Source organism: Pseudomonas sp. AMR01 (genome assembly GCF_041946035.1).
Taxonomy (GTDB): Bacteria; Pseudomonadota; Gammaproteobacteria; order Pseudomonadales; family Pseudomonadaceae; genus Aquipseudomonas; species Aquipseudomonas antarctica_B.
Genome location: NZ_JAUTYR010000026.1, coordinates 1 through 57,671 on the forward strand (window position 1 = coordinate 1; position 57,671 = coordinate 57,671).

The 57,671-nt window shown below is 60.3% G+C and carries 50 protein-coding genes and 2 pseudogenes (1 of these 52 running past the window's edge); 28 read left to right on the plus strand and 24 right to left on the minus strand.

Annotated features, from left to right (window positions below; all coding sequences use genetic code 11):
• Window positions 1-115 precede the first annotated feature (115 nt).
• The 3 genes from Q7C20_RS19855 to secA form a co-directional block, all read right to left on the minus strand.
• Window positions 116-1,060, minus strand: coding sequence for a Nudix family hydrolase (locus Q7C20_RS19855; RefSeq protein ID WP_375069666.1), 945 nt, complete (start codon window positions 1,058-1,060; stop codon window positions 116-118).
• Window positions 1,061-1,080: 20 nt separating this feature from the next.
• Window positions 1,081-2,298, minus strand: coding sequence for a bifunctional glutamate N-acetyltransferase/amino-acid acetyltransferase ArgJ (argJ, locus tag Q7C20_RS19860; RefSeq protein ID WP_348062114.1), 1,218 nt, complete (start codon window positions 2,296-2,298; stop codon window positions 1,081-1,083).
• A gap of 124 nt (window positions 2,299-2,422) precedes the next feature.
• On the minus strand, window positions 2,423-5,158 hold the full coding sequence (gene secA, locus Q7C20_RS19865) for a preprotein translocase subunit SecA (RefSeq protein ID WP_375069667.1): 2,736 nt from the start codon (window positions 5,156-5,158) through the stop codon (window positions 2,423-2,425).
• Window positions 5,159-5,464: 306 nt separating this feature from the next.
• Between secA and Q7C20_RS19870 the strand changes: the two genes are divergently transcribed.
• Window positions 5,465-5,920, plus strand: coding sequence for a DUF721 domain-containing protein (locus tag Q7C20_RS19870; RefSeq protein WP_375069669.1), 456 nt, complete (start codon window positions 5,465-5,467; stop codon window positions 5,918-5,920).
• Between the two features lie 8 nt (window positions 5,921-5,928).
• Here Q7C20_RS19870 and Q7C20_RS19875 read toward each other — a convergent pair whose 3' ends face one another.
• The gene (locus Q7C20_RS19875) at window positions 5,929-7,407 is read right to left on the minus strand and encodes a helicase HerA-like domain-containing protein (RefSeq protein WP_375069671.1); all 1,479 of its coding nucleotides are present in this window, start codon (window positions 7,405-7,407) and stop codon (window positions 5,929-5,931) included.
• A gap of 193 nt (window positions 7,408-7,600) precedes the next feature.
• Between Q7C20_RS19875 and Q7C20_RS19880 the strand changes: the two are divergent.
• A pseudogene (locus Q7C20_RS19880) lies at window positions 7,601-8,635 on the plus strand (cache domain-containing protein); the annotation flags it as partial.
• Window positions 8,636-8,728: 93 nt separating this feature from the next.
• The gene (locus Q7C20_RS19885) at window positions 8,729-9,493 is read left to right on the plus strand and encodes a methyl-accepting chemotaxis protein (protein WP_375069731.1); all 765 of its coding nucleotides are present in this window, start codon (window positions 8,729-8,731) and stop codon (window positions 9,491-9,493) included.
• A gap of 12 nt (window positions 9,494-9,505) precedes the next feature.
• Here the strand turns inward: Q7C20_RS19885 and Q7C20_RS19890 are convergent, their stop codons facing one another.
• On the minus strand, window positions 9,506-9,676 hold the full coding sequence (locus Q7C20_RS19890) for a hypothetical protein (protein ID WP_348060171.1): 171 nt from the start codon (window positions 9,674-9,676) through the stop codon (window positions 9,506-9,508).
• A gap of 102 nt (window positions 9,677-9,778) precedes the next feature.
• The gene (gene purU, locus Q7C20_RS19895; protein ID WP_348060169.1) at window positions 9,779-10,627 is read right to left on the minus strand and encodes a formyltetrahydrofolate deformylase; all 849 of its coding nucleotides are present in this window, start codon (window positions 10,625-10,627) and stop codon (window positions 9,779-9,781) included.
• Between the two features lie 350 nt (window positions 10,628-10,977).
• Here purU and mvaT point away from each other — a divergent pair, with 350 nt between their 5' ends.
• On the plus strand, window positions 10,978-11,352 hold the full coding sequence (gene mvaT, locus Q7C20_RS19900; protein ID WP_005790963.1) for a histone-like nucleoid-structuring protein MvaT: 375 nt from the start codon (window positions 10,978-10,980) through the stop codon (window positions 11,350-11,352).
• A gap of 91 nt (window positions 11,353-11,443) precedes the next feature.
• Here the strand turns inward: mvaT and sbcB are convergent, their stop codons facing one another.
• Entirely contained in the window at window positions 11,444-12,871 is a 1,428-nt protein-coding gene (gene sbcB, locus Q7C20_RS19905) for an exodeoxyribonuclease I (protein WP_375069675.1), read from the minus strand.
• 166 nt (window positions 12,872-13,037) lie between these two features.
• On the opposite strand from sbcB, the gene Q7C20_RS19910 reads away from it, so the two are divergent.
• The 6 genes from Q7C20_RS19910 to Q7C20_RS19935 are packed head-to-tail and all read left to right on the plus strand — an operon-like array spanning window position 13,038 to window position 19,708.
• A complete protein-coding gene (locus Q7C20_RS19910; protein ID WP_348060165.1) occupies window positions 13,038-13,730 on the plus strand; it encodes an RDD family protein in 693 nt (230 codons plus the stop codon).
• The gene (locus Q7C20_RS19915; protein ID WP_375069677.1) at window positions 13,727-14,707 is read left to right on the plus strand and encodes a stage II sporulation protein M; all 981 of its coding nucleotides are present in this window, start codon (window positions 13,727-13,729) and stop codon (window positions 14,705-14,707) included. The genes Q7C20_RS19910 and Q7C20_RS19915 overlap by 4 nt, the downstream gene beginning before the upstream one ends.
• On the plus strand, window positions 14,694-16,223 hold the full coding sequence (locus tag Q7C20_RS19920) for a DUF4129 domain-containing protein (RefSeq protein ID WP_375069679.1): 1,530 nt from the start codon (window positions 14,694-14,696) through the stop codon (window positions 16,221-16,223). Before Q7C20_RS19915 ends, Q7C20_RS19920 begins: the two co-directional genes overlap by 14 nt.
• The gene (locus Q7C20_RS19925) at window positions 16,220-17,377 is read left to right on the plus strand and encodes a DUF4350 domain-containing protein (RefSeq protein WP_375069681.1); all 1,158 of its coding nucleotides are present in this window, start codon (window positions 16,220-16,222) and stop codon (window positions 17,375-17,377) included. Before Q7C20_RS19920 ends, Q7C20_RS19925 begins: the two co-directional genes overlap by 4 nt.
• Window positions 17,374-18,369 carry an AAA family ATPase gene (locus tag Q7C20_RS19930; RefSeq protein ID WP_375069683.1) on the plus strand — a complete coding sequence of 332 codons (996 nt, stop codon included), beginning with the start codon at window positions 17,374-17,376 and terminating at the stop codon, window positions 18,367-18,369. Before Q7C20_RS19925 ends, Q7C20_RS19930 begins: the two co-directional genes overlap by 4 nt.
• Window positions 18,370-18,376: 7 nt before the next feature.
• Window positions 18,377-19,708, plus strand: coding sequence for a DUF58 domain-containing protein (locus Q7C20_RS19935; RefSeq protein ID WP_375069685.1), 1,332 nt, complete (start codon window positions 18,377-18,379; stop codon window positions 19,706-19,708).
• Between the two features lie 56 nt (window positions 19,709-19,764).
• Here Q7C20_RS19935 and Q7C20_RS19940 read toward each other — a convergent pair whose 3' ends face one another.
• Window positions 19,765-20,124, minus strand: a complete 360-nt coding sequence (locus tag Q7C20_RS19940; RefSeq protein ID WP_375069686.1) for a PilZ domain-containing protein — start codon at window positions 20,122-20,124, stop codon at window positions 19,765-19,767.
• Window positions 20,125-20,329: 205 nt separating this feature from the next.
• Window positions 20,330-20,704, minus strand: coding sequence for a tetratricopeptide repeat protein (locus Q7C20_RS19945; RefSeq protein WP_348060151.1), 375 nt, complete (start codon window positions 20,702-20,704; stop codon window positions 20,330-20,332).
• Window positions 20,705-20,879: 175 nt separating this feature from the next.
• Here Q7C20_RS19945 and pyk point away from each other — a divergent pair, with 175 nt between their 5' ends.
• Window positions 20,880-22,331, plus strand: a complete 1,452-nt coding sequence (gene pyk / locus Q7C20_RS19950) for a pyruvate kinase (RefSeq protein WP_375069687.1) — start codon at window positions 20,880-20,882, stop codon at window positions 22,329-22,331.
• Between the two features lie 199 nt (window positions 22,332-22,530).
• Here pyk and Q7C20_RS19955 read toward each other — a convergent pair whose 3' ends face one another.
• On the minus strand, window positions 22,531-23,280 hold the full coding sequence (locus tag Q7C20_RS19955) for an enoyl-CoA hydratase-related protein (RefSeq protein WP_375069689.1): 750 nt from the start codon (window positions 23,278-23,280) through the stop codon (window positions 22,531-22,533).
• 30 nt (window positions 23,281-23,310) lie between these two features.
• Window positions 23,311-24,243: an iron-sulfur-binding ferredoxin reductase gene (locus Q7C20_RS19960; protein ID WP_375069691.1), complete on the minus strand. Its 933-nt coding sequence runs from the start codon at window positions 24,241-24,243 to the stop codon at window positions 23,311-23,313.
• 214 nt (window positions 24,244-24,457) lie between these two features.
• Here Q7C20_RS19960 and Q7C20_RS19965 point away from each other — a divergent pair, with 214 nt between their 5' ends.
• The 5 genes from Q7C20_RS19965 (at window position 24,458) to Q7C20_RS19985 (ending at window position 31,741) form a co-directional block, all read left to right on the plus strand.
• The gene (locus Q7C20_RS19965; protein WP_375069692.1) at window positions 24,458-25,981 is read left to right on the plus strand and encodes a fumarate hydratase; all 1,524 of its coding nucleotides are present in this window, start codon (window positions 24,458-24,460) and stop codon (window positions 25,979-25,981) included.
• A gap of 363 nt (window positions 25,982-26,344) precedes the next feature.
• Entirely contained in the window at window positions 26,345-28,111 is a 1,767-nt protein-coding gene (locus tag Q7C20_RS19970) for an ATP-binding protein (RefSeq protein ID WP_375069694.1), read from the plus strand.
• The gene (locus Q7C20_RS19975; protein WP_375069696.1) at window positions 28,105-29,430 is read left to right on the plus strand and encodes a sigma-54-dependent transcriptional regulator; all 1,326 of its coding nucleotides are present in this window, start codon (window positions 28,105-28,107) and stop codon (window positions 29,428-29,430) included. The genes Q7C20_RS19970 and Q7C20_RS19975 overlap by 7 nt, the downstream gene beginning before the upstream one ends.
• A gap of 299 nt (window positions 29,431-29,729) precedes the next feature.
• Complete coding sequence (locus Q7C20_RS19980; protein ID WP_375069698.1) at window positions 29,730-31,049, plus strand: MFS transporter; 1,320 nt, start codon at window positions 29,730-29,732, stop codon at window positions 31,047-31,049.
• 56 nt (window positions 31,050-31,105) lie between these two features.
• Window positions 31,106-31,741, plus strand: a complete 636-nt coding sequence (locus Q7C20_RS19985; RefSeq protein ID WP_375069701.1) for a flavin reductase family protein — start codon at window positions 31,106-31,108, stop codon at window positions 31,739-31,741.
• Window positions 31,742-31,925: 184 nt separating this feature from the next.
• Here Q7C20_RS19985 and Q7C20_RS19990 read toward each other — a convergent pair whose 3' ends face one another.
• Together Q7C20_RS19990 and Q7C20_RS19995 are read right to left on the minus strand one after the other, a co-directional pair.
• Complete coding sequence (locus tag Q7C20_RS19990) at window positions 31,926-32,171, minus strand: hypothetical protein (RefSeq protein ID WP_375069703.1); 246 nt, start codon at window positions 32,169-32,171, stop codon at window positions 31,926-31,928.
• Between the two features lie 44 nt (window positions 32,172-32,215).
• Complete coding sequence (locus Q7C20_RS19995; RefSeq protein ID WP_348062195.1) at window positions 32,216-32,557, minus strand: antibiotic biosynthesis monooxygenase family protein; 342 nt, start codon at window positions 32,555-32,557, stop codon at window positions 32,216-32,218.
• 327 nt (window positions 32,558-32,884) lie between these two features.
• Between Q7C20_RS19995 and Q7C20_RS20000 the strand changes: the two genes are divergently transcribed.
• Window positions 32,885-33,814: an AraC family transcriptional regulator gene (locus tag Q7C20_RS20000; RefSeq protein WP_348062196.1), complete on the plus strand. Its 930-nt coding sequence runs from the start codon at window positions 32,885-32,887 to the stop codon at window positions 33,812-33,814.
• A gap of 121 nt (window positions 33,815-33,935) precedes the next feature.
• Here the strand turns inward: Q7C20_RS20000 and Q7C20_RS20005 are convergent, their stop codons facing one another.
• The 4 genes from Q7C20_RS20005 to edd form a co-directional block, all read right to left on the minus strand.
• Window positions 33,936-35,363, minus strand: coding sequence for an ATP-binding protein (locus Q7C20_RS20005; RefSeq protein WP_375069733.1), 1,428 nt, complete (start codon window positions 35,361-35,363; stop codon window positions 33,936-33,938).
• Window positions 35,364-35,391: 28 nt separating this feature from the next.
• Complete coding sequence (locus Q7C20_RS20010) at window positions 35,392-36,126, minus strand: response regulator (protein WP_078738901.1); 735 nt, start codon at window positions 36,124-36,126, stop codon at window positions 35,392-35,394.
• Window positions 36,127-36,278: 152 nt separating this feature from the next.
• Complete coding sequence (locus Q7C20_RS20015) at window positions 36,279-37,235, minus strand: glucokinase (RefSeq protein ID WP_375069706.1); 957 nt, start codon at window positions 37,233-37,235, stop codon at window positions 36,279-36,281.
• Window positions 37,232-39,058 (minus strand): phosphogluconate dehydratase, encoded by a 1,827-nt coding sequence (gene edd, locus Q7C20_RS20020; RefSeq protein WP_375069707.1) that lies wholly within the window; start codon window positions 39,056-39,058, stop codon window positions 37,232-37,234. Before edd ends, Q7C20_RS20015 begins: the two co-directional genes overlap by 4 nt.
• 221 nt (window positions 39,059-39,279) lie before the next feature.
• On the opposite strand from edd, the gene gap reads away from it, so the two are divergent.
• From gap to Q7C20_RS20060, 8 genes and pseudogenes are all read left to right on the plus strand, one after another.
• The gene (gene gap, locus Q7C20_RS20025) at window positions 39,280-40,281 is read left to right on the plus strand and encodes a type I glyceraldehyde-3-phosphate dehydrogenase (protein ID WP_375069709.1); all 1,002 of its coding nucleotides are present in this window, start codon (window positions 39,280-39,282) and stop codon (window positions 40,279-40,281) included.
• Between the two features lie 202 nt (window positions 40,282-40,483).
• Window positions 40,484-41,002, plus strand: a complete 519-nt coding sequence (locus Q7C20_RS20030) for a sigma-70 family RNA polymerase sigma factor (protein WP_348058849.1) — start codon at window positions 40,484-40,486, stop codon at window positions 41,000-41,002.
• A gap of 60 nt (window positions 41,003-41,062) precedes the next feature.
• Window positions 41,063-42,031, plus strand: a complete 969-nt coding sequence (locus Q7C20_RS20035; protein WP_375069711.1) for a FecR domain-containing protein — start codon at window positions 41,063-41,065, stop codon at window positions 42,029-42,031.
• Window positions 42,032-42,147: 116 nt separating this feature from the next.
• Window positions 42,148-44,712: a TonB-dependent receptor gene (locus tag Q7C20_RS20040; protein WP_375069713.1), complete on the plus strand. Its 2,565-nt coding sequence runs from the start codon at window positions 42,148-42,150 to the stop codon at window positions 44,710-44,712.
• Between the two features lie 135 nt (window positions 44,713-44,847).
• Entirely contained in the window at window positions 44,848-45,456 is a 609-nt protein-coding gene (locus Q7C20_RS20045; protein WP_375069714.1) for a biliverdin-producing heme oxygenase, read from the plus strand.
• Between the two features lie 155 nt (window positions 45,457-45,611).
• Window positions 45,612-46,013 (plus strand): YbaN family protein, encoded by a 402-nt coding sequence (locus Q7C20_RS20050; protein ID WP_375069715.1) that lies wholly within the window; start codon window positions 45,612-45,614, stop codon window positions 46,011-46,013.
• A gap of 272 nt (window positions 46,014-46,285) precedes the next feature.
• Window positions 46,286-47,425 (plus strand): annotated as a pseudogene (locus Q7C20_RS20055) (HAMP domain-containing protein); the annotation flags it as partial.
• Between the two features lie 102 nt (window positions 47,426-47,527).
• Window positions 47,528-48,283, plus strand: a complete 756-nt coding sequence (locus Q7C20_RS20060; RefSeq protein WP_375069735.1) for a methyl-accepting chemotaxis protein — start codon at window positions 47,528-47,530, stop codon at window positions 48,281-48,283.
• Window positions 48,284-48,420: 137 nt separating this feature from the next.
• On the opposite strand, the gene Q7C20_RS20065 is transcribed toward Q7C20_RS20060, so the two are convergent.
• The gene (locus Q7C20_RS20065) at window positions 48,421-48,984 is read right to left on the minus strand and encodes an NAD(P)H nitroreductase (protein ID WP_348058861.1); all 564 of its coding nucleotides are present in this window, start codon (window positions 48,982-48,984) and stop codon (window positions 48,421-48,423) included.
• Between the two features lie 139 nt (window positions 48,985-49,123).
• Between Q7C20_RS20065 and Q7C20_RS20070 the strand changes: the two genes are divergently transcribed.
• From Q7C20_RS20070 to Q7C20_RS20080, 3 genes are read left to right on the plus strand one after another with little or no spacing between them, the layout of a single operon-like run.
• Complete coding sequence (locus tag Q7C20_RS20070; RefSeq protein ID WP_375069716.1) at window positions 49,124-50,551, plus strand: di-heme oxidoredictase family protein; 1,428 nt, start codon at window positions 49,124-49,126, stop codon at window positions 50,549-50,551.
• 31 nt (window positions 50,552-50,582) lie between these two features.
• Window positions 50,583-51,647 carry an imelysin family protein gene (locus Q7C20_RS20075; protein ID WP_375069717.1) on the plus strand — a complete coding sequence of 355 codons (1,065 nt, stop codon included), beginning with the start codon at window positions 50,583-50,585 and terminating at the stop codon, window positions 51,645-51,647.
• A 2-nt stretch (window positions 51,648-51,649) separates the two neighbouring features.
• Window positions 51,650-52,747: a DUF1513 domain-containing protein gene (locus tag Q7C20_RS20080; RefSeq protein ID WP_375069737.1), complete on the plus strand. Its 1,098-nt coding sequence runs from the start codon at window positions 51,650-51,652 to the stop codon at window positions 52,745-52,747.
• Between the two features lie 92 nt (window positions 52,748-52,839).
• On the opposite strand, the gene Q7C20_RS20085 is transcribed toward Q7C20_RS20080, so the two are convergent.
• The 6 genes from Q7C20_RS20085 to groL all read right to left on the minus strand — a co-directional run.
• Window positions 52,840-53,067: a hypothetical protein gene (locus tag Q7C20_RS20085; protein WP_348058867.1), complete on the minus strand. Its 228-nt coding sequence runs from the start codon at window positions 53,065-53,067 to the stop codon at window positions 52,840-52,842.
• Entirely contained in the window at window positions 53,064-53,783 is a 720-nt protein-coding gene (locus Q7C20_RS20090) for a lipopolysaccharide kinase InaA family protein (protein WP_375069719.1), read from the minus strand. Before Q7C20_RS20090 ends, Q7C20_RS20085 begins: the two co-directional genes overlap by 4 nt.
• 4 nt (window positions 53,784-53,787) lie before the next feature.
• Window positions 53,788-54,468: a class I SAM-dependent methyltransferase gene (locus Q7C20_RS20095; RefSeq protein ID WP_348058871.1), complete on the minus strand. Its 681-nt coding sequence runs from the start codon at window positions 54,466-54,468 to the stop codon at window positions 53,788-53,790.
• Between the two features lie 188 nt (window positions 54,469-54,656).
• Window positions 54,657-55,937, minus strand: a complete 1,281-nt coding sequence (locus Q7C20_RS20100) for a HAMP domain-containing sensor histidine kinase (protein ID WP_348058873.1) — start codon at window positions 55,935-55,937, stop codon at window positions 54,657-54,659.
• The gene (colR, locus tag Q7C20_RS20105; protein WP_003175870.1) at window positions 55,927-56,610 is read right to left on the minus strand and encodes a two-component system response regulator ColR; all 684 of its coding nucleotides are present in this window, start codon (window positions 56,608-56,610) and stop codon (window positions 55,927-55,929) included. Before colR ends, Q7C20_RS20100 begins: the two co-directional genes overlap by 11 nt.
• A 420-nt stretch (window positions 56,611-57,030) precedes the next feature.
• On the minus strand, window positions 57,031-57,671 hold the end of the coding sequence (groL, locus tag Q7C20_RS20110) for a chaperonin GroEL (protein ID WP_375069721.1). It continues 1,006 nt past the right edge of the window; 641 of the gene's 1,647 nt are visible here — the last part of the coding sequence; the start codon falls outside the window, past its right edge; it ends in the stop codon at window positions 57,031-57,033.

The window sequence follows — 57,671 nt, forward strand, 5'->3', positions numbered from 1 at the left end:
GCCGAGTGGTGGGGCGAAGACCTTTTGCTTACTTTTGGGTCTTTCCAAAAGTGAGCCGCTGTAAGAGCGGAACCGATATCAGCCGTTACCGCAGCAACGGATATACCCTCAACCCTCAACCCTCAGGCCAAAACGCCCGAATCCCCGCAACTCCCTGCCCCCCCGCCGCCCAAGCCTTCTCCCGCTCGGCAGGCCCAACCCCACCCAACAAAAACACCGGCCTGCTAAACCCACCGATCAACTGCGCCGCCTGCTCCCACCCCAACGGCTGAGCATCCGGATGCGTCTGCGTTGGCTCCACCGGCGACAACGTCACAAAATCCACGTCCATCATTTCCGCCAGCGCCAGCTCTTCAGCGTTATGACACGACGCCGCCAACAGCCGATCCTTCGGCAACGGCCGCCCCTTGCTCGCATACTTGCGCAGTTGCGCCGACGTCATATGCCACCCCGCCGAAGGAAAATCCCCCAGCCACTCAAACGGCCCCTTGAGCATCAACTGCGCCTTCCCCGCACACAGCCCCACCGCGTCCACCGCAAGGTCGCGATATTTTGGGTCGTAGCCATTAGGCGCACGCAACTGAACCAGCTTGATGCCACCAGCAATGGCTGTCTGAAGACCGCGCAACAACGCCGGAGCCTCCAGCTCGCCCGGCGTAATCAGGTAATCGGCAGGCAAACGCGCCGCCGTCACGATCGGCGCATTCGCCGCCGGGAACTCATAGTTGATCAAATCCCGAGGCGCCACCCATTCCAGCGGTTGCCCTTCGACCCCATGAGGCTCGCCGGTAAAAGCCGAGACTTCCCAGACATCCAGCAACACCTGCTTGTCCGGGTAGTCATGCTGCACCTTGATCAGCGGACGCGCCGTGGTGACCTGAATGCCCAGCTCTTCCTGCAATTCGCGGGACAAGGCGGTGGCGACCGACTCATCGGCCTCCACCTTGCCGCCGGGAAACTCCCACAGGCCGCCCTGATGCTGAGTATCGGCACGGCGCGCCAGCAGAATCCTGCCGTCGACACCGCGGATCACCGCTGCTGCTACATGCACTCGTTTCACCGCGTTTATCCTCTTGTCGATCAGGTACGGTATTCCGCGTTGATCTTCACGTACTCGTGGGACAGGTCGGTGGTCCAGATGGTTTCGCTGCAGGCGCCGCGACCCAGTTCGATGCGGATGGTGATTTCTTCCTGCTGCATCACCGCCGAGCCCTGGGCTTCGGTGTAGGTCTCAGCACGGGCGCCACGGCTGGCGATGCACACGTCGCCAAGGAACACATCAATTTTGCTCACGTCGAGATCCGGCACACCGGCACGGCCAACGGCGGCCAGGATACGGCCCCAGTTCGGGTCGGAGGCAAACAGCGCGGTCTTGATCAGTGGCGAATGGGCCACGGTGTAACCCACGTCCAGGCATTCCTGATGGTTGCCGCCGCCGTTGACTTCAACGGTAACGAACTTGGTCGCGCCTTCGCCGTCACGCACGATGGCTTGGGCCACGTCCATGCACACTTCAAACACTGCCTGCTTCAACGCCGCGAACAGCGGGCCGCTGGCGGAGGTGATTTCCGGCAGGTCGGCTTGGCCGGTGGCGATCAACATGCAGCAGTCGTTGGTCGAGGTATCGCCGTCGATGGTGATGCGGTTGAACGACTTGTTCGCGCCGTCAAGAATCAGGCTGTGCAGCACATCGCGGGAAACCTTCGCGTCGGTGGCGATATAGCCAAGCATGGTCGCCATGTTCGGGCGGATCATGCCCGCGCCTTTGCTGATGCCGGTCACTGTCACGGTCACGCCGTCGTGCACGAACTGACGGCTCGCGCCTTTTGGCAGGGTGTCGGTGGTCATGATGCCGGTCGCCGCTGCCGCCCAGTTATCCACAGACAGGTCATCCAGTGCGGCTTGCAAGGCGCCTTCGATTTTCTCGACTGGCAGCGGCTCACCGATCACGCCGGTGGAATACGGCAGCACTTGGCTGGCGTCCACGCCGGTCAACTGGGCCAGCTTGGCGCAGGTGCGCGCGGCAGCCACCAGGCCCGGCTCGCCGGTGCCTGCGTTGGCATTGCCGGTGTTGGTCAGCAAGTAACGAATGTTTCCGGCAACGCGTTGCTTGGCCAGGATCACCGGCGCTGCGCAGAACGCATTGAGGGTGAACACACCGGCGACGGTCGAACCTTCGGCACAACGCATCACCACCACATCTTTGCGCCCAGGGCGCTTGATGCCGGCCGAAGCGATACCGAGTTCAAAACCAGCAACCGGGTGCAGTGTGGGCAAAGGACCAAGACCAACAGCCATGAATGCGCTCCTTAAAAATTAGGTGATGTGTGTGCCGTCGCGGACGACGGTGAAATTAATGGCAAAACGCCGCGACGGCAAAAGCCGGTCGCGGCGCGGGGTGTTGCAGCGTCAGGCAAAAATCTTAGTTGATTTCGCCGTGGCAGTGTTTGAACTTCTTGCCCGAACCGCACCAGCACAGTTCGTTGCGGCCCAGCTTCTGATCGTTGCGAACCGGGGACTGAGCCAAGGCTACATCGACTTCCTCGCCGAGGATTTCCGGAGCATCAAGCCCTGGCGCCTCGTCGTGCTGGAACTGCATGCGCGCAGCCAGTGCTTCGGCTTCCTGACGCAGGCGGGCTTCTTCCTCGATCGGGTCTTCGCGACGCACCTGAACGTGGGACAGCACGCGAATCGAATCGCGCTTGATCGAATCCAGCAGTTCGGAGAACAGCGTGAAGGACTCGCGCTTGTACTCTTGCTTCGGGTTCTTCTGGGCGTAGCCACGCAAGTGGATACCGTGACGCAAGTGGTCCATGGTCGACAGGTGGTCTTTCCACAGGTCGTCCAGCACGCGCAGTACGATCTGTTTCTCGAAGGTGCGCAGCGCTTCGGCACTCGCCTGCTCTTCTTTCTCGTTGTACGCGAGCAGCAGCTCGGTCATCAGCTTCTCGCGAAGCGTTTCTTCGTACAGGTGATCGTCTTCGTCCAGCCATTTCTGGACTGGCAACTCAACACCGAAGTCGGTCTTCAATGCTGCTTCCAGACCGGCAACATCCCACTGCTCGGGCAGGGACTGTGGCGGGATGTGGGCGCTGACGGTGGCGTTGAGCACGTCCTGACGGAAATCAGCGATGGTCTCGCCAATGTTGTCGGCGGCCAGCAACGTGTTACGCATGTGATAGATCACTTTACGTTGTTCGTTGTTGACGTCATCGAACTCAAGCAGTTGTTTGCGAATGTCGAAGTTACGACCTTCTACCTTGCGCTGAGCCTTCTCGATGGCGTTGGTCACCATGCGGTGCTCGATCGCTTCACCGGACTGCATGCCCAAAGCCTTCATGAAGTTCTTCACCCGGTCAGAGGCAAAGATACGCATCAGGCTGTCTTCCAGGGACAGGTAGAAACGGCTGGAACCGGCGTCACCCTGACGACCGGCACGACCACGCAGCTGGTTGTCGATACGGCGCGATTCGTGACGCTCGGACGCGATCACCTGCAGGCCACCGGATTCCAGCACGGCCTGGTGGCGTTTCTGCCAGTCAGCCTTGATCTGGGCGATCTGCTCAGGGCTCGGGTTTTCCAGTGCTGCGACTTCCACTTCCCAGTTACCGCCCAACAGAATGTCGGTACCACGACCGGCCATGTTGGTGGCGATGGTCAGTGCGCCCGGGCGACCGGCCTGGGCAATGATCTCGGCTTCTTTTTCGTGGAACTTGGCGTTCAGTACCTTGTGCTCGATACCTTCCTTGTTGAGCAGGTTGGACACGTGCTCGGAGGTTTCGATGGTGGCGGTACCCACCAGGATCGGACGGCCCTGGGCCATGCCGTCCTTGATGTCGTTGATGATTGCCGCGTATTTCTCTTCGGCAGTCAGGAACACCAGGTCGTTGAAGTCTTTACGCGCCAGCGGCTTGTTCGGCGGGATAACCACGACCGACAGACCGTAGATCTGGTGGAATTCGAACGCTTCGGTGTCGGCTGTACCGGTCATGCCGGACAGTTTGTTGTAAAGACGGAAGTAGTTCTGGAAGGTGGTGGACGCCAACGTCTGGCTTTCGGCCTGAATGTTGAGCATTTCCTTGGCTTCGATGGCCTGGTGCAGGCCTTCGGACAGACGACGACCCGGCATGGTGCGGCCGGTGTGTTCGTCAACCAGCACGACCTGGCCGTCCTGCACGATGTATTCAACGTTGCGATGGAACAGCTTGTGAGCACGCAGGCCAGCATACACGTGGGTCAACAGGCCCAGGTTGTGTGCCGAGTAGAGGCTTTCGCCCTCGGCCAGCTCTCCGATCTGCGTGAGCATCTCTTCGACAAACTGGTGACCGGCTTCGTTGAGTTCGACCTGACGGGTCTTCTCGTCGATGGTGAAGTGACCTTCTTTGGTCACCACGCCTTCGACTTCCTCGATGTGCTGCTCCAGGCGCGGGATCAACTTGTTGATCTCGGTGTACAGGCGCGAGCTGTCTTCGGCCTGGCCGGAGATGATCAGCGGGGTACGGGCTTCGTCGATGAGGATGGAGTCGACTTCGTCGATCACGGCAAAGTTGAGTTCGCGCTGGAATTTTTCTTCCATGCTGAACGCCATGTTGTCGCGCAGGTAGTCGAAACCGAATTCGTTGTTGGTGCCGTAGGTGATGTCGGCAGCGTAAGCCATACGCTTCTCTTCCGGCGGCTGGAACGGCGTGACAACGCCGACGGTCAGGCCGAGGAATTCATACAGCGGGCGCATCCAGTTGGCGTCCCGGCGAGCCAGGTAGTCGTTCACCGTCACAACGTGCACGCCCTTGCCGGACAGTGCGTTGAGGTAAACGCCCAAAGTAGCCACCAGGGTCTTGCCTTCACCGGTGCGCATTTCGCCAATCATGCCTTCATGCAAGGTCATGCCGCCGATCAACTGGACGTCGAAGTGGCGCATGCCCATGACACGCTTACCGGCTTCACGGGCAACCGCGAAGGCTTCGGGAAGCAGCTTGTCGAGGGTTTCACCTTTGGCTATGCGGGCCTTGAACTCTTCGGTCTTGGCGCGCAATTGCTCGTCCGAAAGGGCAACCATCTGCTCTTCGAAGGCATTGACCAGCTGCACCGTCTTGAGCATGCGTTTAACTTCGCGCTCATTCTTGCTTCCAAAAAGTTTCTTTAACAAAGGCGCAAACATATCGGCAGGTTCTTCCACACATAGGGATGGAGGGCGCACCGTGAGTGGCCCGAGCAGCCCTCACGGCCGCATGCGAACGCGCATTCTACCCGGATTCGTGGGTGAGGAAAGTGGCGTTATTCCCCGATGCTGGCATGGCGCTGTGAGAGGGCCTGTTTAAAATAAGGGCTTTTGCTGGAACTTCAACCCACAGAGCGCAGAAGTTACCTAATTGATTTCATGGGCAATGCCCGGTCAGCACATCGCCTGGGGCCGCACAGGCGCTTTCTGCTAAGATGGCGGCTCTGTTACTTAAGGTGTCTAAAAATGGCATTTCGCCCACTTACAGCCCGCGCGCCCAGCGTGTTGCTTCGCGAAGCCAAGCCGTTGAAAGCCATCTTTGGCCACGCGCAACGCTTGGGCCATTTGCAACGCCTGCTCGACAGCCAGCTGCAACCCGCCGCACGTGAACATTGTCATGTCGCGTCCTGGCGTGAAGGCAATTTGCTGTTAATCGTCACCGACGGCCATTGGGCCACCCGTCTGCGCTATCAGCAAAAACGCCTGCAACGTCAATTGATGGCGTTTGATGAGTTTGCCAGCCTCACACGCATCCAATTCAAGGTGCAGCCGCCGACCGTGCAGCAAGGCGCGGTGGGGCACACGATGGACCTCTCGGAAAACGCGGCCGAAACCATTCAGGCAACGGCCGACGGGATCAGCGACCCAGGGTTGCGCGCGGCACTGGAACGGCTCGCCGCCCATGCCAGGCCCAAAACCTGACCCACGACCTATTTGCGCTTGCTGCCGCCCAGTAACGAGCCCAACAAACCTCGCACCAACTGACGACCCATTTGATTCGCGGCCTGCTGCATCGCTGACTTGAGTGCCTTGCCTGCGGTGGAGCCCAGAAACGCGCCTGCCTTGTCGGTAAAGCTTGGTTCTCCGGCGGCCGGCGGGGCCTCCTCGGTCGGCCCGAGGTCCTTGCGTGCTATCAACACTTCATAGGCAGACTCGCGGTCAATCGGCTTGTCGTATCGGCCCAGCAACGGCGAACTGGCGATCAATGCCGCGCGTTCGGCCTCACTGAGTGGCCCGATGCGCGATTGCGGTGGTGCCACCAGCACACGCTGGACGACTTGCGGCGTGCCCTTTTCCTCCAGGGTGCCCACCAACGCCTCGCCGGTGCCCAGCTCGGTCAATACCGACAAGGCATCGAACGCCGGGTTGGGTCGGAAGCCGTCCGCAACAGCCCTCAGGGATTTCTGTTCCTTGGTGGTGAAAGCGCGCAAGCCATGCTGGATGCGCAGACCGAGTTGCGCCAACACTGTGTCAGGCAAATCCCCCGGCGATTGTGTGACGAAATACACGCCCACGCCTTTGGAGCGAATCAAGCGCACCACTTGCTCCAGGCGGTCCTGCAACGCCTTGGGCGTATCGGCAAACAACAAATGCGCCTCGTCGAAAAACAGCGCCAGCAGCGGTTTGTCAGCATCACCGCGCTCCGGCAATTGCTCAAACAGTTCGGCCAACAGCCATAACAGGAACGTTGCGTAAACCTTGGGCGCCTCATGCACCAGGCGGCTGGCGTCGAGCAAATGGATACGCCCCCGGCCATCGCTGGCGGGCTGCAAAATATCTTCCAGTTGCAGCGCCGGCTCGCCAAACAAGGCTTCGGCGCCCTGCTGTTCCAGCACCGCCAGACGCCGCAACAGCGCCTGGCTGGAACCGGTGGTCATCAACGCGGCATCGTCGCCCAGCAGTTCCGGGTGATAACGCAGATGGTTGAGCAGTGCCTTGAGATCTTTGAGGTCCAGCAGCAACAGGCCCTCGCGGTCCGCCACTTTAAAGGTGGCGTACAGCGCCGATTGCTGGCTGTCGGTGAGTTCCAACAGCGCGCCGAGCAATAACGGGCCCATTTCGCTGATGGTAGTGCGCAAAGGATGACCGCTTTGCCCGTGAATATCCCACAGCGTCACCGGATACGCCTTCGCGGTGTAATTGAGGAACGGCATGCCTGCGATACGTTCGGCCACTTTGCCTTGAGGGTTGGCTGCAGCGCCCAGCCCGCACAAGTCGCCTTTGATATCGGCTGCAAACACGGCCACGCCCGCTTCACTGAAAGCTTCAGCGAGACGTTGCAGCGTGACGGTTTTGCCAGTGCCCGTGGCGCCCGCAATTAACCCGTGGCGGTTGGCCAGGCGCATGGCCTGGGCGATGGGCTGACCGTCTAAACCAGCGCCGATAAGAAGTTGCGTGGAGTCAGGCATTTCGTCACCTATGGTTAAGCTTTAATGACGCCAGGTCGATAAAGACAGATGTGAGACCCACAAAGTCTAAAAATAGGACAGATAGTTCCTACAGGGGTAAAAGACAAATATCACACCTTTTTTGACGCTGCCATTTCGCGCATCCCACAAGGACGTGCTTCGGATATTAAGACCTTAGCGGACCCTACAAGCCATGAATAAAAATCTGCGCTTCAGCCATAAAATCCTGCTTGCAGCCTCCCTTATCGTGATCGCCGCTTTCGCCCTGTTTACCCTCTATAACGATTACCTGCAACGCAACGCGATCCGCGACGACCTTAATAGTTACCTGCATGAAATGGGCGATGTCACCGCCAGCAGCATTCAAACCTGGCTGACCGGGCGCATTGCCCTGGTGGAAAACGCAGCACAAAATATCGCCATCAACCCGGAACCCGCGGTGGTGGCAACCCTGCTTGAACAGAAAGCCCTGACGTCCTCGTTCATGGCCACCTACGTCGGCGACAGCCAGGGCACCTTCACCATCCGCCCCGAAACCAAGATGCCGGACGGCTTCGACCCCCGCGTTCGCCCCTGGTACAAGGGCGCCCAGAGCACCAACGGCTCTACACTGACCGAACCCTATATAGATGCGGCCACCGGGCAGTTGATCATTTCCATTGCCACCCCCAGCGTCACCCGAACCGGCCAGAGCATCGGCGTGGTCGGCGGCGACCTGAGCCTGCAAACACTTGTGGATAACATCAGCGCGCTGAATCTCGGCGGTATGGGTTATGCGTTCCTGGTCAGTGCCGATGGCAAAGTGCTGGTGCACCCGGACAAGAGCCTGGTGATGAAGACCCTGGCGGACGTGTACCCGAAAAACACCCCGAAGATCAGTGGCGACTTCAGCGAAGTGGAGGCTAACGGCAAAGACAACATCGTGACCTTTACCCCGATCAAAGGCCTGCCGTCGGTGAACTGGTACCTGGGTATTTCGGTGGATAAAGCCAAATCCTTCGCCATGCTCAGTGAATTTCGCACCTCGGCGGTGATCGCCACGATCATTGCTGTGGTGATCATCATCGCGCTGCTGGGCATGCTGATCCGCGTGCTGCTGCAACCCCTGCACATAATGACTCGCGCCATGCAGGACATCGCCGATGGCGAGGGTGACCTGACCCGCCGCCTGACCATCCAGAACCAGGACGAATTCGGCACGCTGGGGACTGCTTTCAACCGCTTCGTCGAGAGGATTCATACATCGATTCGCGAAGTGTCCTCGGCCACCGAACAGGTGAATGAAGTCGCTCTGCGCGTGGTCAGCGCCTCCAACTCGTCAATGGTCAACTCCGACGAGCAGGCCAACCGGACCAACAGCGTTGCCGCCGCCATTAATGAACTGGGCGCCGCTGCCCAGGAAATCGCGCGCAATGCGGCGCAAGCCTCGCATCAGGCCAGCGACGCCCGGCAGTTGGCTGAAGACGGCCAGCAGGTGGTAGAGCGCAATATCAAAGCGATGAACCAGTTGTCTCAGATGATCAGCGCTTCCAGCAGCAATATTGAAGCGCTCAACAGCAAGACGGTGAACATCGGGCAAATTCTTGAAGTGATCACCAGCATCTCCCAGCAAACCAACTTGCTGGCGCTGAACGCTGCGATCGAGGCGGCACGTGCCGGGGAAGCCGGACGCGGGTTCGCGGTGGTGGCGGATGAGGTGCGCAACCTTGCGCATCGCACCCAGGAGTCCGCGCAACAAGTGCAAAAGATGATCGAGGAACTGCAAGTCGGCGCCCGTGAGTCGGTCAGCACCATGAGTGAGAGCCAGCGCCACAGCCTGGACAGCGTGGACATCGCCAACCTGGCCGGTGAGCGCCTGAACAGCGTGACTCAGCGCATTGGCGAGATCGATGGGATGAACCAATCGGTCGCCACCGCCACCGAGGAACAGACCTCGGTGGTGGAGTCGATCAACATGGACATCACCGAGATCAACACTCTCAATCAGGAAGGGGTGGAAAACCTGCAATCGACCCTGCGCGCGTGCACCGACCTGGAACGACAGGCCGCGCGGTTGAAGCAGCTAGTCGGCAGTTTCCGTATCTGATCCGGCGCACCGTTATTCTGCAGTGGGTTCGGGCGCGCCTTTGTGCTGCTCCCACAACTCGGCGGCACCGGGAAATTCGGTGCCGTCTTCGGCGTTCAGGTCATCCGGGTCAAATCGGCTCAAACAGCCCTCCCCCAAAGTCGCAGGGGCTTTGGAGGTGGCTTTGTCCAGTGGGTCGTTCATCGATCACTCCTCAACGGCAGGCAAAGAAAAAGGGCCTGGGACGATTTAACGCCCAGGCCCTCTTTCTCTTCAATCAAAAGCTTCAATCAATAACTGCGGCTATTAGAACACCACGGTTTTGTTGCCGTGCACCAGCACGCGGTCTTCCAGGTGGTAACGCAGGCCACGGGCCAGCACCATCTTCTCGACATCACGGCCGAAACGCACCATGTCTTCAATGCTGTCGCTGTGGCTGACGCGCACAACGTCCTGCTCGATGATCGGGCCGGCGTCCAGCTCTTCGGTTACGTAGTGGCACGTTGCACCAATCAGCTTCACGCCCCGCAGGGACGCCTGATGATAAGGCTTGGCACCGACAAACGACGGCAGGAAACTGTGGTGAATGTTGATCACCTTGCCGGCGTATTCACGGCACAGTTCCGGCGGCAGGATTTGCATATAACGCGCCAGCACTACCACATCAGCTTCGTGCTGTTTGACCAGACGGGAGACCTCGGCAAAGGCTGGCTCCTTGTCTTGCGGGTTGACCGGCACGTGGTAATACGGGATGCCATGCCACTCAACCATGCTACGCAGGTCGTCGTGGTTGGAGATCACGCACGCGATGTCGCAGTCCAGCTCATCGCTGTGCCAGCGGTGCAGCAAGTCGGCCAGGCAATGGGACTCACGGCTCGCCATTAACACCACGCGCTTCTTTTGCTCGGTGTCAGTGATATGCCAGGTCATCGAGAACTCTTCGGCGATCGGCGCAAACGCCTCACGGAAAGCTTCGAGGCCAAAGGGCAGCGTATCGGCACGGATTTCGTGACGCATAAAAAACCAACCGCTGAGATCGTCCGAGTGATGGCTCGCCTCGGTGATCCAGCCGTTATGGGAAGCCAGAAAGTGACTGACTTTGGCAACGATGCCAACCCGGTCCGGGCAAGCAATCACCAGCCGAAAAGTGCGCATTAGGGGAAAACTCCAGAACTTCGCAAAGGCCGCCATTCTAGCGATTACTCAGAAAAACTGCAGTATTGATTGCGGCTTATTCTGCGCGTCGGCCCATGCTACAGCCCTTAATAGCGTAAGGTTTTTACCACCGCACTATGACCGTACAACAGCACGCTTGAGCAGTTATGAAAAAATACAGAGATTATCTTTAGGTTTACCACCTACTAATTAACTCGTTTGCATAGCGCTGCCACAAACATTCAACGTAATTCACATAAAAGTCTTCTTTAATGTTTACTTGAGCAAATTGCCTGACTATTATTGGCTCACTTGCCCTGTCAATCAGCGCTCTACATAAGGTAGTCCACATGTCTCTGATCAACGAATACCGTGCCACCGAAGAAGCTATCAAAGAACTGCAAGCCCGTTTGAAGAACCTGTCCCAAGACGACAAGCTGCAAACCGAGCTGGAATTTGAAGGCAAATTGCGCACCCTGATGGGTGAATACTCCAAATCCCTGCGTGACATCATCGCGCTGCTGGATCCAGAGTCGAAAGTTAAAGCACCGCGCGGCGCTGTGAAAACTACCGGCACCAAACGTGCTCGCAAGGTCAAGCAATACAAAAACCCGCACAACGGTGAAGTGATTGAAACCAAAGGTGGCAATCACAAGACCCTGAAAGAGTGGAAAGCCAAGTGGGGCGGCGACGTAGTTGAAGGCTGGGCTACCCTGCTGGGCTAAGCTTCGCCAGGCTCGCGCCTGATAGGCAACACAATAAAAAACGCCAGCTTGCTGGCGTTTTTTATTGCCCGAATAATCTGCAACTACTCGACTACAGGTCCAGCCGTGCGGCTAAAGAGTCGGCATATTCCTGCCACTGATCCAGCACCTCGCACTGCAACGGTGTAGCACTAACAGCCCATTCCTCACGTGCCTGCTTAAATGCCAAAAGGGTATTGGGCGCGCCACACTCCGGACTCGACAAACGTTGCTGACAGAAAAGTTTCCAGCGCTGTTGCTCCTCGTTGTTCAAGGTCTCGGGAAAGTTACGCGCCCGGTAGCGGAATAATAATTCCGGCAAACGATGATCATCAAAAGGCCACTGCTGAAGCGCTAATTGCGTCGGCTCAGCCATACGGACTTGCTCACACAAACGCCGGTCACGGTCTCCAATAAAACCGTCGTAGAGCTGCTGCTCCGGGTCAGTACTCGGCGCAAACTCTTCCTCTGCGTAAAGGGTGGCTAACTTGTCACGCCAAACTTCCTGTGCGTCAGTTAGTCGCAGTGCACGTGCGTGAACGGTGTCCATATCCAAGTGCAATCGCTCCAGGTCTTGTGCCCGCAACACATTCAAGGGCGCCACCACCGGGCACCGGTTGATATGCAGCAACTTGAGCGGCACCGGCAGTTCACCGTCGGCCAAGTCTTCCCGGCGCGTGTAGAGGCGCTGGCGCAACGTCTCGGCGTCCAGATCCAGCAGGCCCTGCGGGTCGAGCCCCAGGTCACACACGATCAACGCATTGCGGTTGCGCGGGTGCCACGCAAGAGGCAGCACCACGCCCAGGTAATGCCGTTGCGCAGAGAAGCGCCCGGAGATATGCACCATCGGTTGCAACAGGCGCACCTGATCCATCACCCGTTGTTTGCTGCGCAATTGAAACAGCCAGTCATACAGCTTGGGTTGCTTCTCGCGCACAAGGCGCGCCAAGGCAATAGTGGCGCGCACGTCCGACAACGCATCATGGGCCTGGCCGTGATCAATGCCGTTGGCCGCGGTCAATCGCTCAAGCTTGAGGGTCACGCGCCCGTCCTGCTCGGGCCAGACGATGCCTTCGGGGCGCAACGCGTAGGCCGTGCGAACCACATCAATCAAGTCCCAGCGGCTATTACCGCCCTGCCACTCACGGGCATAGGGGTCAAAAAAGTTGCGATACAGGCTGTAGCGCGTCATTTCATCGTCAAACCGCAGGGTGTTGTAACCGGCACCGCACGTGCCTGGCGCGGCCAACTCGGCATGTACCCGGGTCATGAAGTCTGCTTCGGCCAAGCCCTTCTCGGCCAGGATGCCAGGGGTTATACCGGTAATCACGCACGCGGCCGGATGGGGCAGGATATCGTCGCTGGGCTGACAGTAAAGATTGACCGGCGGGCCGACTTCGTTGAGCTCGAGGTCGGTACGAATACCGGCGACCTGCAGCGGACGATCCCTGCGCGGGTTAATGCCGGTGGTTTCATAGTCGTACCAGAAAATGGTAGTCACGGGCTGTTCCTTTACTGAAGATCGGCAAAGTCTAGGCGCAGGAAGGCGTTTGGGGCCAGCGATACCTTGACTGTACAAAAATCCAGCAAAACCTTGAGTGGTTGCTTCCACCGTTGACACTGCTAGCATCCGTCTCTCTTACCGCATCGCACTGCCAGGGATCGCAATGCCATCAACCCCTTTGGACACCCGCTACCAGATCGAGACCCCGGAGGGTATTGATCTGCCCCTACGCCCGGCAGGCTTGCTGCCACGGGCCTTGGCTTTCGCCTTCGACCTGGGCGTTCGTGGGCTGATCATGGGTATCCTGTTTGTGCCGCTGGCGCTGCTGGGCAATGTGGGCATTGGCCTGGGTTTGTTGCTGCTCTTCCTGGTCAGCTGGTGGTACATGGTGCTGTTTGAAGTGCTCAACCAAGGCTGCTCTCCCGGCAAGCAAGTCATGGGCCTGCGAGTCGTTCAGGACGACGGCACACCGGTCGGCTGGTCTGCCTCCCTTATTCGTAACCTGCTGCGTTTTGTCGACCTGCTGCCCTTCGGCTATTTCCTCGGCGCCATCAGTTGCCTGCAACATCCGCATTTCAAGCGCCTGGGCGACCTGGCCGCCGGAACCCTGGTGATTTACCACCAACAACCACTGGCCCGTCCGCACCTGCCTCAAGCCGCCGCGCTGCGCTTGCCCTTTGCGCTGGACCTGAGCGAACAGCGCGCCATCCTCGGATTCGCAGAACGCCAGGGCGAGTTGTCCACCGAACGGGTGCAAGAACTGGCGGCGATCCTCGCCGCGCCCCTGCAGGTTTCCCCGGCCCGGGCAGTCGAACAACTCAACGGCGTCGCCCGCGGTTTACTGGGGCCCACATGAAACAGAGCGTGTTCGAAAGCCATCACCAGCCGCAATGGAACGCCTTTGCAGAACAGCTGAAACTGTTGGAGCAAGGTAAAGCCAAGGCAGGTGACATGGCGGATTTCCCTCATCATTATCGGCGCTTGTGCCAACACCTCGCCTTGGCGCAGGAGCGTGGCTACAGCAGTTATCTGGTCGACCCGTTGCAGCAATTGGCCCTGCGCGGTCATCAACAGCTATACCGCCATCGCAGCCGATTGGGGGCAAACGTAGTGAGCTTCATACTGGCCGGCTTTCCTCGCCTGGTGCGTGAGCAGTGGCTTTTCGTGGCTATCGCCAGCGCGCTGTTCTTTGGCAGCCTGGCAGGCATCGCCTTGCTGGTGTATCTGTTTCCAGACCTCGTCTACAGCATCGTCAGCCCCCAACAGGTCGCCGAGATGCAAAGCATGTACGACCCCGATGCCAGCCGCCTGGGCCGCGCCGCAGAACGCGCCTCCAGTGAAGACTGGATGATGTTTGGCTACTACGTGATGCACAACGTCGGTATCGCCTTCCAGACCTTCGCCGCCGGGCTTTTATTTGGCCTGGGCAGCGTGTTCTTTCTGATCTTCAACGGGTTGATCATCGGCGCGGTCTCCGGTCACCTGACCGGGATCGGCTACGGCCAGACCTTCTGGTCGTTCGTCATCGGCCACGGTGCATTCGAGCTGACCGCCATCGCCCTGGCCGGCGCAGCGGGCCTGCAACTGGGTTGGGCGCTGATTGCTCCCGGGTCTCTGGCTCGAAGCGAGTCCCTGCGCCTGGCGGCCAGAAAAAGCGTGCAGATGCTCTGCGGCGTCATGGTGTTCCTGCTGATCGCAGCGTTTATCGAAGCCTACTGGTCCTCAACCACCCTTATCACTCCCGGGGTCAAATACCTGGTGGGGGCTGTGCTCTGGCTGCTGGTGGCCGCTTACCTGATTTTTGCCGGAAGGGCTCGCCATGCGCCTGAGTGATGCGAGCGTGGTCATTCGCCCCCGTACAACCTGGGAAGCCATGGACCTTGGGGTACTCATGGCCCGAGAACATCGCCTGCTGTTAATGAGCAGTTGGGCGTTGGTGAGCTTGCCGGTGTTTGCCTTGCTGACCGCGCTACTCTGGCAGCACCCGTCAGCCGCGATATTCCTGTTCTGGTGGCTCAAGCCGGCCTTCGACCGATTGCCGCTGTACATCCTGTCCAAAGCCCTGTTTGGCGAAACGCCAAGCGTCAAACAGGCTGTACGTCATTGGCCACAACTGCTCAAAAACCAACTGTTCGCCAGCCTGACCTGGCGTCGCCTCAGCCTGAGCCGCAGTTTCGTGTTGCCGGTCAGCCAACTTGAAAACCTGAAGGGCCAGGCGCGCCAGCACCGCTTGAGCGTTCTGCTACAACGCAATGCAGCCGCTGCCCGATGGCTCACCGTCCTCGGTGTGCATGTGGAAATCGGCCTGTGGGTGGGGTGCATGGCGCTGTTCTATCTGTTCATTCCTGAACAGGTCGAACTGGATTGGGACTGGCAACAATTAGCGCTGGTAGCCGGCTCGGAAGGCCTGTGGCTTGAGCATCTGAGCAATGCCTTTTATGCCTTGGTGCTGGTGTTCTGGGAGCCCATCTACGTGGCCTGCGGCTTCAGCCTTTACCTCAACCGTCGCACGGTGCTGGAAGCCTGGGACCTGGAACTGGTGTTTCGCGGGCTGCGCCAACGCCTGAGTAACGTAGCGACGCTACTGCTGCTGGCCGTCGGGCTGATGTTGGTACACGCCAGCCCTTCGGCTCTGGCGGATGAGACCATTAGCCCCAGGCAACTGAGCACCCAGGCCGCCAGTCAATCGATCAAGGCGCAACTGGAAGAGCCTCCTTTCAAAAACCCGGAGACCGTCACCCGCTACCGTTTTGGCGACGAAAAACCTCACGCTAAAAACACACCCCACGGTGAAGGCAAGCTACCGGCCTGGCTCCAAGCCCTATTGGACAACCTCAACAGCAACACTTTCAAACATGTCGCCCAGGGCTTGGAAATACTACTGTGGAGCCTGCTGATCGCAGGTATCGCGTTGCTCGCGTGGAACTACCGTAACTGGCTAAGCACCTTTGTCAGTCGGCGCAGCGGGCGAAAACAGAAGGCGGCAAGCCCTGTTCCAACCCAATTATTCGGACTGGAACTTGGCCTCGAAACGTTGCCAGAAGACATCGCCAGCGCCGCTGAAAAGCTGTGGTCGACACAACCACGCGAAGCCCTCGGCCTGTTGTACCGCGGCCTGCTCAGCCGGTTGCTGCATGACTTCAACCTGCCGCTGAAAAGCGCTGATACCGAAGGCGAGGTGCTTGAGCGCGTTCACCATTTGCAGCAACCACAGCTGCTCGCTTTCAGTGATGAGCTTACCCGCCACTGGCAAAACCTCGCCTATGGCCACCGCATGCCCACACCCGTTGCCCAGCAAAAGCTGTGCAGCGACTGGCGTGCGTTGTTTCATTCGGGAGCCGCCACATGAACCGCCTCTTACTCTGGGTAGGACTGCTGCTCGCCTGCCTGCTGGGAGCCGGTGCTTTTTATGCCTGGCACAAGGCAATCCCGTATGACGAAGTGGTGGATCGCGGGCCTTCGCCGCAAGCGCGGGCGAACCCTTATCTGGCGGCTGAGTATTTCCTGCGCCAGCAAGGCGTGACAGTGGAACACGCCAACGGCCTCGAACGACTCAACAGCCTGCCCCCGAAAGGCAATAGCCTGCTGTTGCTGGGCGAGCGCAGCAACATGGCGCCGCGTCAGGTCGAGCAACTCTTAGAGTGGGTGAAATCCGGTGGTCACCTGCTGGTCGTCGCCGAAGCGTTATGGGATGAAGAGACTCGCACCAGCGGCGACCTGCTGCTTGACCGATTGGACATCCATCAGTCACTGAGCGAAACCTTTGACGAACCAACTTCCTCGCGAAAAAAGAAAGTGCCGGACCTGACCAAGCTCTATATCGATAATGAAACTGCCCCGGCCTATTTCAGTTTCGATACCGACTTCAACCTCTCCGACCCCAAGCACCTGGCGCAGTTTTCCGCCAACAGCGCCAAGTCCAGCCACTTGATGCAACGCGGCCTGGGGCAAGGCACCGTAACGGTCATAACCGACAGCGACCTGTGGAAAACCCCAAGCATCGGTAAACACGATAATGCCTGGCTGCTGTGGTACCTCAATCAGGGCATGAACGTGACATTGCTCTCCAACAGCGATGTGGACAACCTGCTGACGCTGATGCTGCGTTACTTCCCACAGGCCCTGGTGGCACTCGTCGCACTCATTGCCCTGGCGCTGTGGCAGGCAGCCATGCGTCAAGGCCCAATCCAGGCACCCGCGCCCAAGGCACGTCGGCAGCTACAGGAACATTTGCAGGCCAGTGCCGATTTCCTGCTGCGTCGCAGTGGCCAGGGCAACCTGTTGCACGCCTTGCAGCGTGACATCCAGCGCGCCGCGCGGCGCCGTCACCCAGGCTTCGAACACCTTGAAACGGCTGAACAGTGGCAGGTGCTTGAACGCCTGACGCGCCAACCCTCCCACGTCATTAGTCAGGCCCTCGGCCCACTTCCGGCAAAACGGCTCAACAGCGCCGATTTCAGCCGTCGGGTGGCGTGCCTGCAAACTTTAAGGAATGCCCTATGAGCGACCTTCCAGCAGCCATTGCCCCATCCACCGACGACCTTAAACAGGCCAGCGCCAGAGCCCAGGCCCTGCGCATTGAACTGCGCAAGGCGGTGATCGGCCAGGACCAGGTGATTGATGACGTACTCACCGCATTGATCGCTGGCGGCCACGTCTTGCTCGAAGGTGTACCCGGCCTGGGCAAGACCCTGCTGGTGCGCGCACTGGCGCGGTGTTTCGGTGGCGATTTCGCGCGCATCCAGTTCACCCCGGACCTGATGCCCAGCGACGTTACCGGTCACGCCGTGTACGACATGCACACCGAACAGTTCAAGTTGCGTAAAGGGCCGATATTCACTCACTTGCTGTTGGCCGACGAAATCAACCGTGCCCCGGCCAAGACTCAGGCCGCGCTGCTTGAAGCCATGCAGGAGCGCCAGGTCACCCTTGAGGGCGAGGCATTGCCCATCGGCCAACCCTTCATGGTACTGGCCACCCAAAACCCTATCGAACAGGAAGGCACCTATCCCCTGCCCGAAGCCGAACTGGATCGGTTCATGCTCAAAGTGCGCATGGATTACCCGGAGGCGCAGCAGGAATTGGACATGGTGCGCGAAGTAACCCGTTCGTCCAGGGCCGACATGCTGGATGTGCAACCGCTGCGCACCGTATTGCAGGCGGAGGACGTGCTGGAACTGCAGCAAATAGCCAGCGAGCTGGCACTGGATGAACAGGTGCTCGACTACGCCGTGCGCCTGGCTCGTGCCACGCGCACATGGCCGGGCCTGACTATTGGCGCCGGCCCACGGGCCTCCATCGCGCTGGTCCGTGGCGCGCGCGCTCGGGCCTTGTTACGCGGCGGCGAATTCGTCACCCCAGACGACATAAAGGGGTGTGCATTGGCGGTCCTGCGGCATCGGGTGCGTATTGCGCCGGAGTTGGACATTGACGGGCTGGAGGTAGACCAGGTGCTCAAGCAGTTGTTGGACCAGATTCCGGCGCCTCGGCAATGAGCCGCCCATGAAACCGACGCGACTGTTGTTGAGCTGGCTGGGTGTGCTGCTTGTGCTGAATATTCTGCTCGGCGCTGCAACGGCGTTACAACTCAAGGTGCCCGGTATATTGCATTCGGTGGCGTGGGGCTTGTTGCTGGCACTGTTACTGCTGGCACTGCTGGACACCCTGCGCCTGCGCCGTCTGCCCTCTGTTCAGGTGCAACGGCAGATGCCCGGTAGCCTGGCACTTGGCCGTTGGGGCGAGGTACGCCTGACGCTGACACACAGCTACACGCAACCGATAAGGGTGCAGGTGTTCGATCATGTCCCGGATGGCTTGAGCCTGGACAACCTGCCTCAGGTCATTGAGCTGAGGCCCGGCGAACACAGCGAACTGGGCTATCGCTTGCGTCCGCTGCGCCGCGGACACTTCAGTTTCAGCCGTTGTGAAATTCACCTGCCCAGCCCGTTTGGGCTGTGGTCGGCACGTCGCTTGATCGAGGTGGCTGACGCGACCCGCGTCTATCCGGATTTCGCCCGGTTGTACGGCGCTCAGCTATTGGGTGTGGATAACTGGCTGAGCCAGTTGGGAGTGCGTCAACGCCCGCGCAGAGGCCTGGGGCTGGAATTCCACCAACTGCGAGAGTTTCGTGAGGGCGACAGCCTGCGCCAGATCGACTGGAAGGCCACCGCGCGCCAACGCTCCCCCATCGCCCGGGAATATCAGGATGAGCGCGACCAGCAAATTGTGTTCATGCTCGATTGTGGCCGGCGCATGCGCAGCCAGGATGACGAGTTATCGCATTTCGACCATGCGCTCAACGCTTGCCTGCTGCTCAGCTACGTGGCGCTGCGTCAGGGCGATGCCGTTGGCCTGTGCACCTTTGCCAGTGACCAGCCGCGCTACGTGGCGCCGGTCAAGGGCAGTGGCCAACTGAACCTGCTGCTCAATGCGGTTTATGACCTGGATACCACCCGGAGAACGGCTGACTATCAAGCTGCCGCCAGCCAACTGCTGGCGCGGCAAAAACGCAGGGCACTGGTGATTGTAGTGACCAACCTGCGAGACGAAGACGATGAAGCGCTGATGGCAGCGGTCAAGCGTATCGGCCGGCAACACCGGGTGCTGATCGCCAGCCTGCGCGAAGAAGTGCTTGACCAACTGCGTCAGGCGCCCGTGCAAACCTTGCCCGAGGCGCTCACTTACAGCGGCACGGTCGACTACCTCAATACCCGTAACGAACTGCATGACCGACTGAAAGCTCACGGCCTCTCAGTGCTGGATACGCTACCGTCGCAGCTGGGCGCCGCGTTGGTAACGCGTTATTTGGGCTGGAAAAAAGCCGGAGTGTTTTAAGGCGGGCATCGGACCCGGTCGAGGGAGCCCCGAACCGGTCCGATAATGCGTGATAGCTAGGCTGACGCCTGCAAGGGATCAAAACTGAAGTAATTGAGCAGCGCAGTGATCAGTTGCTCGTACTCGGCGGACGCCTTAATCACGCTGAACCCGGAGTCGTAATGCTGAGGGTTGATATCTTCATGGCTCCACAGGCACGTCGCGGTGAGGTCAATCGCCTGAATTTCGCCTTCCTGGTCAGGAATCTTAAGGCGCAGCTCGAAGTCTGCGTCGACCATCAAAGGCAAATGGCTGATCAACATCAGCCCTTTTGCAGAGACATTGCCCAAATATCCGATGGGTTTATCAGTGAAGCGATTAAACACCTGCAAAAAGCAAGATAACTGGTGCCGTTCGATACGTCGGTGCTTAAACATGTGTGATCACCCTCCTATAGCCATTCCTTGGCCGTACCAGTCAGCTCGCTCTCCCTGGATCTCGGAGCGACATCACGCAGCGTTTGGTCACTGCACAACTGCTGAATCCGGGCCTCGCATTCGTCCGGGCAAAAACTTGTACAAACGAATATTCAAAGAATAGCCCAAGACTGGCAACGGGCCAGCTATGGAGAAACAAAAAAACTTACAAAGATGCCGGGCGAGGTTGTGCAGCACTGGCGCCGGGATAATGACCCAACTGCTGCAGGGTATCGAGCCGGGCACGGGCGCGGTAAGCGTACTCACTGGCCGGGTATTGGCTGATGATGAACTGATAGGTTTGTACCGCATCGACGAACAGTTTTTGCCGTTCCAGGCATTGTCCGCGCAACATCGACACTTCCGGCTGCACATAACGACGGGTACGGCTCTCGCGATCGACCTGGGACAATTCCAGGGTAACGCGCGCGCAATCACCCACCCCATAGGCGCGGTAAGCATTGTTCAAATGATGGTCCATTGACCAGCGGGTACAGCCGACAACACTGACGGCCAGGGCAGCAACGAGCAAAATTCGCATGGGGGTTCTCCTGTCTTGTGCAGTGTATCGACCCCTCGGCAAAAATCTTCAAGGATGTTCATCGATTCAACCGCAGCAAAAACAAGCCAATCGTCGATAAGTAGTGCAAACGAACAATGACTACAACGAAAGAGCATAGTAGCCTTCCCCAGCGCTTGAACTCAGGAGTCTGTGCATGTCCGTCCGTCGTACCAAAATCGTCGCCACCCTTGGCCCGGCCAGCAACTCGCCGGAAGTCCTCGAACAGCTGATTCTGGCTGGTTTGGACGTTGCCCGTCTGAACTTCTCCCACGGCACCCCGGACGAGCACAAGGCTCGCGCCAAGCTGGTGCGTGATCTGGCCGCCAAACATGGCCGCTTCGTCGCATTGCTGGGTGACCTGCAAGGCCCGAAAATCCGTATCGCCAAATTCACCAACAAGCGTATCGAGCTGAAGATCGGTGACAAATTCACCTTCTCCACCAGCCATCCGCTGACCGACGGCAACCAGGAAGTGGTGGGTATCGACTACCCGGACCTGGTCAAGGATTGCGGCGTCGGTGACGAACTGCTGCTGGACGACGGCCGCGTCGTGATGCGCGTCGACACCGCCACGCCGACCGAGCTGCACTGCACCGTGATCATCGGCGGCCCGCTGTCCGACCACAAAGGCATCAACCGTCGCGGCGGTGGCCTGACCGCACCTGCCCTGACTGAAAAAGACAAGGCCGACATCAAGCTCGCCGCCGAAATGGAAGTGGACTACCTCGCCGTGTCCTTCCCGCGCGACGCTGCCGACATGGAGTACGCCCGTAAACTGCGCGACGAAGCCGGCGGTACTGCCTGGCTGGTGGCGAAGATCGAACGCGCCGAAGCCGTGGCCGATGACGAAACCCTCGACGGCCTGATCAAGGCGTCCGACGCGGTGATGGTTGCCCGTGGCGACCTGGGCGTGGAAATCGGTGACGCCGAGCTGATCGGTATCCAGAAGAAGATCATCCTGCACGCACGCCGCCACAACAAAGCGGTAATCGTAGCGACCCAGATGATGGAGTCGATGATCCAGAACCCGATGCCGACCCGTGCCGAAGTATCCGACGTGGCCAACGCCGTGCTCGACTACACCGACGCCGTGATGCTTTCGGCTGAAAGCGCTGCTGGCCCGTACCCGCTGGAAGCGGTGCAAGCCATGGCGCGTATTTGCCTCGGCGCCGAAAAGCACCCGACCAGCAAGACCTCCAGCCACCGTATCGGCAAAGAGTTCGAAAGCTGCGACCAGAGCATCGCCCTGGCCGCCATGTACACCGCCAACCACTTCCCGGGTGTGAAAGCGATCATCGCCTTGACCGAAAGTGGCTATACGCCGTTGATCATGTCGCGCATCCGCTCCTCGGTGCCGATCTACGCGTTCTCCCCGCACCGCGAAACCCAGGCCCGCGCGGCCCTGTTCCGTGGCGTGTACACCGTACCGTTCGACCCGGCTTCGTTGCCTCCGCATGAAGTCAGCCAGGCTGCCATCGACGAGCTGATCAAGCGCGGCGTTGTGGAGAAAGGCGACTGGGTCATCCTGACCAAGGGCGACAGCTACCACACCATCGGCGGCACCAACGGCATGAAGATCCTGCACGTTGGCGACCCAATGGTTTGATGTGACACGCTGAAAAACAAAAGCCCCGCCATGTAGATGGCGGGGCTTTTTTGCTTTGCAGGCTGGCTATTGTGTTGGTTTCAGTGGCCTCTTCGCGAGCAAGCCCGCTCCCACATTTGACCTTGTTCCTTCAGGAAGGTACGCGTTCAAATGTGGGAGCGGGCTTGCTCGCGAAGGCGTCCGACCAGGCAACACCAACTTAACGCCGGGTGATAAACGCCGACAACGCCGCAATCGCCTCCGGCGACTTCAACCGCTGCGTAAACAACGCCCCCTCTTCCTCAATGACCTGCCGCAATTGCTCGCGGTCCACGCTCTTCATCAGTTGCTTGGTCACTTGCACCGCCCCCGGCGCCAGGCTTTCGAAGCGCTCAGCCATTTCCCGCGCCTTGGCCAACGCCGCCTCACCATTGCCCAGCGCCTCAGTGGCAATGCCCCATTGCGCCGCCTGTTCGCCGGTAAAACCTTCGCCCAGGAGCAACAGTTCCGCCGCCTTCGCATGCCCCAACAGGCGCGGCAAAATCAGGCTGGAACCAAACTCCGGACATAATCCCAGATTGACGAAGGGCATGCGCAACCGAGCATCACGGCTCACATACACCAAATCGCAATGCAGCAGCAGCGTGGTGCCAATTCCCACCGCCGCACCCGCCACGCCGGCCACCACAGGCTTGCGGCAGTTAAGCAGGCTTTTCATGAAGTGAAACGGCGGGCTGTCGAGATCGTTGGGCGGCTGTTCGAGAAAATCGCCGATGTCATTACCGGCCGTAAAACATTCACTGCTGCCCTGGATCAGCACGGCGCGTATGTCTGCATCCGCATCCGCCTGCTCCAACGCAGCGGCCAGTTGCGTGTACATGGCCCGGGTCAGGGCGTTCTTTTTATCAGGACGATTGAGCTGCAGGATCAGCAGCCCACGTTCGCGGTGTTGGAGAATGGCGTCGGTCATGGTGAATCTCGCGACTGAAAAATTCAGCGCTCAACCACGGGGCAGGAACACATCGGCCAGCAGTTGATTGCGCGGCAGTCCCGCCAGGAACAAGCGCTTGGAAAACGCCTCGACACTGTCAGGGTGCCCGCAGAGTAAGGCCAGAGTTTGCCGCGAAACAAGCCGCAGTTGCGCCAATGCCTGGGCCGACTCAGCCGCTGTCCACAGTTCCACCGTCAGGTTTGCATGCCTCGCAGCCAGCGCCGCCAAGGGTTCGGCCAGGTAGTGGCCGTCGCCATCATGGGCCAGGTGAATCACCCGGATGGCGCCCTGGTGATCCTGGCGCAGTGCCTCGCGCAATACGCCCCACAACGGGCCAAGACCGGTGCCCGATGCCAGCAGCCAAAGCGGTCGGGACTGCCAGTCGGGATCGTATTGCAACGCACCGCCGCGTAATTCCCCCAGGCGCAGGCGATCGCCAATCGCCAACTGCCGCGCGGCATCGCAGAATTCACCGGGCTGGCGGCAATCGATATGAAACTCCAGAAACGCCTCTTCCTGGGGCAAGCTGGCCAGGGAATAGGGCCGCGCCACCTGCCCGGCCCATAGCACCAGATGCAGCCCCGCGCGGTAGCGCAAACCGCGTTCGGGTTGCAGGCGCAGGCGCAGCACATGCGCGTTCAGCCAGTCGACACCCACCACCTGCGCAGGCAAGCCGTCACGCTGGGGATCAAAGGCTTCAACCTTCAAGTCTCCGGCGACCTGACATTGACAGGCCAAACGCCAGCCGTCCTGACGCTGCGCCGGACTCAGGGCCTCAGGGTTGTTGTCCGCAACTTCACCCTGACAACGCACCAGACACGCATGACAACTGCCCGCGCGGCAACTGTAAGGCACGGCCACACCGGCCTGATTCAGGGCATCCAACAGGTTGCTGCCGGTGGGGACCGACCAGTGGCGTTCGCCAACGTGCAGATCAGGCATATAAGGTCTCAAACAGAAGGGGCGCGCACAGGGAATCATGCCTGCGACAGTTTGACCATAGTCGGGTGTATCGGCCACCGCGCCGGGTTATACTGCCGCGCCTTTTTAGCGTCGCGCCTGCACCAGTGGCGTGCCTTGGAAAGGTGGTTTCAGCCGACCGATGCAACACTGAAGCCACCTTTATTGAATGTTCCCTTATAGAGGAGCGCGACTCATGACCGTGATCAAGCAAGACGACCTGATTCAGAGCGTTGCCGACGCCCTGCAATTCATTTCCTACTACCACCCCGTTGATTTCATCCAGGCCATGCACGAAGCCTACCTGCGCGAAGAATCGCCAGCGGCCCGTGATTCCATCGCCCAGATCCTGATCAACTCGCGCATGTGCGCCACCGGCCATCGCCCGATCTGCCAGGACACCGGTATCGTTACCGTGTTCGTGCGCGTGGGCATGGATGTACGCTGGGACGGCGCCACCATGAGCCTGGATGACATGATCAACCAGGGCGTGCGTCAGGCCTACAACCTGCCGGAAAACGTCCTGCGTGCTTCGATCCTCGCCGACCCGGCGGGCGCGCGTAAAAACACCAAGGACAACACACCTGCGGTCATTCACTACTCCATCGTCCCGGGCAACACCGTGGAAGTGGACGTGGCGGCCAAGGGCGGCGGCTCCGAGAACAAGTCGAAAATGGCCATGCTCAACCCGTCCGACTCGATCGTCGACTGGGTACTCAAGACCGTTCCGACCATGGGCGCCGGCTGGTGCCCACCGGGCATGCTCGGCATCGGCATCGGCGGCACCGCCGAGAAAGCCGCGGTGATGGCCAAGGAAGTGTTGATGGAATCCATCGACATTCACGAGCTGAAGAAGCGCGGCCCGTCCAACCGTATCGAAGAGATGCGCCTGGAGCTGTTCGAGAAGGTCAACCAGCTGGGCATCGGCGCTCAGGGCCTGGGTGGCCTGACCACCGTGCTCGACGTGAAGATCATGGACTACCCGACCCACGCCGCGTCCTTGCCGGTGTGCATGATCCCCAACTGCGCCGCCACCCGTCACGCGCACTTTGTGCTCGACGGTTCAGGCCCTGCGTCGCTGGAAGCGCCACCGCTGGACGCCTACCCGGAAATCGTCTGGGAAGCTGGCCCGTCGGCCCGTCGCGTCAACCTCGACACCCTGACCCCGGAAGAAGTGCAGAGCTGGCAGCCGGGCGAAACCGTGTTGCTCAACGGCAAGATGCTTACCGGTCGCGACGCCGCGCACAAGCGCATGGTCGAGATGCTGAACAAGGGTGAAACCTTGCCGGTAGACCTGAAAGGTCGCTTCATCTACTACGTCGGCCCGGTTGATCCGGTGCGCGAAGAAGTGGTTGGCCCGGCAGGCCCGACTACCGCCACGCGGATGGACAAGTTCACCCGTCAGATCCTTGAGCAAACCGGCCTGTTGGGCATGATCGGCAAATCCGAGCGCGGCCCGACCGCCATCGAAGCGATCAAGGACAACAAAGCCGTGTACCTGATGGCCGTGGGCGGCGCCGCTTACCTGGTGGCGCAAGCCATCAAGAAATCGCGCGTTGTGGCGTTTGCCGAACTGGGCATGGAAGCCATCTACGAGTTCGACGTCAAAGATATGCCGGTCACCGTTGCGGTGGATAGCAAAGGCGAATCCGTGCACATCACCGGTCCTGCCATCTGGCAGAAAAAGATCAGTGAAAGCCTGGCGGTAGAAGTGCAGTAAGCACCTCCTGCGCAAGGAGAAAGGCGACCGCGGCCCATGCCCCGGTCGCCTTTTTTATTGCCTGCTGACGTCCCGGTTGTAATCGGGCTTTCTGTGGCAGCCGAGCTTTCTGTGGCGAGCGGGGCCTGTCGTGGCGAGCGGGCTTGTTGTGGCGAGCGGGCTTGCCCCGCGTTGGGCTGCGAAGCGGCCCCATCAAGAGCGCCGCAGTACATGCAGTTGCACCGCGCTGTCTGGTTTTAGGGCCGCTTCGCAGCCCAACGCGGGGCAAGCCCGCTCGCCACAGAAAGCCTGCTCGACAGATCAGTCCGGCTAGCCACTGCATGCTATGGTGCTCGCCTCCTTACCGTGCCTGCCCATCACCGTATGATCGTGATCCCTCGCCCTCTGCGCCTGACGTTCTACTCGCTGCTGATCATCGCCGGCGCGGTGCTGGCCGCTGCCTTGGCCACGCGACATGCCGAACGCCAGGCGCTGGTGGACGACGCCGCCCGCGCCAATCAGCAACTCACGCTGTATGGCAACTCGCTGCATACCCTGATCGAACGCTACCGCGCCCTGCCCGCCGTGCTGGCCCTGGACTCGGAAATGATCAGCGCCCTGAAAAACCCGGTGGATGCGACGACCCGGGACGTGCTCAACCGCAAGCTGGAACGCATCAACGGCGCCGCGCAATCGTCCACGCTGGAACTGATGGACCGCACCGGCCTTGCCGTCGCGGCCAGCAACTGGAACCTGCCAAGCAGTTATGTAGGCCACAACTACGCGTTCCGGCCATATTTTCGCCAGACACTGAGCCAGGGCACCGGGCGCTTTTACGCCGTGGGCGTGACCACCGGAATACCCGGCTACTTCCTCTCCAGCGCCGTGGTCGATGAGAACGAGCAGTTCCTTGGCGCCATGGTGGTCAAGCTGGAATTCCCTGAACTGGAGCGCGAGTGGGCTCAGGGCAATGACCTGCTGCTGGTCAGCGACGCCCGTGGCATCGTGTTCATCGCCAACCAGCCAGGCTGGCGTTACCGCGCCTTGCGCCCGTTGTCCGAGAGCGATCACGCCGAGCTCAAGGCCACCCGGCAGTACGACAAGAAACAATTGCAGCCTCTGGAAACCCACGTGCTGCAGCGCTTCGACGACAACAGCCACCTGATGCGCGTCAACGGCCCCGATGGCAACGCCAATTACATTTGGGAATCCCTGCCGCTGAAGGCCGAAGGCTGGACCCTGCACCTGTTGCGCAAACCGCAGTTCGCTTTTGAAGACCAGCGCAACGCTGGCCTCGCCGCCGCCGGGTCCTGGCTGGCGCTGGTATTCCTCGCGCTGTTCCTGAGCCAACGCTGGCGCCTCGCCCGTTTGCGCCAGCGCAGCCGCGAAGAGTTGGAACAACTGGTGGAAGAGCGCACCCAGGCCCTGCGCACCGCTCAGGATGGCTTGGTGCAATCGGCGAAGCTGGCGGCACTGGGGCAGATGTCCGCCGCCCTCGCCCATGAAATCAACCAACCGCTGACCGCCCAGCGCATGCAATTGGCCACTTTGCGCCTGCTGCTCGACCACGGCCGCGTGGATGACGCCTATAAAGCCCTGACGCCGCTGGACGACATGCTCACGCGCATGGCCGCGCTCACCGGCCACCTCAAGACGTTCGCGCGCAAAAGCCCGAGTGGCCTGCGCGAGCGCCTGGATTTGTCCACCGTGGTCGACCAGTCGCTGCAGTTACTCGACGCGCGCCTGCGTGATGAAGCCATCGGCGTGGTGCTCGACCTGACCCGCCCGGCGCTGGTGCGCGGCGATGCCATTCGCCTGGAACAGGTGCTGATCAACCTGTTGCGCAATGCACTCGACGCGATGGCCGGCAAACCGCGCAAGCGCCTGGAAATACGGCTGCACGCCGACGAACAACTGTGGCAACTGACCGTCAGCGACAGCGGTGGCGGGATTGCCGACGAACACCTCAACAGCGTGTTCGACCCCTTCTTCACCACCAAGCCTGTGGGTGACGGGCTCGGTTTGGGGCTGGCGGTGTCCTACGCTATCGTGCACGAATTGGGCGGTCGCCTGATCGCCAGCAACCGTGGCGATGGCGCGGTGTTTACCCTGACGTTGCCTATCGCGCTGGAGACGCCCGACTTATGTTGAACGCAGTGATTGTGGTTGATGACGAAGCCAGCATTCGCACGGCCGTCGAGCAGTGGTTGAGCCTGTCGGGGTTCGACGTGCAGCTGTTCAGCCGCGCCGAAGAGTGCCTGGCGCAGCTGCCCAAGGATTTTCCCGGGGTGATTTTGAGCGACGTGCGCATGCCCGGCCTCAGCGGCCTGGAGTTGCTCGCCGAAGTGCAGCGCCGCGATGCTGATTTGCCGGTCATTCTGCTGACTGGCCACGGCGACGTGCCGATGGCGGTGGAAGCCATGCGCGACGGTGCCTATGACTTCCTGGAAAAACCCTTCAGCCCGGATGCACTGCTCAACAGCTTGCGCCGCGCGCTGGACAAGCGCCGACTGATCCTGGAAAACCGCCGCCTGCATCAACAGGCCGACCATCGCGAGCAACTCGAATCCAGCCTGCTGGGCGTGTCCCGGGGTTTGCAGAACCTGCGCCGCCAGGTGCTGGACCTGGCGACCTTGCCGGTCAATGTGCTGATCCGGGGCGAAACCGGCAGCGGCAAGGAGCTGGTCGCGCGCTGCCTGCATGATTTCGGCCCACGGGCGAAGAAACCCTTTGTGGCACTCAACTGCGCGGCGATCCCCGAGCAGTTGTTTGAAGCCGAGCTGTTCGGCCATGAAAGTGGCGCATTTACCGGCGCCCAGGGCAAACGCATCGGTAAGCTGGAATATGCCCACGGTGGCACCCTTTTTCTCGATGAAATCGAAAGCATGCCGCTGGCTCAGCAAGTGAAGTTGCTGCGCGTGTTGCAGGAACAGAAGCTGGAGCGGCTGGGTTCCAATCAAAGTATTCACGTGGATTTGCGCATCATCGCCGCCACCAAGCCGGACCTGCTGGAAGAGGCCCGCGCCGGGCGCTTTCGCGAGGACCTGGCGTATCGCCTGAACGTCGCGCAGCTGCGCCTGCCGCCGCTGCGCGAGCGCCGCGAAGATATTCCGCTGCTGTACGAGCATTTCGCACAGAGCGCTGCCGAACGCCTGGGCCGCAGTGCACAACCCTTGAGTGGCCCGCAACTGGGGCGCCTGCTCAGCCATGACTGGCCGGGCAATGTCCGCGAGTTGGCCAACGTTGCTGAACGCCAGGTGCTGGGCCTGGGCGAGCCGGAGCCGGAAGGCATTGAGGCCGGGCAGTCACTGGCGGCGCAGCAGGAAGCCTTTGAAGCGCATTGCCTGAAGGCTGCGCTGAAGCGACATAAGGGTGATATCAAAGCGGTGCTGGCGGAGTTGCAACTTCCGCGGCGTACCTTCAATGAGAAAATGCAGCGGCATGGGTTGGTAAGAGACACATTCCTCTAGGCCGAATCTCGTATTGCCTGGCAGGACGCCTTCGCGAGCAAGCCCGCTCCCACATTTGATCCCATTCCAACTGGATGGATGCGGTCGAATGTGGGAGCGGGCTTGCTCGCGAAGAGGCCAGCCGACATAAGCGGATTTCCGCTCACAGACTACAAATCATCAGCGACTTTCCGCTCAAAAAAAGTCTGAAACCCTTCTAAACCGGGCCTTCATCTACCTGGCACAGCTTCTGCTATAGCCCAGACCAGGCGGCGCCCGCGCGCACGCTCCACAAAAACAATTAGATGAAGGATCCTTCAATGGATAACTCCAACTCCCTGCCTCTGGGGTCGGCGGCTGCGCCGACGAAAGAACGCACGACTTCAAGCCGGATCAAATCGATTTTCAGTGGTTCGGTCGGCAACATGGTCGAGTGGTATGACTGGTACGTCTACGCCGCCTTCTCGCTGTACTTCGCCAAAGCCTTTTTCCCCAAAGGCGACACCACTGCCCAACTGCTCAACACCGCCGCGATCTTCGCCGTGGGCTTTTTGATGCGCCCGATCGGTGGCTGGCTGATGGGCCTGTACGCCGACCGCAAGGGCCGCAAAGCCGCATTGATGGCCTCGGTTCTGTTGATGTGTTTCGGTTCACTGATCATCGCCCTGACCCCGGGTTATGAAACCATCGGTGTCGGCGCGCCGATCCTGTTGGTGTTCGCACGCCTGCTGCAAGGTTTGTCGGTGGGTGGCGAATACGGCACCTCGGCCACGTACCTGAGCGAAATGGCGACCAAGGAACGTCGCGGTTTCTTCTCCAGCTTCCAGTACGTCACCCTGATCTCCGGCCAGCTCATCGCCCTCGGCGTGCTGATCGTGCTGCAACAGACCCTGACCACCGAGCAACTGTACGACTGGGGCTGGCGTATCCCGTTTGTCATCGGCGCACTCTGTGCAATCGTTGCGCTGTACCTGCGTCGCGGCATGGAAGAAACCGAGTCGTTCACCAAGAAGGAAAAAGCCAAGGAAAGCGCGATGCGCACCTTGATGCGCCACCCCAAGGAACTGATGACCGTGGTCGGCCTGACCATGGGCGGCACCCTGGCGTTCTACACCTACACCACCTACATGCAGAAGTACCTGGTGAACACCGTCGGCATGAGCATCTCCGACTCCACGACCATTTCGGCGGCGACGCTGTTTCTGTTCATGTGCCTGCAACCGCTGGTCGGCGGGCTGTCGGACAAGGTCGGCCGCCGGCCCATCCTGATCGCCTTCGGCATCCTCGGCACGCTGTTCACCGTGCCAATCCTCACCACCTTGCACACCATTCAAAGCTGGTGGGGCGCGTTTTTCCTGATCATGGCCGCGCTGATCATCGTCAGCGGCTATACCTCGATCAACGCGGTGGTGAAGGCCGAATTGTTCCCGACCGAAATCCGCGCGCTGGGCGTCGGCCTGCCGTATGCCCTGACCGTGTCGATCTTCGGCGGTACCGCTGAATACATCGCGCTGTGGTTCAAGAGCATCGGCATGGAAACCGGTTACTACTGGTACGTGACGGCGTGCATTGCGGTGTCGCTGGCGGTCTATGTGACCATGAAAGACACCCGCAAACACTCGCGCATCACCACCGACTAACCGCCGCTCCCAGATTGGGTATGATGCCTGTCCCGAAACCGAGAGCGGAACAGGCCATGTCTGACGATATCCATTTCTACGAACCAGCCAACGGCCACGGTCTGCCCCATGACCCGTTCAATGCCATTGTGGGCCCACGGCCCATTGGCTGGATTTCTTCCCACGACAGCGAAGGCCGCCTGAACCTGGCGCCTTACAGCTTCTTCAACGCCTTCAACTACATTCCGCCGATCATTGGATTTTCCAGCGTCGGACGCAAAGACAGCCTGAACAACATCGAACAGACCGGCGAGTTTGTATGGAACCTGGCCACTCGCCCGTTGGCCGAGCAGATGAACCAGAGTTGTGCGGCGGTTTCGCCGGAAGTGAACGAATTCGAGCTGTCCGGCCTGACGCCGGTGGCCTCAAAAATCGTAGGCGTGCCACGGGTGGGCGAGAGCCCGGTGTCGTTCGAATGCAAGGTGACGCAGATCATTCAGCTGCAACGTGCCGACAAAGAGTTGGTGCCGAGCTGGCTGGTGTTGGGCGAGGTGGTCGCGGTGCACATTGCCAAGTGGCTGCTCAAGGATGGCATCTACGACACCGCCGCCGCCGAGCCGATCTTGCGTGGCGGCGGGCCAGCGGATTACTTCCAGTTGGGGCCGGAGGCGCTGTTCAAGATGTATCGCCCCGGCGCCAAAAAGCCTGACTGAAATACACTCAAAAATGTGGGAACGGGCTTGCTGTGGCGAGGGAGCTTGCTCCCGTTCGACAGCGAAGCTGGAGCCCGCTTTTTGGGGGCGCTTCGCACCCCAGCGCAAGCAAGCTTGCTCGCCACAGCAAGCCCGCTCCCACATTTGATCTGTGTTTATCTGATCATTCGAACGGGGTGTGGCTTCAGTTTTCGGCAGTTGCCCAGGTCAATTGACCTTCTTCGTCCACATTAACCAACCGCTCAAGCTGCACGGTCGCCGCATCATCAGCGTCGGAGGCCGTCTTGAACGTCTGCCCTTCAAGGATCTTGTGAAACTGCGGGGCGCCCATGCCATCCAGTGCCTTGACGGCCACGGCGGCGCTGTAGCCCCCTTCACCCGGTACTACGGCGGAAACGGCTTCGTGGTGAGCAAATTGTTTACGTGCCATGTTGCAGGTCCTGGCCAATGGAAAGTCGGCCATTCTAAACCTGATCAGCCGGCGAGTTGCAGGTACTCGCCATAGGCGTGCGCGGCAGAGGCGTCGGTAAAGGTCTGGAAATCCATGCTGCGGATCACCCTGTCGTTCAACAGCTCGGTAAAGATCATCAGGGCTGGCGAGTTGAAGTAGGCACTCATCGCCTGCTCGCTGTTCCAGAAACCCGAGACCAGCCATATATCGGGGTCGACCTGGGAATGCTGCAACGAGAATTGCAGGCAACCCTGAGCCTGACGGCCCGGTTCAATCAAACTGCTCAAGCGTGCACCGAGTTCGGTGCTGCAACCGCTGCGTGCGCGGATAAAGGCCATATGGCTCGCGGGAATGGGGGTGGACATGTTCGACTCTCCCGTTGAGAAGTGATGCTCGGCAAGCACTGTGAGGGCGTGTTGCCACAGGATCAAAGATAACGGCGCGGCTGTGGGCGCAGTTAGTCAATTCCTGCAGGCTTATTGCACAATCCTGCGAAAAGCGTAGGCAAGACGTTCGGCCCCCGGCACTTATTCCATGCCATGCTCAGTGTTTCAGGGAGATGACAGGCCGCGCCCTTGCCTGATTCACGTCCAGTCGCAGGATCAGGCAAGGATTGTGCAGAATTGACGTAACACTATTTGCAAAGCCGCCGCTAAGCTGACCCCATCAAAGAAGCGTGCAGAGGTCGCCCCATGTCGTCGCGTGAACCCAAGTCCATTCCCCTCGATGCCGAGTTGGAAAAGCAGCGCGCCGAACTGGCCAGCATCGTGCAACGGCACACGTGGGAGGACGGTTCCTATGGCACCGCGATCACCTCGTTGTACCTGAACCGCCACAACACACCGCGTGACTTCATGCCGGTGCTGGTGGAGCCTGCGCTGTGCATTCTGGCCAGCGGCAGCAAGGAAGTGCGCCTGGCCGACGAGATTTTTGCCTACGACCCGCTCAACTACCTGGTGTTCTCGGTGGCGATGCCGGTGGCCGGGCGGATCATCGAGGCCACGCCGGAAGACCCCAACCTGTCGGTGCGCATCAATATCGACCCGGCGCAGCTCACGGCCTTGATTGCCGAAGCCGGCCCGATGGGTGTGCCGTCGCGTCCGACGTCCCGTGGCATGTACGTCGACCGCATCGACGCTCAATTGCTCGACGCGGTGCTGCGTCTGGCGCGCCTGCTGGATACGCCCAAAGACGTCGCGATGCTCGCGCCGTTGATCAACCGCGAGATTCTCTACCGACTGTTGCGTGGGCCGCAGGGCTACCGGTTGTATGAAATTGCAGTGGCCAACAGTCAGAGCCATCGCGTCAGCCAGGCAATCAAGTGGCTGAACGTTAATTACGAACAGCCGCTGCGCATTGATGACCTGGCCAAGCAAGTGAACCTGAGCGTCTCGACCCTGCATCATCGCTTCAAGGCGATTACGGCCATGAGCCCGTTGCAGTATCAGAAGCAGCTGCGTTTGCAGGAAGCGCGGCGGTTGATGATTGCCGAAGGGCTGGAAGCATCGGCGGCGGGGTATCGCGTGGGGTATGAAAGCCCGTCGCAATTCAGTCGGGAGTACAGCCGGTTATTTGGTGCACCGCCGCTGCGGGATTTGGCCAGAATGCGCCAGAGCGTCTGACCTTATGCGGATATCAATGTGGGAGCTGGCTTGCCTGCGATAGCGGTGTATCAGGCAACTTATCTGTTGCAGATATACCCCTATCGCAGGCAAGCCAGCTCCCACATTGGTCTTTGTGTATTCAGTCCAGCCCGCGCGGCAGTTGCAGGGTCACTCGCAAGCCGCCTTCGCGCAGGTTTTGCAAGCTCACTTCACCGCCGTGGCTGTGGGCGATGTTGCGCGCAATGCCAAGCCCCAAGCCGTAGCCCTGTTGCTGCCCGGCCAACCGGAAATGCGGCTCGAAGACCTGCTCCAGGCGTTGCTCGGGCACGCCCGGCCCTTCATCATCCACATGCAGAACAAATTCCGCGCCATCGTCTTCGATATGCAAATGCGCGTTCTGCCCATACTTCAACGCGTTGTCGATCAGGTTGCCGATACAGCGCTTGAGCGCCAGCGGCTTGCCCGGATAGGACGTCAAGGCGCGGCCTTCCTGGGTGATGCGGCCATTGCCGTTCGGCGCCAGGTAAGGTTCCACCAGGCAATCAAGCACGTGGTTGAGATCCACCGGCTCGATGTTCTCGTGGATGTCGGTGTCTTTCACGCATTGCAGCGCGCCTTTGACCAGCAACTCCAGCTCGTCCAAATCGCGGCCGAATTTGGCTTGCAGGTTCTCGTCTTCGAGCAGCTCCACGCGCAGGCGCAGGCGGGTAATCGGCGTGCGCAAATCGTGGGAAATTGCGCTGAATAGCTGGCTGCGTTCGGTGAGGTAACGACTGATGCGCTCGCGCATGGCATTGAACGCACGGCCCACTTCCACCACTTCGCTGCCGCCGCCCTCGGCCACCGGTTCCACATCGGCGCCCAGGGACATGTCCCGCGCGGCGCGTGCCAAACGCTTGAGCGGCCGGCTTTGCCAGTGCACCAACAGGCCGATAAACAGCAGCAAAAAGCCGCTGGTCAGCACGATAAACCACACCTGCTGGGACGGCAGGCCCTGTTCTTCCAGGCTGGTGTAGGGCTCGGGCAACAGCGAGGCAATGTACAGCCACTCGCCCGGCGCGAGCTGGATCTGGGTCACCAGCACCGGCGGGTTTACCGGTTCCAGGGTGAGCGCGTAATGCGCCCAGGAACGCGGCAGTTCATCGAGCTTCAAGCCGGCATTGAAGATGCGCAGGTCTTCGGCGCTGACGAACTCCACCGAGATGTGCACATCGCTGCCCAGGGTCTGGCGCAGCACTTCGTCGACCACATTGAGCACCGCTTGTTTACGCGGGGTTTGCGGCAATATTTCCATGTCCAGCGGACGGTCATTCAGCGTCACCACAAACCGGGTGCCGCCCATGCTGCGTAATTGGTCGAGGACCAGCGGGCGATAGGCCACCGGCAACGAACGGAAATAACTCACGCTGGCGGTCATCGAATGCGCCAGGCTGCGGGCGCTGGTGATCAGGCCTTCGAGCTGGGTGGCGCGTAATTGCGAGACCCAGATCACGCTGGACAGCGCCTGGGCGAACAGCACCGCCAGTAAGGTCAGCAGCAACATCCGCCCGAGCAGCGAGCGCGGCACCGGGAAACGGCGGCGCTCAGTCAGATGCTCAGTGGGCATTGCCGGCAACCACGCTGGCTGCCAGCTGGTAACCGCTGCCGCGCACGGTGCGGATCAACCTTGGGGGTTTTTCGGTATCGCGCAGGCGTTGGCGCAGGCGGCTGACCGCCATGTCGACAATACGGTCCAGCGGCATCAGGTCGCGGCCACGGGTGGCGTTGCCGATGGTGTCGCGGTCGAGAATTTGTTGAGGGTGGTCGAGAAACAGCTTGAGCAGGGCGAAGTCGGCGCCGGAGAGAATCACCTCTTCGCCGTCGATGTGAAACAGGCGGTGGCTGATCATGTCCAGGCGCCATTCATCAAACACCCATACGTCGCCACCACTGCTGCGCTCCTGGCCAAACTGGGCGCGGCGCAACAGGGCCTTGATGCGCGCCTGCAGCTCGCGGGGGCTGAAGGGCTTGCCGATGTAGTCGTCGGCGCCCAGTTCCAGGCCAATGACGCGGTCGGTTTCGTCGGAGCTGGCGGTCAGCATGATGATAGGCACCTGCGCCTGGCGCGGGTGCTGGCGGATCCAGCGGCAGAGGCTGAAACCGTCTTCGTCCGGCAACATCACATCAAGGATGACCAGGTCACACGGCGCCTCGTTCATGGCCTGGCGGAACCCCGCGCCGTCCGACACACCCCGCACCTGAAAACCGGCACGGCTGAGGTAGGTTTGCAGCAATTCGCGGATTTCCTGGTCGTCATCGACGAGGAGAATGGATTTACTGATTACGCTCACGGGGTCCTCCTTGTTGTTATGGCCAAGCTTAAGTCATTTGTTGCTCTTAAGGCCCTATCGCAGGCAAGCCAGCTCCCACACTTGACTGCATTCCAGGGTTGGAACTCGGTCAACTGTGGGAGCTGGCTTGCCTGCGATGAGGCCATCAGCCCCTACGCAAAAGCCTGTTCGAGTGCCACGCCAGCCCCGGTCAACCCGGAATACGGCGCGGTCACCAACCACACCGGAATGCCTTTTAAGTAGTCGCTCATGCAGCCTTTGTCGCTGAAGCTCTTGGCAAAACCGCTGTTGATAAAGAAGTCGGCAAACCTCGGAATCACACCCCCCACGATATACACACCACCGCGTCCACCGGTGGTCAACACGTTGTTACCTGCCACCCGGCCCAGCCAGATGCTGAACTGGTTCAAGACTTCCATGGCCACCGGGTCGCCGGCCAGGCCCGCAGCCGTAATGGCTTCAGGCGTGTCCAGCACCGGCGTGTGGCCGTCGACCGCGCAAATAGCGCGGTACACACGCGGCAAACCGCCACCACTCAACGCGCTCTCGGCGCTGACGTGGCCGATCTCAGCGTAGATGTGTTGCCACAGCTGGGTTTCACGCGGGCTGCTCAGGGGCAGGTCGACATGGCCGCCCTCCCCCGGCAACGCTGAAAAACGGCCAGCGCCCAGATCCAACAAGGTACCGACGCCAAGGCCAGTGCCCGGACCAATCACTACCGCCGGGCGCAACGGTTCCGGTGTGCCGTCGCAGACCACGCGGAATTCGTCGGGCTTGAGGCGGGTCATGCCCAGGGCCATCGCGGTGAAGTCATTGACCAACAGCAGTTCGTCCACCTGCAGGGTTTTGCAGAATGCAGTCTTGCTCAATCGCCAGTGATTATTGGTGAATTTAAATTCATCGCCACTCACCGGCCCAGCCACCGACAGGCACACCGCACCGATGTCCCCGATTTCCAGGCCTTCTTCCTTGAGGTAAACCTTGATGGCTTCCTCAGGGCTGTGATGATCTGCCGTGGCGTGCACGCGTATGGAATGCAATTCCTGATCCCGCCACAACGCAAAACGGGCGTTGGTACCCCCGATATCACCGACCAGCGCAAGTTTCACTTAAGCGTCTCCAAGGCAGAGGTAAAGGCGCTGGCGCCCTGCTCTGCGGAGCTTGCGGCCAAGCGCATAAATGCAAACAGCTCGCGACCGGCGCCCACGTTATTACCCAACAGGCCCGTGGCAGGGGTGCGCGCTGCAAATTCTTCGGCGTCCACCTTAAGCTCCAGGGTGCCCTTCACGCCATCGACGCGAATGATATCGCCATCTTTGACCCGTGCCAGCGGCCCGCCGCTCTGGGCTTCGGGGTTGACGTGGATCGCGGCTGGGATCTTACCCGACGCGCCGGACATACGCCCATCTGTTACCAACGCCACTTTGAAACCACGGTCCTGCAACACGCCAAGGAACGGGGTCATTTTGTGCAATTCCGGCATGCCGTTGGAGCGTGGCCCCTGGAAGCGCATCACCGCGACAAAGTCTTTTTCCAACTGACCGGCCTTGAACGCGTCGGCCAGGTCTTGCTGATCCTGGAACACCACCGCCGGTGCTTCGACGATCTGGTGCTCAGGCGCTACGGCCGAGACCTTCATCACGCCACGGCCGAGGTTGCCTTCCATCACGCGCAAGCCGCCTTCGGGCGAGAACGCACGGGCCACGGGGCGCAGGATGGTTTCGTCGAGGCTTTCGATCGGGCCGTCGCGCCAGATCAGTTCGCCGTCGACAAGAAACGGCTCCTGGGTGTAACGGCTCAACCCCTTGCCCGCCACGGTGTTGACGTCTTCGTGCAGCAGGCCGGCTTCGAGCAGTTCGCGGATCAGGAACGACATACCGCCCGCCGCCTGGAAGTGATTGATGTCGGCCTTGCCGTTTGGGTACACGTGGGACAGGGTCGGCACCACCTCGGAGAGGTCGGCCATGTCCTGCCAGGTGAGGATGATGCCCGCCGACATGGCGATGGCCGGCATGTGCAGGGTGTGGTTGGTGGAACCGCCGGTGGCGTTGAGCGCGACGATGGAGTTGACGATGGATTTCTCGTCGACGATCTCGCCAATCGGCGTGAAATTGCCGTTGGCCTTGGTCAGGCGCGTGACCTGCTGCGCGGCTTCGCGGGTCAGCGCGTCACGCAGCGGGGTGTAGGGGTTGACGAACGAGGCGCCCGGCAGGTGCAGGCCCATCACTTCCATCAGCAATTGGTTGGTGTTGGCGGTGCCGTAGAACGTGCAGGTGCCGGGGCTGTGGTAGGACTTCATCTCCGATTCCAGCAGCTCTTCGCGGGAGGCCTTGCCTTCGGCGTAGCGCTGGCGCACATCGGCTTTCTGCTTGTTGGAAATACCCGACGGCATTGGCCCGCCCGGCACGAAGATCATCGGCAGGTGGCCGTAGCGCAGCGCGCCCATCATCAGGCCGGGGACGATCTTGTCGCAGATACCGAGCATCAGCGCGGCGTCGAACATGTTGTGCGACAGCGCGACCGCCGTGGACATGGCAATCACTTCACGGCTGAGCAGGCTCAGCTCCATGCCCGGCTCGCCCTGGGTGACGCCGTCGCACATGGCAGGCGTGCCGCCGGCGAACTGGCCGACCGAGCCAACTTCGCGCAGGGCTTTCTTGATTTGTTCAGGGAAGTGTTCGTACGGCTGGTGCGCCGAGAGCATGTCGTTATATGACGAAACAATTGCCACGTTGGCGGCATTCATCATACGCAGGCTATTTTTATCTTCGGTGCCGCAGCCGGCCACGCCGTGGGCAAAGTTTGCGCATTGCAGCTTACCGCGCATCGGGCCGTCGCTGGCGGCGCCGCGAATGAGCGCAAGGTAAGCCTCACGAGTTGCACGACTGCGGACGATGAGCCGTTCGGTGACCTCAATAACGCGGGGATGCATGTGTAGAACTCCAGGCTAACGGATGTGGCGACCCTCGTTCCTGGGTTGATCAAACGCCCGCAGCGCATGGGATGGCAGGGTGTCGTTTGGATCATCGGACCAGTTGATTCAGGTCACTCGTTGTAGATTGAACAAAATATTGCCACTAAAAAGGCTTGTTTTCTATTTTTATGCGAATAATCTTGTAATTCTTACAACAAATCGATGACAGGCACTTTCCAATGACTCTTCGTATCGCAATCAATGGTTTTGGCCGTATCGGCCGTAATGTCCTGCGCGCACTGTATACCCAAGGCTACCGCCAGGATTTGCAGATCGTCGCCATCAACGATTTGGGCGACAGTTCGATCAATGCCCACCTGCTCAAATACGACACCGTACACGGCACTTTCGACGCAGAGGTTGCTCACGATCAGGAAAGCCTGACCGTCAATGGCGACCGGATTGCCGTCAGTGCCATTCGCAACCCGGCCGATCTGCCGTGGGCTGCGCACAAGATCGACGTGGTGTTTGAATGCACCGGTCTGTTCACCGACCGTGACAAGGCTGCCGCCCATATTACCGCCGGCGCGCGCAAGGTGATCATCTCTGCCCCGGCCAAAGGCGCAGACGCCACCGTGGTTTACGGGGTGAACCATGACATTTTGCGTCAATCCCACCAGATCATCTCCAACGCTTCCTGCACCACCAACTGCCTGGCGCCGGTGGCCCAAGTGCTGCACCGCGAACTGGGCATCGAAAGCGGCTTGATGACCACGATCCACGCCTACACTAACGACCAGAACCTGACCGACGTCTACCACACCGACCCGTACCGCGCGCGTTCGGCTACCCAAAACATGATCCCGAGCAAGACCGGCGCCGCCGAAGCGGTCGGCCTGGTGCTGCCGGAACTGGCGGGCAAGCTGACCGGCATGGCCGTGCGCGTGCCGGTGATCAACGTGTCGCTGGTCGACCTCACCGTACAGCTGAAGAAAGAAGCGACGGCGGAAGAAGTGAACGCGCTGCTTAAAGAAGCCAGCCAGCATTCGAAAATCCTTGGCTATAACACCCTGCCGCTGGTGTCGAGCGACTTCAACCACAACCCGCTGTCGTCGATTTTTGACGCCAACCACACCAAGTCCAGCGGCAAATTGCTGAAAGTGCTGGCCTGGTATGACAACGAGTGGGGTTTCTCCAACCGCATGCTGGATAACTGCCTGGCGCTCTGCAACGCCGAGTAACCCCTGTGGGAGCGGGCTTGCTCGCGAATACGGTGTGTCAGTCGAAGAATATGCCAACTGAACCACCGCATTCGCGAGCAAGCCCGCTCCCACATGGGTTTTGTGCACTTCCCAGCCTCGGTGCAGGTTCACAGAAATAGCCACTTGCCATTTCAGTTGATGATAAGCATTATCATTAACTGCATCTCGGTCTGGTATCACTGTGAGCCAATCTCGCTTCAACCATGTCTTTCTCACCCAACGGGTGATTCTGCTACGCACCTTGCAGCGGATGGTGAATAACCACAGCACCGCCGAGGACCTGTTGCAGGAAACCTACCTGCGCGTCACCCGGGCCCTCAGCGAGCGGCCGATCGATCACCTTGAACCCTTCGTTTATCAAACCGCGCGTAACCTGGCGCTGGACCACCTGCGTTCGCGCCGAATTCAAGCCCGCACGCTGCAGGAAGATGTCCCGCTGAACGTCCTGCAAAGCGTCGCCGCCCCTATCAGCACACCGGAAGATGCCACTCAGGCCGAGCAATTGCTTGAACACTTGAGCGTCAGCCTCGGTCAGTTGAGCGCCCGCCAGCAGCAGATTTTCATCCTCAGCCGCCTGCACGGTTGCAGCTATCAGGAGATTGCCGATCAACTGCACGTGTCCTTGAGCACCGTACAAAAGGAACTGAAGTTGATCATGGCCATTTGTATAGGTGTGGCCGAACGGCTGGATCAGCCTTAAGCTTCCCGATCCAGGCAGCAGAAAAGTTAAACAGAACGTGGCGAAGACCCGAGGAACACCGTGACGGACCCGAACAAACTGCGCCCCCATGCGCTGGCTCATGAGGTGCTGCAAGACACGGCCATGGACCAAGCCCTCGACTGGCTGATCGCGTTGCAGTGCCCGCAGCCCGGGCAACAGGCCGAGTTCGACGCCTGGCTGGCAGCCGACCCGGCGCATGTTCACGCGTTCAGCAAGGCTCAAGCCGCTTGGGGTGGCGCGCCGGTACACAGTGCCGCCGTGGCCCTGGCTGCGCCGCGCAAGCCGTCGTTTTTGCGCCGAATCAAACCGCACTGGAAGCCTCTGGCCACTGCTGCCGTGTTGCTGATCGGCCTGTTCAGCTTCAGCAACCTGCCCGTTCGCCTGCAAGCAGACCACCTCACCGTGGTCGGCGAGCGCCAGCGCTTGCAACTGGACGACGGCTCCAACGTGTTGCTGAACACGAATTCGGCCTTCTCGAGCAGCATCAAGGATCACCAGCGCGTTGCCCGCCTGTACCAGGGCGAAGCGTTTTTCGACGTAGCGCCCAGCCGTGGCCTGCCCCTGGAAATCGACGCCGGGCCGGTACGCGCCAGCGTGCGCGATACCGCCTTCGCCGTGCGCTACCTGGATGGCGAAGCGCAGGTGCAAGTGCAGCGCGGTGACGTCGACCTGAGCAACACCTTCGACGATGCCCGTGTGCGCCTGAGCGCCGGCGAAAGCATCCGCATCGGCCCCAAGGGCTTTGGCCAACCGGCCAAGCTCGACGCCAGCAAAGACCTGGCCTGGGTTCAGGGCCGCCTGGTGTTCGAAAACTGCCCGATGAGCGAAGTGCTCGCCGAACTGCGCCGTTACTACCCAGGCTGGATCGTCAACACCAACGACGCGCTCGCCAGCACAGCCGTTACCGGCAATTACCGCCTCGACCAACCGCTGGACGTGGTGCGCTCCCTGGCTCACATCACCTCGGCCAAGCTTTCGGAATTTCCGGCGCTGGTGATCCTGAACTAAATGAGAACTATTTTTACTCGATAGCCTTCGGTGGTACGTCTCGTCTTAGCCAATGCAACTGATTCCTATTTGGTTCGGTTCGCAACTATAAGATTCGTACCTCCGGAGCGCTTTCGATGTCTTCTCGTTTCAACCGTCGGTCTTCTTCGCCCGTGCTGTCATTGCTGACCGCCGCCATCCTGTTGGCGAGTGCGCCGGCCATGGCCACCACCGCCGCCGAGCCGGTCGCGCGCAGCCACGGCAATTACACCTTCAGCATCGAGCAACAGCCGCTGGTTTCGGCGCTGAATGCCTTCACCGGCGTGACCGGCTGGCAAGTCGGCCTGCCGGCAGAGCTGGGCCAGGGCGTGTCGTCGCCCGGCGTACGCGGCGCGTTATCGCCGGAAAAAGCCCTGGACCGGCTGTTGGTGGGGACCAACCTGAGCTATCGCAAACTGGGCAATAACAACATCGTGCTGGAAAAGCGCGCGGCCGGCAGCGTTCTCAACCTGCAACAGGTGACTATCAGCGCCACCCGTACCGAGCAAGACGTGGACAGCGTGCCGAGCACCGTCACCGTGCATGATCGCGAGGAACTCGACCGCCAGAATGTGAACACCATCCGCGAGTTGACGCGCTACGAACCCAACGTCTCCGTCGGCGGCGCCGGCACCCGCGCCAGCAATGCGGGCTACAACATTCGCGGCATCGACGGCGACCGCATCCTCACCCAGGTGGATGGCGTCGAAGTGCCCGACAACTTCTTCAACGGCCCTTACGCCAAGACCCGCCGCAACTACGTTGACCCGGAAATCGTCAAGCGCGTGGAAATCCTCCGTGGCCCGGCCTCGGCCCTGTACGGCAGCAGCGCCATCGGCGGCGCCGTGAGTTATTTCACCCTCGACCCGGATGACATCATCAAGCCCGGCCAGGACGTCGGCGCCCGCTTGAAGACCGGTTACAGCTCCGCCGACGACAGCTGGCTGACCTCCGGCACCGTCGCGGGCCGCGTGCAGGACTTCGACGGTTTGCTGCACTTGAGCCAGCGCAACGGCCACGAAATGGAGTCCTACGACGGCAACAACGCCACCGGTTTGGCCCGCACCGGCGCCAACCCGGAAGATGCTCGCACCACCAACGTGCTGGCCAAATTGGGCTGGAATTACGGCGATGACAACCGTCTGGGCCTGACCTACGAGAAGTTCAAGGATGACCGCGACGTCAACCTGAAAAACGCCGTAGGCGGCCCGTTCACCGGCGGGCGCGGCTTCAACTTCTACCGCGCGCGCTCGGGTAACGACACCATTACCCGCGAACGTTTTGCCATCGAAAACCGCTTCGCCCTCAACTCGCCGATAGCCGATCAGATCAAAACCAGCCTTAACTACCAAATCGCCAAGACCGACCAGGCCACCGCCGAAATCTACCAGCCATCGCGCCGTGTCTTGCGCACCCGCGACACCCTGTACGAGGAAAAACAATGGGTGTTCGACGCGCAGTTGGACAAAGCCTTCAGCCTCGGCGAAACCGATCACCAGGTGACCTACGGCACTACCCTGAAACAGCAGAAAGTCACCGGTTCACGCGAAGGCGCCGCTACTTGCCTGGCCGTCGGCGGTGGTTGCACGGCCATCGGCGCACCGAGCCCATCGGCCAGCGACAGCGTGAAAAAGGCCAGTGATTTCCCGGACCCCACCATCAACACCTATTCACTGTTTGCTCAGGATCAAATCGCCTGGGGCAAATGGACCTTCCTGCCCGCCGTGCGCTACGACTACACCCAGCTCAAGCCGAAGCTGACCGAGGATTTTCTCAATACGGTTGACCCAACGCGGATTTACGACCACAGCAACGCGGAAAAAAACTGGCACCGCGTCACGCCTAAATTCGGCCTGACCTACGCGCTCACCGACCACTACACCTGGTTCGGCCAATACGCCGAAGGTTTCCGCACACCGTCGGCCAAAGCCCTGTACGGCCGCTTTGAAAACCTGCAGCAGGGTTACACCGTCGAGCCCAACCCAGACCTCAAGCCGGAAAGCAGCAAAGGCGTGGAAACCGGGATTCGCGGCAACTTCGACGAAGGCTCGTTCGACATCGCCGTGTTCTACAACAAATACCGCAACTTCATCGACGAAGACGCCTCCGTTGCCGGCGGCACCGTGCAGCAGTTCGAAGCCAACAACATCAAGCACGCCACCATCAAGGGCATTGAAGCCAAAGGCCGCCTGAACCTCGACGCCTTCGGCGCACCGCAAGGCCTCTACACCCAGGGTTCGGTGGGTTACACCTACGGTCGCAACGACGACAACGGCGAGCCGCTCAACAGCGTCAACCCGCTCAAAGGCGTGTTTGGCCTGGGCTACGAGCAGGACAACTACGGCGGCCTGGTCAGCTGGACATTGGTCAAAAAGCAAAACCGTGTGGACAGCAGCACCTACCACGCGCCCGACGGCAGCACCAGCGCACCGTTCAAAACCCCGGGCTTCGGCGTCGTCGACCTGACCGCTTACTACAAGGTCACAAACGATGTGACCCTCAACGGCGGCGTCTACAACCTCACCGACAAGAAGTACTGGAACTGGGATGACGTGCGCAGCTACGACGGCGTCGGCGAAGCCGGTGTGACCGCGCCCGCCAACCTTGACCGCCTGACCCAGCCGGGCCGCAACTTCGCAATCAACCTGATCTGGGACATCTGACCCTGCCCGCCTCACCTCGCCTGAATTTCAGCGGCGAGGTGAGGATTTTTTACTGTGCCGCGTCTTGCTGTTCGTCTAGTTCATAACCGCTCTCTTCAGAGCCACAAGGCGCTCCCCTTCTCAAGGACTTTTCCAATGACCGCTTCCCCTACCGCAGAACGTCCAAGCCTGCGCTCCCAGCGCCTGAACCAGATCACCCACGAGCCGCACACCCAGCTCGATGCGCTGGTCAAAGCCCACGCCCCGTTTGAAACCCAAGCCAATTTCGCCCGCTTCGTGGTGGCGCAGTACCTGTTCCAGTCGGAGCTGGTGGCCCTCTACAACGACGCCGAGCTGATCAAAATAGTGCCGGACCTGGCCGAGCGTTGCCGCGCCGACGCCGTCAGGCTGGACCTCGGCGACCTCGACACCGAAGTGCCGGCCCCCGTCGCAGGCGCGGTGAAGAACCCAAGCAAGGCCGAAGCCCTGGGCTGGCTGTTCGTGTCCGAGGGCTCCAAACTGGGCGCAGCGTTTTTGATCAAGCGCGCCGTGGGCCTGGGCCTGAGCGAGACCTTCGGCGCCCGTCACTTGGGCGAGCCGGCCGGAGGTCGCGCTGAAGGCTGGAAGAGCTTCACCCGCACCCTCGACAGCTTGGTATTCAGCGCCGAAGAAGAAGCCGCAGTGGAAAAAGGCGCGATCGACGCGTTTGTACGCTTCACCGTGTTGCTGGAACAGGCGTACGCTAGCGCCCCTGAACTCGCATAATCACCCTGTAAACACAGTTTTATGTGGGAGCTGGCTTGCCTGCGATGCTGTCCCCTCGGTCTATCTGCCAGACCGCGCCGATGCAATCGCAGGCAAGCCAGCTCCCACACTCTGGCCGTGTTCCAAGCTGACTTTTCCTCGACTTCGCAAAAACCATGACCCGCAAAACCCAATCCACCTCGAAAATCGCGCAGATCCTCTTCGGCCTCTTGGCTTACGTCAGCCTGGGCATTGGGTTGGTGGCGATTGTCATCCCGGGTTTGCCCACCACTGAATTCATCCTGCTCGCCGCCTGGGCCGCCACCAAAAGCTCGCCGCGTCTCAGCGCCTGGCTGGAGAACCACCGCCTGTTCGGCCCGATGCTGTTCAACTGGCGCAACGGCAAAATCATCGCGCGCCGCGCTAAGGTCAGCGCCACCGTGAGCATGCTGCTGTGCGCCGGCTTGATGCTGGTGATGCTCGATCACGGCTGGCCAATCTACCTGGCGATCGCCGGGATGAGCCTGGGCAACCTGTGGATCTGGTCCCGCCCAGAACGCCTCGCAGCCCCCGTATAACGCCGCGTGTAGCCATTTTTCCGCTACCGCCTATCGCCTCCTCCTCATGAAACAACGTGTTACGCCGATGTTCCGGACATAGCGCCGAATGGATTTGGCTCGCCCTAACAAGTCCAATAGCGAGTGAATCTATGTTCGACACCCTCTCAATCCGCTTGAAAATCGTGCTGCTTTCCGGCCTTTGCCTGGTGGGTGTGATCGCGCTGATCATCAGCATCAACCTCTACGAAACAAACCAGAACGATCAGTTGATCAGCGATTCCAGCTCGCGAATGCTCACCCAGAGTGTGCAAAACCTGTTGCAATCCAAGGCCGCCGAACAGGCGGTGCAGTTGCAGAAAACCTTCGGTGAAAACCTGACCGTCGTCACTGCCTTGGCCGACCAGGTCAAAGGGCTGCGAGACACCGCTGCCAAACGCGGGCTGGAAGCCGCAGCCCTGCGTGAAGAACTCAACCAGAGCCTCAAGACCACGTTTGAGCGCAACAGCAAGGTGCTCGGCATCTGGCTGTCATTCGAGCCCAACGGCCTGGACGGCAAGGACAGCGAGTTCGTCGGCGACAAAGCCCGCGTCTCCAACGAAAAAGGCCGTTTCTCCAGCTACTGGAGCCGCGCCGCAGGCACCGGCTTGAACACCATCATGGTCGAAGAAGACCTGACCAAAACCACCCCCAACCTCAGCGGTACGCCTTACAACATCTGGTACACCTGCCCACGAGACACCCGCAACGTTTGCCTGCTCGACCCTTACTCCGATGAAGTCGCGGGCAAATCGGTGCTGATGACCACTATCTCTCTGCCCTTGATCGTGGATGCAAAAGTCATCGGTGTGGTCGGTATCGACCTGGCGCTCAACTCACTGCAAACGACCACAGACGCAGCAAAAAAAGAACTGTTCGACGGCGCGGCACACCTGGAGATTTTGTCCAGCACGGGCCTGATCGCAGCCTTCAGCGGCGAGCCGGAAAAGGTCGGCAAGAACATGATCGACACCCTCGGCGCCGAAGGCCGGGAGATCGTGCAACTGCTGGCCAACGGTACCCCGATGATTCGTGAACAGGGCGACATTATTCGCGCTGTGTACCCGGTTAAACCAATTGCCGACGCCACAGCCTGGGGCGTGGTGATCAAACTGCCCAAAGACGTGATGCTGGCTGACTCGGTGAAGCTGCAAGGCATACTCGATAAAGCCCAGGCCTCCGGCACCCTCAAGGCTTTGTTGGTCGGCGCCGCTGCCGCCCTGCTCGGCTTGCTGTTGATCTGGCTGACCGCCACCGGGGTCACACGTCCGATCAATAGCGTGGCGGCGATGCTGAAAAATATCGCCAGCGGCGAAGGCGACCTCACTCAACGTCTGGCTTACACCAAGAAAGACGAACTGGGCGAACTGGTGAACTGGTTCAACCGTTTCCTCGACAAGCTGCAACCGACCATCGCGCAGATCAAACAAAGCATCACCGAAGGCCGTGGTACCGCCGACCAGTCCTCGGCCATCGCGCGCCAGACCAGCGAGGGCATGCAGGTGCAGTTCCGCGAAATTGATCAGGTGGCCACCGCCTCCAACGAAATGAGCGCCACCGCCCATGAAGTCGCCAACAGCGCCTCCAATGCCGCCAGCGCGGCGCGCGGGGCCGACCAGTCGGCGCGTGAAGGCATGTCGATCATCGAGAAAAGCACCCGCGATATCACCACCCTTGCCGAAGAAGTCAGCAAGGCAGTGACGGAAGTGGAAGCCCTGGCGGTAAATAGCGAGCAGATTGGCTCGGTGCTGGAAGTGATCCGCAGCATTGCCGAACAGACCAACCTGCTGGCCCTCAACGCGGCGATTGAAGCAGCCCGCGCCGGGGAAAGCGGGCGCGGGTTTGCAGTGGTGGCCGACGAGGTGCGTAACCTGGCCAAGCGTACCCAGGACTCAGTGGAAGAAATTCGCCTGGTGATCGAGCGCATTCAGAGCGGCACCCGTGGCGTGGTGGCGACCATGCATTCCAGCCAGCATCAGGCCCAGAACAATGCCGGGCAGATCCATCAAGCGGCGCAGGCGTTGGGCAAGATCAGCGATGCGGTGACGGTGATCAGTGACATGAACCTGCAAATCGCCAGCGCCGCCGAACAGCAGAGCGCCGTGGCCGAAGAGGTCAACCGCAATGTCTCGGCGATCCGCACCGTGACCGAAACCCTCACCGGCCAGGCCACTGAGTCGGCGGCCATCAGCAGCCAGCTGAATGCACTGGCGACCCAACAGATGGCGTTGATGAATCAGTTCAAGGTGTAAACCCAATCCTCCAAATGCTGGAGGTCTGTTGTGGGAGCCGGGCTTGCCCGCGATAGGATCGACTCGGTATCCCTGAGAGACCGAGTTGCCCGCATCGCAGGCAAGCCAGCTCCCACACAGAGCAGAATGGTGTTGGTTTACAGGCCGGGCCAGGCTTGCACGAACGCCGCTACATCTTCTTTCGCCGCAACACGCGGCGGGTTCTGCGGCGTGCCCAAATAAAGAAAACCAATCACTTCCTCATCCGCCGTCAGCCCCAGGCCTTTGGCGACGTGAGCCGAGTAGGACAACTCGCCAGTGCGCCACACCGCACCAATCCCCTGTGCATACGCGGCCAGCAAAATACCGTGCGCCGCACAGGCCGCCGCCAGCAGTTGCTCGGATTTCGGCACTTTGAAGTGGTCCTGCAAACGCGCAATCACCACCACCACCAGCGGGGCGCGCAACGGGCCGTTCTGCGCCTTGTCGATGGCGGCTTGCGGCGCGTCGGCGTCCTGCAAACGCGCAGCTTCGGCCAGCAATGACCCCATCTGCTCTCGGGCCTCGCCCTCTACGGTAAGGAAGCGCCACGGGCGCAACTGGCCGTGGTCGGGCGCACGCATGGCGGCGGCGAACAGCACATCGCGCTGCTCCTGGGTCGGCGCCGGTTCCAGCAAACGCGGCACGGAAACACGGTTGAGCAAAGCGTCGAGAGCCTGCATTGGCCACCTCCAGAGAAAAATGTGCGGTCATTCTAGCGGGAATGAATCGAATACCACCAAACGATAATTGCTCTTATTCAATCCGCCCTGCCCTGTTAGACTTTGCGGCCTGATTTTCAGCCTCCGTTCAGGAAACACGATGTTTCGTTCGCTACTTCGCCTGTCTGCAGCATTGCTGGCCTTGAGCCTGGCTGCGTGCGACGACGCCCCCCGTTTCACCAAGGCTGAGCCGGGTGAATCGCGGGCGGGCGGTGCGGCGACAGTGAACAAGCGCGACCAGAACGCGTTTTCCCTGCCCTCGGCCAACCTGGCGCCCACCCGACGCCTGGACTTCAGCGTCGGCAACAGTTTCTTTCGCAGCCCTTGGGTGATCGCGCCATCCACCACCACCGCGCGTGATGGCCTGGGCCCGCTGTTCAACACCAACGCCTGCCAGAACTGCCATATCAAGGATGGCCGTGGTCATCCGCCACTGCCCGATGCGCCGAATGCGGTGTCGATGCTGGTGCGCCTGTCTATCCCGGCGGCACCGGTCGACGCCAGGCTCATCGAGCAGATCGGCGTGGTGCCCGAGCCGGTCTACGGCGGGCAACTGCAAGACATGGCCGTGCCGGGCGTGGTGCCAGAAGGCAAAGTGCGGGTCGACTACACACCCGTAAACGTGACCTTCAAGGACGGCACCGTCGTCGAGTTGCGAAAGCCGGCGCTGCAAATCACCCAGCTCGGTTACGGCCCCCTGCACCCGGATACACTTTTTTCCGCGCGCATCGCTCCGCCAATGATTGGCCTGGGCCTGCTCGAAGCCATCAGCGATGCCGATATCCTGCGCAACACCGACCCGAAAACAGCCGACACGGAAGCCATCGTCGGCCGCGCGAATCAGGTCTGGGATGATGCCCAACAAAAAACCGTCCTCGGGCGTTTTGGCTGGAAAGCCGGGCAGCCGAATCTCAATCAACAAAATGTTCACGCATTTTCTGGTGATATGGGCCTCACCACGTCCCTGAGACCCTTTGATGACTGCACCGACGCCCAAGTCGCCTGCAAACAGGCGCCCAATGGCAACGGCCCCGAAGGCGAGCCGGAAGTCAGCGATAACATCCTGCGTTTGGTGCTGTTTTATACCCGTAACCTCGCCGTGCCGGCGCGCCGTGGCGTCAATACGCCGCAGGTGCTGGCCGGCAAAAACCTGTTCTTTCAAGCCGGTTGCCAGGGGTGCCACACGCCGTCGTTCACCACTGCAGCCAACGCGGCCGAACCTGAGCTGGCCAACCAGGTGATTCGCCCCTACAGCGACCTGCTGTTGCACGACATGGGCGACGGCCTGGCCGACCACCGCAGCGAATTCAAGGCCAGTGGCCGCGACTGGCGCACGCCGCCGTTGTGGGGCATCGGCCTGACCCAAACCGTCAGTGGCCACACCCAGTTTTTGCATGACGGCCGCGCCCGCAACCTGCTCGAAGCCGTGCTGTGGCATGGCGGCGAAGCGCAGCCGGCGCAGCAGCATGTGTTGTCGTTTAATGCCGAGCAGCGCGCTGCGTTGCTGGCGTTCCTGAATTCTCTATAAGCTTTGCCCCAATTACAGAAGGGAGCTCGACATGTTCCGTCCCAAGTTGTTGTTCACCAGCCTGGCCGCCCTCGCCCTCGGCGCATGCTCGCCACAGGACCCGCAAGCGGTCACCTCGGCGGCCATCGCCAAGCAAGTGATCCTGCCGACCTACAGCCGCTGGGTTGAAGCCGATCGTCAACTGGCCGTCAGCGCGCTGGCCTACTGCCAGGGCAAGGAAAGCCTGGACACCGCCCGCGCCGACTTCCTCCACGCGCAAAAGGCCTGGGCCGAGTTGCAACCGCTGCTGATCGGCCCGCTCGCCGAGGGCAACCGTTCGTGGCAGGTGCAATTCTGGCCCGACAAGAAAAACCTCGTCGGGCGCCAGGTTGAACAACTTGTCACCGCCCAGCCGCAGATCGACGGCGCCGCACTGGCCAAGTCCAGCGTAGTGGTGCAGGGCCTGTCGGCCTACGAATACATCCTCTACGACGCCAAGACCGACGTTGCCGACGAAGCCCAGAAAGCCCGTTACTGCCCGCTGCTGGTCGCGATTGGCGAACGCCAGAAAGCCCTGGCCGAAGAGATCCTGGCCAGCTGGAACAGCACCGACGGCATGCTCGCGCAGATGACCAAGTTTCCGAACCAGCGTTACGCCGATTCCCACGAAGCCATCGCCGATCTCTTGCGTGTTCAGGTCACTGCACTGGACACGCTGAAGAAGAAACTCGGCACGCCGATGGGCCGCCAGACCAAGGGCATTGCACAGCCATTCCAGGCCGATGCATGGCGCAGCCAGTCGTCCCTGCAAAGCCTGGAAGCCAGCCTCGCGGCCGCCCAGACCGTCTGGACCGGTGTCAACAACAAAGGCCTGCGCGGCCTGTTGCCGGCCGAGCAAAAACCGTTGGCCGACAAAATCGACGCCGCCTACGCCGCCTCCCTGAAACTGTTCGCCAGCAACGGGCGCACCCTCAATGAACTGTTGGCCGACGACGCCGGGCGCCAGCAGCTCAACGATATCTATGACAGCCTCAACGTCGTCCACCGCCTGCACGAAGGCGAGCTGGCCAAGGCGCTGGGCATCCAACTGGGCTTTAACGCCAACGACGGTGACTGATGATGCTCAGGCGACAGGCTTTGGCGGTTGGCAGCGCGCTGCTCAGCGCACTCACACTGGGTGGCTGGACGCTGTTTAAAAGCAAAGACAAAGGCCCGCTGCTGCTGTCGGCCCGCGATGATGCAGACGGCAGGCACCACGCGGTGGGCTTTCGCCTGGACGGCAAGCCAGTGTTTGCCACTCAGGTGGGCCAGCGCTGCCACGACATCATCAACCACCCCACACTGCCGATTGCGCTGTTTGTCGCCCGTCGCCCCGGCACCGAGAGTTACTTGATCGACGTGCGTGATGGCGCGCTGTTGCAAACCATCACCTCCGGCGCCAATCGTCACTTCTATGGCCACGCCGTCATTCACAAGAGCGGCGACTGGTTGTACGCGACCGAGAACGATACGTCCGACCCCGGCCGTGGCTTGCTCGGTGTGTATAAGTTTGAAGGTGAGCGGCTGGTGCACAGTGGGGAGATTTCAACCCACGGCATCGGCCCGCATCAGGTGTCGTGGATGCCTGACGGGGAAACGCTGGTGGTCGCCAATGGCGGCATTCGCACGGAGGCTGAAAGCCGGGTAGAGATGAACCTGAACGCCATGGAGCCGAGCCTGGTGCTGATGCACCGCGACGGTCGGTTGATCAGCAAGGAAACCCTCGGCCAGCAGATGAACAGCGTGCGCCATATGGGGATTGCCAGCGATGGCACGATCGTCACGGGGCAGCAGTTTATGGGGCCGTCGCAGGAGCGCTCTGAGTTGCTGGCAATCAAGCGGCCGGGGCAGGCGTTTGTGCCGTTCGCGGTGGCGGATGAGCAGTTGCAGGCGATGGGGCATTACACCGCCAGTGTGGCGGTGCACAGCGAGTTGCGCCTGGTGGCGTTGACGGCGCCGCGGGGCAATCGGTTTTTTATCTGGGACATGGACAGCGGCGAGCTGCGTCTGGATGGGCCAATGCCGGATTGCGCGGGAGTCGGTGCGGTGGCGGATGGGTTTGTGGTGACATCGGGTCAGGGGCGGTGCCGGTTTTATGATTGTCGCCAGACTGCGTTAATGGCCAAGCCGCTGGAGTTGCCTGGAGGCTTTTGGGATAACCACTTGCACCTCATCTGAGCATTCCCACGCAGAGCGTGGGAATGCTCTTGAATCAGCAGCAAAAAAAAGGGCCTCACAGTGTGAGGCCCTTCCCGGTAACTTGAATCGTTTCAACTCTGCGGCCTCATGCCCTGAGACATCCCGAACATGAACAACAACAAATCATGATCAGGTTGGACCGCCACACTCGCCTTCGCAACGCGCGGCAGCGGGCATTGCCCACCGCCTTGTACCGCATGAAGAACCTGTGTGCGAGGCAGTTCCCACGCAACCAGGGCGAGGGCTGCAATGCCCAACGCCCCGACCAGGAACAAACCTCGTGCTATTTCTAGCTTCATCTGGTTAAACCCTTGATAGCGCTGCCAAACGCCGTCTCGTAAAAGTAGCTGAGTCTTTTCCAGTCGGCATCGCTGAACGACGAATGGCGGCGCAGTTGCAGCATATCGTGGGAGGCCGCGCTATAAGCAGTCAGGCGCTGGCGGCACTTTTCAAAATCCAGCAACGCCACTTCCACTTTCGCCGAGTCGCCTTCGCCGGTTACCCGCACAAAGACGTGCTTGATGTACAGGCAACCATGCTGCCAGCGCCCCTTGTGCATACGCGCCAGGGTCTCAGCCATTTCCTTGAGCAAGCGCTCATGCACCGCTTCGCCGAACTTTTCGCGGCCACCGGCGGCATACCAGTTTTCAATCTCATCGAAACCGTCGAGTGACGCGGTCACCAGCAACGCTTTCCATTGGTGCTCAGGGTCGCGACGCGCCTCACAGAACACCATCTCCGGCACACGCACATTCAGCAACCGCAAGCCTTTGAGGGCATCGCGCTCACGCAACACGGTCGGACGCCCAAGCGGATGCAGCCAGCTGCGATAAATATGCCCGGTCTGGCGTTTGCTGTAGAGCAAACGGCCGTTGGGGCTCTTCACACGCTGTACACCGCTCTCACCGCCGCGTCGACGATTAGGTTCTTCGACCCACTCACCTTGCAAACGCCAGAAAAAATCAAATCGCTCTTCGGGTGCTATGTGACTGCCTACTACGCACTCAACTGCCATCCTGTTACCTCTTACGCAATACATACACTCGCCACATGGCGTAAAGCGGTATGAAGTCCAGAGATTCCTGAACACGGAAACCGGCCTGCTCGAATTCTGCCTCAACAGTAGCAGCCGGTAACACAAACCGGTTTTGGTAACTTTCCTGCTCACCTTTTTTGCGACGCCTTACTTCGGCGCGCTTGCGTTTCCAAGCCTTGAAATTGCCATCCACCCACAGCGAGATAATCACACTGTCACGGGTAACGCGCTGAAACTCCCGCAATATCGACAGCCTGTCCTCTGGATTACCGATGTGGTGCATCAGGCGCATACAGAAAATACTGTCGACCGAGTTGTCTGGCAAATCGATATCAAAGGCAGATGTCTGCAAAGGGCGTACCCGTTTCACTACATCCGCGGGTTGCGCGCCGGTGGCGACTTTCAACATCGACCCCGAATTGTCGGCACCGATGATCACACGATTGGGTTTCTCGGCCAACAACGGCCAGAAGCGACCCGCCCCACAAGGCAGGTCCAACACTAGGCCCGGCTCACCGGCCATGGCCAGCGCACCGCGCGCCAATTGCTCGTCGCGCTTGTGGGACAATCGGCGAGCCAGATTATCCTGATGTTTGCGCAAATATTTCTGCGCGTGGCGGTCGTCGTACTTTTCAGAAAATTCGAGCTTGGTCGGGGTAGACATCAACGGATCTCCAGTAGCTGATGCCTACAACCTTAAGCAGCTAACTGTGATCAACAGGTCAACCCTCTGTGAAAAACTTGTCCTGTCCAATCTCATACATTTCAAGACTTTACAGACACAAGCAGTCGCATGGGGCCATCTTCGCCGAATTGCCGCGACCCTTGGCAGGATAGCGGCAAGGTTAAAGGTCAGGGTTTGACTTGGCCCAACTCGACATGAAAACGGCAGCCGTTTGGCTCCATGGTACTCAGGCTGACACTCCAGCCCTGGCTCTCGCAAATGCGCTGTACCAGCGACAAACCTAGCCCAAGGCCATCACCGCGTTTTTCGCTGCCGCGTACAAAGGGCTCGAACATCGCTTCGCGCTTGTCTTCCGGAATGCCGACGCCGGAGTCCTCTACCACAAACCCACTGGGTTCCAGGGTCAGGCGGATAAATCCCTGCTCGGTATAGTGCAAGGCATTGCGCAGCAGGTTGCCCATCACCGCGTGCAGGAACGTGGTGTTGTAACGCGTATCGAGGGGTTCGCCTGGCTGGTAGATCAACTCCAGGCCTTTCTGTTCGATGGGACCGCGCCAAATGCCGAGCAGGTCTTCGGCGACCTGGGTCAGGCTGACCTGCGCCGACATGACAGCATCGTCATGCTTGGCGCGCGCGAGCATCAGGAAGGTCTGCACCAGCTCGCGCATTTCTTCGCAGGCGCGGGCGATACGTTGTACCTGATTGCGGCCGCGTTGATCGATCGCCGGATTTTCCAGCAGCAGCTCGCAGGAACTGGCGAGCACCATCAAGGGCGTGCGCAGTTCGTGGCTGACGTCGCTGGTGAACATTTGCTCGCGAGACAACGCCTGCCGCAAGCGGCCCAACGTAGCGTCAAAGGCCACGGCCAGCTCGCCGACTTCATCGGCGGCGTAATCCGGCGCCAAAGGCGGCGCCAGGCCAAGCAGTTGGTCGCGATGCCGGACCTGCCGCGCCAGACGCACCACCGGCGCCATCACCTTGCGTGCCAGCACCCATCCGAGGAACACCGCCAGCGCCAGGCTGAGCACAAAGCCCACCAGCACCACCGCGAAGAGCACGCGCTCACGCTCCTCGAAGTCACTCTGATCCTGCAGCAGCACGTAACGCCGACCGTCCACAACTTCAACCATGGCGTGGTATGACAGCGCCTCGCGAAACACCTCGTGAAACCCGGGTTCCAGGTGCCGCAAATCCTTGGGCAGTTCGAAATCTCCGGGGCCGCCGCTGAAATAGAACAGTTGATCCGGCTCGGGCCGGTGGTTCCAGTCCTCGACACTGTCCATCAGCAGCAAGCGTTGCAAGTCACCGCCCAGGCCCGCCGAAATCAGCTTTTCTTCCACCAGGTGCACGGTCGCGACGATGCCCATGGCGAACGCCCCCGCCACCAACGCACTCATCAAGGCAAAGGCAATGATGATCCGTTGGGCAAGGCTTTGCTTAAACTCCATCACGACCCTCGGCCAAGCGATAACCCACGCCATGCACCGTTTGCAGCAACGGCTTGGCGAACGGTTTATCGATCACTTGGCGCAATTGGTGAACGTGGCTGCGCAAACTGTCGCTGTCCGGGCAGTCATCACCCCACAGGGCCTCTTCGAGAATTTCACGGCGCAGTACGTGCGGGCTCTTCTGCATCAACACCGCCAGCAGTTTCAGGCCGACCGGGTTGAGTTTGAGCAGGCGACCTTCACGGGTGACTTCGAGGGTATCGAGGTCGTAGCTCAAGTCGCCGACTTGCAGCGCGCGACGCCCGCCACCCTGGGCACGGCGCAACACGGCTTCAATGCGTGCGGCCAATTCCGACAGAGCGAACGGTTTGAGCAGGTAATCGTCGGCGCCGGACTTGAAGCCCTGCAGCCGGTCATCCAATTGGTCGCGCGCGGTGAGCATGATCACCGGCGTGTCGCGGCGTGCGTCTTCGCGCAGGCGTTTGCACAGGGTATAGCCGTCGATACCCGGCAGCATGATGTCGAGCACGATCAAATCGTAATGTTCAGTTGCGGCCAGGTGCAGGCCCGACAAACCGTCCTGCGCACAGTCCACGGTGTAGCCTTTAAGCCCCAGGTAATCGGCCAGGTTGGCCAGAATATCGCGGTTGTCTTCAACCAATAAAATTCGCATGGGCAGTGTCTCCGTACGCGGTAACGGCCGTGTTGGCTCGCGCAGCTTAAGGCCAAGTGTGGCTCAGGGATAGACCTGAAAGGGCCGCCGATACAGGTTTTCAACCAATAGTTCAGCTGAACGAGATTTTCACTATAGCTTCACAAACTGACTACAGTGTCAGGGCGAAGATCGCCGCCCATTAATACAAGGAAACTAAACATGGGCTTTCTTAAAACGGCGCCTGTGCGCTATTTGCTGTTGGTGACCTCTGCTACCAAGCCGCCAGCTATGGGTGCAAACAGCAACTGCTGAGCTGGAAGGCGCCAAAGGATGCGGCCCCACAACTGAGCGAACGCCAGGGCTGCATTCAAACCACGCATAAAAAAACCCCGCCTGCATCGCTGCAGGCGGGGTTTTCAGGTGCCGGGTAAGGCTGGCTTACATCATGCCGCCCATGCCACCCATGCCGCCCATGTCTGGCATACCGCCGCCGCCAGCGCCTTCAGCCTTCGGCTTGTCAGCGATAGCCGCTTCGGTGGTCAGGATCAGACCGCCGATGGAGGCTGCTGCTTGCAGTGCCGAACGGGTCACCTTGGTAGGGTCCAGGATGCCCATTTCGATCATGTCGCCGTAGACGCCAGTCGCAGCGTTGTAACCGTAGTTACCTTTGCCGTTCTTGACTTCGTTGACCACAACGCTTGGCTCGTCGCCGGAGTTGGCAGCGATCTGACGCAGCGGTGCTTCAACAGCACGACGCAGCACAGCGATACCGACGTTCTGATCAGCATTGTCGCCGGTCAGGTTAGTCAGAGCTTCCAGAGCACGGATCAGCGCAACGCCACCGCCAGGTACCACGCCTTCTTCAACGGCTGCACGGGTTGCGTGCAGGGCGTCTTCAACGCGGGCTTTCTTCTCTTTCATTTCAACTTCGGAACCAGCGCCAACCTTGATCACTGCAACGCCGCCGGACAGCTTGGCCAGACGCTCTTGCAGTTTTTCACGGTCGTAGTCGGACGAAGTCTCGGCAACCTGGGCGCGGATCTGAGTGATGCGCGATTGGATGTCGCCTTCAACGCCAG

Bases quoted from the DNA above. Each gene is read 5' to 3' on its own strand.
- Q7C20_RS19935 (WP_375069685.1), top strand. From the start codon at position 18,377: ATGAAACCGACGCGACTGTTGTTGAGCTGGCTGGGTGTGCTGCTTGTG.
- Q7C20_RS20095 (WP_348058871.1), bottom strand. From the start codon at position 54,468: ATGTCTACCCCGACCAAGCTCGAATTTTCTGAAAAGTACGACGACCGC.
- edd (WP_375069707.1), bottom strand. From the start codon at position 39,058: ATGCATCCCCGCGTTATTGAGGTCACCGAACGGCTCATCGTCCGCAGT.
- gap (WP_375069709.1), top strand. From the start codon at position 39,280: ATGACTCTTCGTATCGCAATCAATGGTTTTGGCCGTATCGGCCGTAAT.
- Q7C20_RS19890 (WP_348060171.1), bottom strand. From the start codon at position 9,676: ATGAACGACCCACTGGACAAAGCCACCTCCAAAGCCCCTGCGACTTTG.
- Q7C20_RS20065 (WP_348058861.1), bottom strand. From the start codon at position 48,984: ATGCAGGCTCTCGACGCTTTGCTCAACCGTGTTTCCGTGCCGCGTTTG.
- Q7C20_RS19915 (WP_375069677.1), top strand. From the start codon at position 13,727: ATGAAACAGAGCGTGTTCGAAAGCCATCACCAGCCGCAATGGAACGCC.
- Q7C20_RS19925 (WP_375069681.1), top strand. From the start codon at position 16,220: ATGAACCGCCTCTTACTCTGGGTAGGACTGCTGCTCGCCTGCCTGCTG.
- Q7C20_RS19945 (WP_348060151.1), bottom strand. From the start codon at position 20,704: ATGCGAATTTTGCTCGTTGCTGCCCTGGCCGTCAGTGTTGTCGGCTGT.
- Q7C20_RS20060 (WP_375069735.1), top strand. From the start codon at position 47,528: ATGCAGGTGCAGTTCCGCGAAATTGATCAGGTGGCCACCGCCTCCAAC.
- Q7C20_RS20075 (WP_375069717.1), top strand. From the start codon at position 50,583: ATGTTCCGTCCCAAGTTGTTGTTCACCAGCCTGGCCGCCCTCGCCCTC.
- Q7C20_RS19910 (WP_348060165.1), top strand. From the start codon at position 13,038: ATGCCATCAACCCCTTTGGACACCCGCTACCAGATCGAGACCCCGGAG.
- Q7C20_RS19965 (WP_375069692.1), top strand. From the start codon at position 24,458: ATGACCGTGATCAAGCAAGACGACCTGATTCAGAGCGTTGCCGACGCC.
- Q7C20_RS20070 (WP_375069716.1), top strand. From the start codon at position 49,124: ATGTTTCGTTCGCTACTTCGCCTGTCTGCAGCATTGCTGGCCTTGAGC.
- Q7C20_RS19885 (WP_375069731.1), top strand. From the start codon at position 8,729: ATGGTCAACTCCGACGAGCAGGCCAACCGGACCAACAGCGTTGCCGCC.
- Q7C20_RS19980 (WP_375069698.1), top strand. From the start codon at position 29,730: ATGGATAACTCCAACTCCCTGCCTCTGGGGTCGGCGGCTGCGCCGACG.
- Q7C20_RS19955 (WP_375069689.1), bottom strand. From the start codon at position 23,280: ATGACCGACGCCATTCTCCAACACCGCGAACGTGGGCTGCTGATCCTG.
- pyk (WP_375069687.1), top strand. From the start codon at position 20,880: ATGTCCGTCCGTCGTACCAAAATCGTCGCCACCCTTGGCCCGGCCAGC.
- Q7C20_RS19930 (WP_375069683.1), top strand. From the start codon at position 17,374: ATGAGCGACCTTCCAGCAGCCATTGCCCCATCCACCGACGACCTTAAA.
- Q7C20_RS20085 (WP_348058867.1), bottom strand. From the start codon at position 53,067: ATGAAGCTAGAAATAGCACGAGGTTTGTTCCTGGTCGGGGCGTTGGGC.
- colR (WP_003175870.1), bottom strand. From the start codon at position 56,610: ATGCGAATTTTATTGGTTGAAGACAACCGCGATATTCTGGCCAACCTG.
- mvaT (WP_005790963.1), top strand. From the start codon at position 10,978: ATGTCTCTGATCAACGAATACCGTGCCACCGAAGAAGCTATCAAAGAA.
- argJ (WP_348062114.1), bottom strand. From the start codon at position 2,298: ATGGCTGTTGGTCTTGGTCCTTTGCCCACACTGCACCCGGTTGCTGGT.
- Q7C20_RS20000 (WP_348062196.1), top strand. From the start codon at position 32,885: ATGTCGTCGCGTGAACCCAAGTCCATTCCCCTCGATGCCGAGTTGGAA.
- Q7C20_RS20080 (WP_375069737.1), top strand. From the start codon at position 51,650: ATGCTCAGGCGACAGGCTTTGGCGGTTGGCAGCGCGCTGCTCAGCGCA.
- Q7C20_RS19940 (WP_375069686.1), bottom strand. From the start codon at position 20,124: ATGTTTAAGCACCGACGTATCGAACGGCACCAGTTATCTTGCTTTTTG.
- Q7C20_RS19995 (WP_348062195.1), bottom strand. From the start codon at position 32,557: ATGTCCACCCCCATTCCCGCGAGCCATATGGCCTTTATCCGCGCACGC.
- Q7C20_RS20090 (WP_375069719.1), bottom strand. From the start codon at position 53,783: ATGGCAGTTGAGTGCGTAGTAGGCAGTCACATAGCACCCGAAGAGCGA.
- Q7C20_RS19960 (WP_375069691.1), bottom strand. From the start codon at position 24,243: ATGCCTGATCTGCACGTTGGCGAACGCCACTGGTCGGTCCCCACCGGC.
- Q7C20_RS19920 (WP_375069679.1), top strand. From the start codon at position 14,694: ATGCGCCTGAGTGATGCGAGCGTGGTCATTCGCCCCCGTACAACCTGG.
- Q7C20_RS20040 (WP_375069713.1), top strand. From the start codon at position 42,148: ATGTCTTCTCGTTTCAACCGTCGGTCTTCTTCGCCCGTGCTGTCATTG.
- Q7C20_RS19975 (WP_375069696.1), top strand. From the start codon at position 28,105: ATGTTGAACGCAGTGATTGTGGTTGATGACGAAGCCAGCATTCGCACG.
- Q7C20_RS20050 (WP_375069715.1), top strand. From the start codon at position 45,612: ATGACCCGCAAAACCCAATCCACCTCGAAAATCGCGCAGATCCTCTTC.
- Q7C20_RS19990 (WP_375069703.1), bottom strand. From the start codon at position 32,171: ATGGCACGTAAACAATTTGCTCACCACGAAGCCGTTTCCGCCGTAGTA.
- Q7C20_RS20100 (WP_348058873.1), bottom strand. From the start codon at position 55,937: ATGGAGTTTAAGCAAAGCCTTGCCCAACGGATCATCATTGCCTTTGCC.
- secA (WP_375069667.1), bottom strand. From the start codon at position 5,158: ATGTTTGCGCCTTTGTTAAAGAAACTTTTTGGAAGCAAGAATGAGCGC.
- purU (WP_348060169.1), bottom strand. From the start codon at position 10,627: ATGCGCACTTTTCGGCTGGTGATTGCTTGCCCGGACCGGGTTGGCATC.
- Q7C20_RS19875 (WP_375069671.1), bottom strand. From the start codon at position 7,407: ATGCCTGACTCCACGCAACTTCTTATCGGCGCTGGTTTAGACGGTCAG.
- Q7C20_RS19970 (WP_375069694.1), top strand. From the start codon at position 26,345: ATGATCGTGATCCCTCGCCCTCTGCGCCTGACGTTCTACTCGCTGCTG.
- Q7C20_RS20045 (WP_375069714.1), top strand. From the start codon at position 44,848: ATGACCGCTTCCCCTACCGCAGAACGTCCAAGCCTGCGCTCCCAGCGC.
- Q7C20_RS19985 (WP_375069701.1), top strand. From the start codon at position 31,106: ATGTCTGACGATATCCATTTCTACGAACCAGCCAACGGCCACGGTCTG.
- Q7C20_RS19870 (WP_375069669.1), top strand. From the start codon at position 5,465: ATGGCATTTCGCCCACTTACAGCCCGCGCGCCCAGCGTGTTGCTTCGC.